General features: G+C 49.3%; 48 protein-coding genes, 6 tRNA genes and 1 pseudogene (2 of these 55 running past the window's edge). 28 read left to right on the forward strand and 27 right to left on the reverse strand.

Annotated features, from left to right (window positions below; genetic code table 11):
* The 6 genes from P3T48_RS04645 to P3T48_RS04670 form a co-directional block, all read left to right on the forward strand.
* Window positions 1–298 carry the 3' portion of an RNA polymerase sigma factor gene (locus P3T48_RS04645; protein ID WP_443217165.1) on the forward strand. Its footprint begins 248 nt before the window's first position, so only the last 298 of its 546 coding nucleotides appear in the window; its start codon lies beyond the left edge, outside the window; the stop codon is at window positions 296–298.
* A gap of 45 nt (window positions 299–343) precedes the next feature.
* Window positions 344–763, forward strand: coding sequence for a hypothetical protein (locus P3T48_RS04650; RefSeq protein WP_276505823.1), 420 nt, complete (start codon window positions 344–346; stop codon window positions 761–763).
* Window positions 764–790: 27 nt separating this feature from the next.
* A complete protein-coding gene (locus tag P3T48_RS04655) occupies window positions 791–1,246 on the forward strand; it encodes a hypothetical protein (protein ID WP_276505824.1) in 456 nt (151 codons plus the stop codon).
* 191 nt (window positions 1,247–1,437) lie between these two features.
* On the forward strand, window positions 1,438–3,195 hold the full coding sequence (aspS, locus tag P3T48_RS04660; RefSeq protein WP_276505825.1) for an aspartate--tRNA ligase: 1,758 nt from the start codon (window positions 1,438–1,440) through the stop codon (window positions 3,193–3,195).
* Window positions 3,196–3,387: 192 nt separating this feature from the next.
* A complete protein-coding gene (locus P3T48_RS04665) occupies window positions 3,388–3,693 on the forward strand; it encodes a winged helix-turn-helix domain-containing protein (protein WP_276505826.1) in 306 nt (101 codons plus the stop codon).
* Between the two features lie 105 nt (window positions 3,694–3,798).
* Window positions 3,799–4,143 (forward strand): hypothetical protein, encoded by a 345-nt coding sequence (locus P3T48_RS04670; protein WP_217758146.1) that lies wholly within the window; start codon window positions 3,799–3,801, stop codon window positions 4,141–4,143.
* Between the two features lie 153 nt (window positions 4,144–4,296).
* Here the strand turns inward: P3T48_RS04670 and P3T48_RS04675 are convergent.
* The 5 genes from P3T48_RS04675 to P3T48_RS04695 all read right to left on the reverse strand — a co-directional run bounded on the left by P3T48_RS04675 (window position 4,297) and on the right by P3T48_RS04695 (window position 6,439).
* A tRNA-Lys gene (locus tag P3T48_RS04675) sits at window positions 4,297–4,369 on the reverse strand.
* 9 nt (window positions 4,370–4,378) lie between these two features.
* Window positions 4,379–4,452, reverse strand: a tRNA-Arg gene (locus P3T48_RS04680).
* A gap of 28 nt (window positions 4,453–4,480) precedes the next feature.
* Window positions 4,481–4,554 (reverse strand) — tRNA-Arg (locus P3T48_RS04685).
* Between the two features lie 21 nt (window positions 4,555–4,575).
* Window positions 4,576–4,648, reverse strand: a tRNA-Lys gene (locus tag P3T48_RS04690).
* An 81-nt stretch (window positions 4,649–4,729) separates the two neighbouring features.
* Window positions 4,730–6,439, reverse strand: coding sequence for a glycoside hydrolase family 10-like protein (locus P3T48_RS04695; protein WP_276505827.1), 1,710 nt, complete (start codon window positions 6,437–6,439; stop codon window positions 4,730–4,732).
* 94 nt (window positions 6,440–6,533) lie between these two features.
* On the opposite strand from P3T48_RS04695, the gene P3T48_RS04700 reads away from it, so the two are divergent.
* From P3T48_RS04700 to P3T48_RS04740, 9 genes are all read left to right on the forward strand, one after another.
* Window positions 6,534–8,057, forward strand: a complete 1,524-nt coding sequence (locus P3T48_RS04700; protein WP_276505828.1) for a carbon starvation CstA family protein — start codon at window positions 6,534–6,536, stop codon at window positions 8,055–8,057.
* Between the two features lie 29 nt (window positions 8,058–8,086).
* Window positions 8,087–8,569, forward strand: a complete 483-nt coding sequence (locus tag P3T48_RS04705) for a hypothetical protein (protein WP_276505829.1) — start codon at window positions 8,087–8,089, stop codon at window positions 8,567–8,569.
* A gap of 5 nt (window positions 8,570–8,574) precedes the next feature.
* Window positions 8,575–9,186 (forward strand): recombination mediator RecR, encoded by a 612-nt coding sequence (gene recR / locus P3T48_RS04710; protein ID WP_276505830.1) that lies wholly within the window; start codon window positions 8,575–8,577, stop codon window positions 9,184–9,186.
* Window positions 9,187–9,247: 61 nt separating this feature from the next.
* Window positions 9,248–9,691, forward strand: a complete 444-nt coding sequence (locus P3T48_RS04715; protein ID WP_276505831.1) for a hypothetical protein — start codon at window positions 9,248–9,250, stop codon at window positions 9,689–9,691.
* Between the two features lie 3 nt (window positions 9,692–9,694).
* Entirely contained in the window at window positions 9,695–10,900 is a 1,206-nt protein-coding gene (locus P3T48_RS04720; protein ID WP_276505832.1) for a glycosyltransferase family 2 protein, read from the forward strand.
* A 39-nt stretch (window positions 10,901–10,939) separates the two neighbouring features.
* Window positions 10,940–11,452 carry a GNAT family N-acetyltransferase gene (locus tag P3T48_RS04725; RefSeq protein WP_276505833.1) on the forward strand — a complete coding sequence of 171 codons (513 nt, stop codon included), beginning with the start codon at window positions 10,940–10,942 and terminating at the stop codon, window positions 11,450–11,452.
* A gap of 99 nt (window positions 11,453–11,551) precedes the next feature.
* Window positions 11,552–11,625 (forward strand) — tRNA-Asp (locus P3T48_RS04730).
* Window positions 11,626–11,656: 31 nt separating this feature from the next.
* Window positions 11,657–11,730: transfer RNA gene (locus tag P3T48_RS04735), tRNA-Asp, on the forward strand.
* 968 nt (window positions 11,731–12,698) lie between these two features.
* Window positions 12,699–12,968 carry a hypothetical protein gene (locus tag P3T48_RS04740; RefSeq protein ID WP_276505834.1) on the forward strand — a complete coding sequence of 90 codons (270 nt, stop codon included), beginning with the start codon at window positions 12,699–12,701 and terminating at the stop codon, window positions 12,966–12,968.
* 198 nt (window positions 12,969–13,166) lie between these two features.
* Here P3T48_RS04740 and P3T48_RS04745 read toward each other — a convergent pair whose 3' ends face one another.
* The 14 genes from P3T48_RS04745 to P3T48_RS04810 form a co-directional block, all read right to left on the reverse strand.
* Window positions 13,167–13,535: a DMT family protein gene (locus P3T48_RS04745; protein WP_276505835.1), complete on the reverse strand. Its 369-nt coding sequence runs from the start codon at window positions 13,533–13,535 to the stop codon at window positions 13,167–13,169.
* Window positions 13,536–13,612: 77 nt separating this feature from the next.
* Complete coding sequence (gene hrpB, locus P3T48_RS04750; protein ID WP_276505836.1) at window positions 13,613–16,114, reverse strand: ATP-dependent helicase HrpB; 2,502 nt, start codon at window positions 16,112–16,114, stop codon at window positions 13,613–13,615.
* Between the two features lie 29 nt (window positions 16,115–16,143).
* Window positions 16,144–16,503 (reverse strand): hypothetical protein, encoded by a 360-nt coding sequence (locus P3T48_RS04755; protein ID WP_276505837.1) that lies wholly within the window; start codon window positions 16,501–16,503, stop codon window positions 16,144–16,146.
* Window positions 16,504–16,764: 261 nt separating this feature from the next.
* Complete coding sequence (locus tag P3T48_RS04760) at window positions 16,765–17,091, reverse strand: glycosyltransferase family protein (RefSeq protein WP_276505838.1); 327 nt, start codon at window positions 17,089–17,091, stop codon at window positions 16,765–16,767.
* Window positions 17,092–17,189: 98 nt separating this feature from the next.
* Window positions 17,190–18,365, reverse strand: a complete 1,176-nt coding sequence (locus tag P3T48_RS04765; RefSeq protein WP_276505839.1) for a glycosyltransferase — start codon at window positions 18,363–18,365, stop codon at window positions 17,190–17,192.
* Between the two features lie 70 nt (window positions 18,366–18,435).
* On the reverse strand, window positions 18,436–19,593 hold the full coding sequence (gene lysA, locus P3T48_RS04770; protein WP_276505840.1) for a diaminopimelate decarboxylase: 1,158 nt from the start codon (window positions 19,591–19,593) through the stop codon (window positions 18,436–18,438).
* A gap of 140 nt (window positions 19,594–19,733) precedes the next feature.
* Entirely contained in the window at window positions 19,734–21,053 is a 1,320-nt protein-coding gene (locus tag P3T48_RS04775; protein WP_022252402.1) for an aspartate kinase, read from the reverse strand.
* Window positions 21,054–21,133: 80 nt separating this feature from the next.
* A complete protein-coding gene (locus P3T48_RS04780; RefSeq protein WP_217757796.1) occupies window positions 21,134–21,850 on the reverse strand; it encodes a cell division ATP-binding protein FtsE in 717 nt (238 codons plus the stop codon).
* A 31-nt stretch (window positions 21,851–21,881) separates the two neighbouring features.
* Complete coding sequence (hisIE, locus tag P3T48_RS04785) at window positions 21,882–22,535, reverse strand: bifunctional phosphoribosyl-AMP cyclohydrolase/phosphoribosyl-ATP diphosphatase HisIE (protein ID WP_276505878.1); 654 nt, start codon at window positions 22,533–22,535, stop codon at window positions 21,882–21,884.
* Window positions 22,536–22,591: 56 nt separating this feature from the next.
* Complete coding sequence (hisF, locus tag P3T48_RS04790) at window positions 22,592–23,371, reverse strand: imidazole glycerol phosphate synthase subunit HisF (RefSeq protein WP_022252399.1); 780 nt, start codon at window positions 23,369–23,371, stop codon at window positions 22,592–22,594.
* Between the two features lie 47 nt (window positions 23,372–23,418).
* On the reverse strand, window positions 23,419–24,135 hold the full coding sequence (gene hisA, locus P3T48_RS04795) for a 1-(5-phosphoribosyl)-5-[(5-phosphoribosylamino)methylideneamino]imidazole-4-carboxamide isomerase (RefSeq protein ID WP_276505841.1): 717 nt from the start codon (window positions 24,133–24,135) through the stop codon (window positions 23,419–23,421).
* Complete coding sequence (gene hisH, locus P3T48_RS04800; RefSeq protein WP_276505842.1) at window positions 24,132–24,722, reverse strand: imidazole glycerol phosphate synthase subunit HisH; 591 nt, start codon at window positions 24,720–24,722, stop codon at window positions 24,132–24,134. The genes hisA and hisH overlap by 4 nt, the downstream gene beginning before the upstream one ends.
* A gap of 127 nt (window positions 24,723–24,849) precedes the next feature.
* Window positions 24,850–25,383 (reverse strand): FHA domain-containing protein, encoded by a 534-nt coding sequence (locus tag P3T48_RS04805; protein WP_022252396.1) that lies wholly within the window; start codon window positions 25,381–25,383, stop codon window positions 24,850–24,852.
* A gap of 4 nt (window positions 25,384–25,387) precedes the next feature.
* Window positions 25,388–26,485, reverse strand: coding sequence for an HU domain-containing protein (locus P3T48_RS04810; protein WP_276505843.1), 1,098 nt, complete (start codon window positions 26,483–26,485; stop codon window positions 25,388–25,390).
* Between the two features lie 191 nt (window positions 26,486–26,676).
* On the opposite strand from P3T48_RS04810, the gene rfbC reads away from it, so the two are divergent.
* The 4 genes from rfbC to P3T48_RS04830 all read left to right on the forward strand — a co-directional run bounded on the left by rfbC (window position 26,677) and on the right by P3T48_RS04830 (window position 32,353).
* Window positions 26,677–27,231, forward strand: coding sequence for a dTDP-4-dehydrorhamnose 3,5-epimerase (rfbC, locus tag P3T48_RS04815; RefSeq protein ID WP_158463611.1), 555 nt, complete (start codon window positions 26,677–26,679; stop codon window positions 27,229–27,231).
* Between the two features lie 59 nt (window positions 27,232–27,290).
* The gene (locus P3T48_RS04820) at window positions 27,291–28,088 is read left to right on the forward strand and encodes a DUF4738 domain-containing protein (RefSeq protein ID WP_276505844.1); all 798 of its coding nucleotides are present in this window, start codon (window positions 27,291–27,293) and stop codon (window positions 28,086–28,088) included.
* A 72-nt stretch (window positions 28,089–28,160) separates the two neighbouring features.
* A complete protein-coding gene (locus P3T48_RS04825) occupies window positions 28,161–30,023 on the forward strand; it encodes an SLC13 family permease (RefSeq protein ID WP_276505845.1) in 1,863 nt (620 codons plus the stop codon).
* Between the two features lie 161 nt (window positions 30,024–30,184).
* Window positions 30,185–32,353 (forward strand): helix-turn-helix domain-containing protein, encoded by a 2,169-nt coding sequence (locus P3T48_RS04830; RefSeq protein WP_276505846.1) that lies wholly within the window; start codon window positions 30,185–30,187, stop codon window positions 32,351–32,353.
* 118 nt (window positions 32,354–32,471) lie between these two features.
* Here P3T48_RS04830 and P3T48_RS04835 read toward each other — a convergent pair whose 3' ends face one another.
* Window positions 32,472–34,688: a RelA/SpoT family protein gene (locus tag P3T48_RS04835; protein ID WP_276505847.1), complete on the reverse strand. Its 2,217-nt coding sequence runs from the start codon at window positions 34,686–34,688 to the stop codon at window positions 32,472–32,474.
* A gap of 125 nt (window positions 34,689–34,813) precedes the next feature.
* Here P3T48_RS04835 and P3T48_RS04840 point away from each other — a divergent pair, with 125 nt between their 5' ends.
* Window positions 34,814–36,340 carry a DUF4301 family protein gene (locus tag P3T48_RS04840; RefSeq protein WP_276505848.1) on the forward strand — a complete coding sequence of 509 codons (1,527 nt, stop codon included), beginning with the start codon at window positions 34,814–34,816 and terminating at the stop codon, window positions 36,338–36,340.
* A gap of 99 nt (window positions 36,341–36,439) precedes the next feature.
* Here P3T48_RS04840 and thrC read toward each other — a convergent pair whose 3' ends face one another.
* The 4 genes from thrC to P3T48_RS04860 all read right to left on the reverse strand — a co-directional run bounded on the left by thrC (window position 36,440) and on the right by P3T48_RS04860 (window position 42,596).
* Window positions 36,440–37,741 carry a threonine synthase gene (gene thrC / locus P3T48_RS04845; protein ID WP_276505849.1) on the reverse strand — a complete coding sequence of 434 codons (1,302 nt, stop codon included), beginning with the start codon at window positions 37,739–37,741 and terminating at the stop codon, window positions 36,440–36,442.
* Window positions 37,742–37,748: 7 nt separating this feature from the next.
* A complete protein-coding gene (locus P3T48_RS04850; RefSeq protein WP_276505850.1) occupies window positions 37,749–39,068 on the reverse strand; it encodes a cofactor-independent phosphoglycerate mutase in 1,320 nt (439 codons plus the stop codon).
* 32 nt (window positions 39,069–39,100) lie between these two features.
* Complete coding sequence (gene thrA, locus P3T48_RS04855; protein ID WP_276505851.1) at window positions 39,101–41,536, reverse strand: bifunctional aspartate kinase/homoserine dehydrogenase I; 2,436 nt, start codon at window positions 41,534–41,536, stop codon at window positions 39,101–39,103.
* 190 nt (window positions 41,537–41,726) lie between these two features.
* Window positions 41,727–42,596: a tRNA threonylcarbamoyladenosine dehydratase gene (locus P3T48_RS04860; protein ID WP_276505852.1), complete on the reverse strand. Its 870-nt coding sequence runs from the start codon at window positions 42,594–42,596 to the stop codon at window positions 41,727–41,729.
* Window positions 42,597–43,198: 602 nt separating this feature from the next.
* Here P3T48_RS04860 and P3T48_RS04865 point away from each other — a divergent pair.
* The 6 genes and pseudogenes from P3T48_RS04865 to P3T48_RS04890 all read left to right on the forward strand — a co-directional run bounded on the left by P3T48_RS04865 (window position 43,199) and on the right by P3T48_RS04890 (window position 50,708).
* Window positions 43,199–43,555, forward strand: a complete 357-nt coding sequence (locus tag P3T48_RS04865; protein WP_276505853.1) for a P-II family nitrogen regulator — start codon at window positions 43,199–43,201, stop codon at window positions 43,553–43,555.
* Between the two features lie 96 nt (window positions 43,556–43,651).
* Complete coding sequence (locus tag P3T48_RS04870) at window positions 43,652–44,920, forward strand: ammonium transporter (RefSeq protein WP_276505854.1); 1,269 nt, start codon at window positions 43,652–43,654, stop codon at window positions 44,918–44,920.
* A gap of 208 nt (window positions 44,921–45,128) precedes the next feature.
* A complete protein-coding gene (locus tag P3T48_RS04875) occupies window positions 45,129–46,196 on the forward strand; it encodes a metallophosphoesterase (protein ID WP_276505855.1) in 1,068 nt (355 codons plus the stop codon).
* A 36-nt stretch (window positions 46,197–46,232) separates the two neighbouring features.
* Window positions 46,233–49,056, forward strand: a pseudogene (locus tag P3T48_RS04880) (TonB-dependent receptor).
* A gap of 191 nt (window positions 49,057–49,247) precedes the next feature.
* Window positions 49,248–49,613, forward strand: a complete 366-nt coding sequence (locus P3T48_RS04885) for a hypothetical protein (RefSeq protein WP_276505856.1) — start codon at window positions 49,248–49,250, stop codon at window positions 49,611–49,613.
* Between the two features lie 72 nt (window positions 49,614–49,685).
* Window positions 49,686–50,708 (forward strand): iron chelate uptake ABC transporter family permease subunit, encoded by a 1,023-nt coding sequence (locus P3T48_RS04890; protein WP_276505857.1) that lies wholly within the window; start codon window positions 49,686–49,688, stop codon window positions 50,706–50,708.
* A 1,175-nt stretch (window positions 50,709–51,883) separates the two neighbouring features.
* On the opposite strand, the gene P3T48_RS04895 is transcribed toward P3T48_RS04890, so the two are convergent.
* The 3 genes from P3T48_RS04895 to P3T48_RS04905 form a co-directional block, all read right to left on the reverse strand.
* Window positions 51,884–52,330 (reverse strand): LexA family protein, encoded by a 447-nt coding sequence (locus tag P3T48_RS04895; protein ID WP_217757837.1) that lies wholly within the window; start codon window positions 52,328–52,330, stop codon window positions 51,884–51,886.
* Window positions 52,331–52,511: 181 nt separating this feature from the next.
* On the reverse strand, window positions 52,512–53,867 hold the full coding sequence (locus P3T48_RS04900; protein ID WP_276505858.1) for a Y-family DNA polymerase: 1,356 nt from the start codon (window positions 53,865–53,867) through the stop codon (window positions 52,512–52,514).
* Window positions 53,864–55,498, reverse strand: a complete 1,635-nt coding sequence (locus P3T48_RS04905; RefSeq protein ID WP_276505859.1) for an ABC-F family ATP-binding cassette domain-containing protein — start codon at window positions 55,496–55,498, stop codon at window positions 53,864–53,866. Before P3T48_RS04905 ends, P3T48_RS04900 begins: the two co-directional genes overlap by 4 nt.
* A 327-nt stretch (window positions 55,499–55,825) precedes the next feature.
* Here P3T48_RS04905 and P3T48_RS04910 point away from each other — a divergent pair, with 327 nt between their 5' ends.
* Both P3T48_RS04910 and P3T48_RS04915 read left to right on the forward strand, forming a co-directional pair.
* Window positions 55,826–57,166, forward strand: a complete 1,341-nt coding sequence (locus P3T48_RS04910) for a hypothetical protein (protein WP_276505860.1) — start codon at window positions 55,826–55,828, stop codon at window positions 57,164–57,166.
* Between the two features lie 38 nt (window positions 57,167–57,204).
* Window positions 57,205–57,671: the 5' portion of a C10 family peptidase gene (locus P3T48_RS04915; RefSeq protein ID WP_276505861.1), read on the forward strand. 2,482 nt of this gene lie beyond the right edge of the window; the window shows 467 of its 2,949 coding nt (coding positions 1–467); its start codon is at window positions 57,205–57,207; the stop codon falls past the right edge of the window.

The following is a 57,671-nucleotide window of genomic DNA, read 5'->3' on the forward strand; positions in this document are numbered from 1 at the left end:
CTTGGATTTTCTGCGCCATCAGCGCCAGTCAGCCATGTCGAGTGTCGACGACAATAAAAAAGTTGCCAATCAACTGATGGCAGACGACTATTTTGATGGCGACCGAATGCATGCTTGGTTGCAGGAGGCTGTGGCTCAGTTGCCAGAAGTGCAGCGCACGGTGTTTGTCATGAAATACTTCGACGAGATGAAGTATTCCGAGATTAGTGAGGTCTTAGGAACGAGCGAAGGCGCCCTCAAGGCTTCTTACCACCTGGCAGTGAAAAAAATAACAGAATATTTGAAGCGGTTTAATTAAACCAAATGTTTTTTGAATCGTCTATATATAATAAGGAGAAAAAATATGATAAAAGAAGAACAGATATTGAAATCCAGGTATGGCACCCAGAGTCCTTTCCGTGTGCCTGAAGGCTATTTTGACGAGCTTGCATCGCGTGTCATGGCATCGGTTCCAGAATCGCAGCCTGCTCTCGATATGCAGTCTGAGTCTGCCTCGCAGGGTGCCCGTATTGTTCCGATGTGGCGTCGTGCAGTAGTGCGCAAGGTGGCAGTTATAGCCGGTGTGGTTCTTTTGTTGGGAGGAGCTTCCATAGGTATCGGTACTTCTCTTTCTTCACGGCAGGCGGGCAAGTCTGTGGCAAGTGGGGGATGGGCTTCGGTCATGCATTCGGAGGATAACTCCTTTGATGAGGCTGCCGACTATGCGATGCTTGACAATCAGGACATCTATGCCTCTCTGCTGTCAGAATCGTCAGGTTTTTAAATAATCAGTTTTAATGGTAAGAGCAAAATGAAATCTAAGATGATAATCGCCTTTTTGAAGCGAACCGTTCTTGTGACTATGCTGTTGGTCTTCGGACTTTCCACAGCTACTGCGCAGCATAAGAAACGTCCTCATTTCGACCCGAAACGTTTCGAGGCGGAGTTGGAGCAGTTTATCACTACCAATGCTTGTCTTACGCCAGGAGAGTCGGCAAAGTTTTTCCCCGTTTATCGACAGATGATGAAGCGTCAGCGTATGATATTTGACGAGATGCGCCGTTTGCATCACATAGATACTCGTGACAATGAGACTTGCGCCAATGCCATCCGTCGTCAGGATGAGTTGGATGTGGAGATCAAATTGTTGCAACAGGAGTATCATTCCCGTTTTATGCTCATCCTTCCTGCAGGCAAGGTGATGCGCATCATCAAGGCAGAGGAAAAATTCCATCGGCAGATGTTCAAGCGTATGTGTCCGAAATGATGCAGAGGAAAGAAGCTTCTTCATGAAGCGTTTACCGTCATATAAAGAAAAGGCTATGCCGCAGGATTTGTCCTGTAAGGCATAGCCTTTTTTCTGTCATTATCAAAGTTTTCTTATTTAAAGTTTTGTTGTCTCAGAAATAAATTATAACTTTGCACGTCAGAAAAGAAAATTATATAATTTATATATTTATGTACAGGACAAACACTTGTGGAGAGCTTCGACTCTCTGATGCCGGCAAGGAAGTGACTCTTGCCGGATGGGTACAGCGCACAAGAAAGATGGGTGGTATGACATTCGTAGACTTGCGCGACAGATATGGCATCACTCAGTTGGTTTTCAATGAGGCCGATGATAAGTCATTATGTGATGCAGCCAACAAGTTGGGACGCGAATACTGCATCCAGGTGAAGGGTGTGGTAAGCGAGCGTCAGAGCAAGAACCCAAAGATGGATACTGGCGACATCGAGATTTTGGTAAAGAGTCTGCAGGTGCTCTCTGAGAGTGCCACACCTCCTTTCACTATCGAGGACAATACCGATGGCGGTGATGATATTCGTATGAAATATCGTTATCTCGACTTGCGCCGTCCTGCTGTTCGCAAGAATTTGGAGTTGCGTCACCGTATGACAATCCTTATCCGCAACTTCCTCGACAATTATAACTTCATGGAGGTGGAGACACCTATCCTTATTGGTAGTACACCAGAGGGTGCACGCGACTTTGTTGTGCCTTCACGCATGAATCCAGGTCAGTTCTATGCTTTACCTCAGAGTCCTCAGACACTGAAGCAGCTCCTGATGGTGGCTGGTTTCGACCGCTATTTCCAGATAGCCAAGTGCTTCCGCGATGAGGACCTTCGTGCAGACCGTCAGCCTGAGTTTACACAGATAGACTGCGAGATGAGTTTCGTCGATCAGGATGACGTTATCAACCTCTTCGAGGAAATGGCTCGTCATCTCTTCCGCGAGATTCGAGGTGTAGAGTTGCCTAAGCTTCAGCAGATGACATGGCATGAGGCTATGAAGCGCTTCGGTAGTGATAAGCCCGATTTGCGTTTCGGTATGGAGTTCGTAGAGCTCAAGGATGCATTTGCCGGTAAGGGCAGTTTCTCTGTGTTCGATGAGGCTAAGTATATTGGCGGCATCTGTGTGCCAGGTTGTGCCGACTATAGTCGCAAGCAGCTCAACGAGCTGACCGATTTCGTAAAGCGTCCACAGGTAGGAGCCAAGGGCCTGGTTTACATCAAGTATAATGCCGACGGCACCGTGAAGAGTAGCATCGACAAGTTCTATTCTTCTGAGGAGTTGGCAGAGATCAAGACCGTGATGGGAGCCAAAGATGGCGACTTGGTATTGATTCTCAGTGGTGACAATGCCAACAAGACCCGTATCCAGCTCTGCTCTCTTCGTCTTGAGATGGGCGATCGTCTTGGTCTTCGCGATAAGAATGTATTCAAGTGCCTCTGGATTATTGACTTCCCTCTCTTTGAGTGGAGCGACGAGGAGCAGCGTCTTATGGCTACCCACCATCCATTCACTATGCCTAATCCTGATGACATCCCATTGCTGGATGAGCATCCCGAGCAGGTACGTGCCAAGGCTTACGACTTCGTATGTAATGGTATCGAGGTTGGCGGCGGCTCACTCCGTATCCACGATACCAAGTTGCAGGAGAAGATGTTTGAGGTTCTCGGCTTCACTCCCGAACGTGCAGAGGCTCAGTTTGGCTTCTTGATGAATGCCTTTAAGTATGGTGCGCCACCTCACGCAGGTCTGGCATTTGGACTCGACCGCTTTGTCAGCATCATGGCCGGTCTCGACAGTATTCGCGACTGTATTGCTTTCCCAAAGAACAATTCAGGTCGTGACGTGATGCTCGATGCGCCTTCAGCCATTGATCAGAAGCAGCTTGATGAGTTGCAGATCAGTGTTGATGTTAAAGAGTAATAATTCTTATAAAAATTCTGCTATAGATACCGCATTTGCTTGATATATATCAAAAAATGCGGTGTTTTCTTTTAAACAATGCAGATTTAGCTTGAAAATCGTGATATAATCGAATAAAAGTATTAAATTTGCAAAAAAATATAATACAAAACTCCTGATTAGAGCGAGTTTAATTAAATTTTTACTAAGAACATGGCAGAAAAGAAAACAACAAAGACAGCTGTTAAGAAGACAACTACCACTACAGCTGCAAAGAAGGCTCCAGCAACCAAGAAGGCTACTGCAGCAAAGAAAGAAGTTCTTTACTTGAATGAGGAGAACGCAGGTTTCAAGGCTGGTGATGTTTATCAGGCATTGGCAGCAGCAGGTAAGGCTCTCTCGCTTGCAGAGATTGCTAAGGCTGCTAAGATTACCGCAGAGGATGCACTCTTGGGTATAGGATGGCTCCTGAAAGAGGGTAAGATTAAGAATGAGGACAACAAGTTGGTTCTCGCTTAAATAGAACACTACAGGAAGGACCGCACCTCTATCAAAAATAGTTGGGTGCGGTCTTTTTTTTTTGCCTTTGGCGTTAATGGTTATTTCAAATATAATTCTGTTTTCATGAACTATGATCGTGAGATTCTTGCAGTGCTGACTCAGGCAGGAGAGAAGGGTCTCAAATTGGAACATATAGTACGGCACGTGTACAATGCCTGTAATTCAATGTTTACTCCGTTGAATTACAAGGATGTCTATGCATATGTGTCGCAGTATTTGGTGAAGAGCAGTAAGCTGCAGGGCTCGTGTGTTCAGAAGGCAGGTTACGGTGTTTATCGGCTTAATCTTGCCACGACGGAGGCGCAGCAGCTCATGTTGCAGTTTGGCAGTCATCCTGTACAGGAAGAGGTGTCGGAGAAGAGTTCTGTTGACTCTTCGCTTTCTCTCTTCGGAGATGATGATTTTTAGAAGGATATGGCATTGCTCATCAAAGCAATGCTTTTTTTTATATTGAACTTTAGCAAGTTTAGAAGTTATCACTCCCTTCGGTCGTTAGAAGTTATAGAAGTTAAATGGAAACAAAAAAAAGTCTATGTCAAGAAGACATAGACTTCGATTTTGTACACCCTTAGGGGTTCGAACCCTAGACCCACTGATTAAGAGTCAGTTGCTCTACCAACTGAGCTAAGGGTGCAGCTTTTTGTGACTCCGCAAGGATTCAAACCTTGAACCTCTTGATCCGTAGTCAAGTGCTCTATTCAGTTGAGCTACGGAGCCAAACTTTGCAATTCTCGAGTCTTTCAGGTGATTCCGCAAGGATTCAAACCTTGAACCTCTTGATCCGTAGTCAAGTGCTCTATTCAGTTGAGCTACGGAACCATGCTTGTTTGCTCGTTTTTGTACACCCTTAGGGATTCGAACCCTAGACCCACTGATTAAGAGTCAGTTGCTCTACCAACTGAGCTAAGGGTGCAACGTTAAGCCTCATTTCTGAATTGCGAGTGCAAAGGTACTGCTTTTATTTTATTCCACCAAATTTTTTATCAACTTTTTTCTATTTTTTTTGAGTTTCTTTCTTGATAAAGGTACCCAAAGTGTGTTCTATGTTCCTGTAATTCACGCAGTTGAGTGTGTATATGCCATCCTTGATTTTTTTGATATTAATTTTCCGGTTCTGTGGCTTGGTGATGTATACAGCTTGTTCCTGCATGTTTTTTACGATAATGTATTGGCAGTCTGTTTCGTGTATCGAGGACGGCAAAATGATGCTTTCACCCGTTGTGGTCAGTCTGCAGGCTTTGCCATATCTTGTCGTTGTCTTCACCACGGCTGTTTGGTTCAGTTGTTTTGCTCGGCTCTCGTTGCCAAAGCCGTCGGTAGTTGTCACAGCATAATAGGTGGGTGTGTTGCCTGTCCTTGTCGTCAGTTGCCGTCTGGTGGTTCTTGTCAGTATCAGGTTGCGGGCATCATGGACGTCCACCGGATATTCTTTGCTCGCGTACACATTATTATATATAGAGGGAGTCTTGATGGCGGTTCCGTCCTCGTATTGCAGGCTGTTGTCCCATCTCAGCGTTGTGGTTCCTTCATTCTCTTCTATGCAGAGTGTAACCGGTTGCTGTGGTCGCTTGTTGCTTTCCCATGTCATGGGAGGCACAAGGGCAGGGTAGCGGTTGAAGTGGGCAGTCACGAAGTCGTATACACCCTGATGGTTGTCGAGCAGGAACTTGTTGCGGAAGAATGCATGTCCCTCGCCGATATTGCGCAGGTGGTACAGTTCGCTTGTTATGTCGCTGATATTCCATTTCCCCTCCTTGGGATCGAGGAAGTAGATGCCCAGTCCCGGTGCGATGATTTTGCCATAGCTATGCTCTTTCCAGTCGATGGCGAAGGGGAAGAACTGGTCGCCTCTGAAGTACATCATAGGGAAGAGCTCGTCCATGAGTCCGTCTTTCAGCCAAGCCTGGGCGTCCTGCGCCACCTTGGTATAGGCATTCCATCCATGGCTCCAGTATCTGCTCAGGTCGTCGAACTTGCCTATCGGCGAGCAACTCATCTTCACCCATGGCTTTTCCTTTTTTACCGCCTGATGGATCTTCTCCACAATGCGGGTAATGTTGCCGCGTGCTTGGTCTTTGCCTATTCTGAACTTCCAGGTCTCGGGATAGCGTATGTAGTCGAGGTGGATGCCGTCCACATCGTATCGCTGTACGATTTCGCGACACATTTCAGCCAAGTAGCAGCCTGTCTGTGTCGCTTCTGGGTCCATGTATCCATCCTGGTCTATTCGCTTGATGAGTCTTGGAAATCTCTTTCTCAGTTGTCTGCATCCGTAAGAGTTCCATTTTCCCACGGGTATGGTCACTACCCATGCATGCACCTCCATGCCCCTTTTGTGGCATTCGTCGATGGCAAACTGCAGGGCGTCATAGCCGGGCGACTTTCCGGGGAATCCCGACAGACAGCCGTCCCAAGGCTCGTATTGCGAGGGATAGATAGTGGTGGCACGGATGCGTGTTTGCAGCAGTACGGTGTTGATGTTGGCTTTCTGCAGTCGGTCGAGGATAGCTCTCAGTTCCTCTTTCTGTTTCTCTGCCGAACGTTCCGACTGAGCATAAGAGTGGGGCCAGTCTATGCCCCCTATGGTGGTTAGCCACACGGCTCTTACTTCGTATTTTGGATTGGGGTTGACGGCATAGAAACTCTGGCCATACGAGGCCACTGCAAGGTGAAAAAGTATAAATATTATATATAAATAGCGCATAATCTTTCAATTTGGCAACAAAGATACTGATATTTTTTCTTATTCCAAATAAAAATGTTACTTTTGCCAAGAAATTTAAACAAAAAAAGAAGAAATGGTTAGCTTTTTACTGAGTTTGGTAGCCCTCGTTCTGGGTTATCTTTTTTATGGAAAGTTTGTGGCCCACGTGTTTGGACCCGACGACCGTCCTACGCCAGCAGTGACTAAGGCGGATGGGGTAGACTTTATCGTGCTGCCCAGTTGGAAAATCTTCATGATCCAGTTTCTCAACATAGCAGGTACCGGGCCTATCTTTGGCGCCATCATGGGTGCATGGTATGGTCCTGTGGCCTATCTTTGGATTGTATTGGGCTGTATCTTTGCCGGTGCCATGCACGACTATATGAGTGGAATGCTCAGTATCCGCCATGGCGGAGCAGGTCTTCCCGAACTGGTGGGCAAGTATCTGGGCGGCACCACCCGCAAGGTGATGCTTGTCTTCTCTGTGCTGTTGCTGATGATGGTGGGCGTTGTCTTCGTCTACAGTCCTGCCATTATCCTCGAGTCGATATGTGGTTCCAAGATGTTCTGGATCATCGCCATCTTCGTCTATTACATCATCGCCACCCTGTTGCCTATCGACAAGATAATAGGCAAGGTTTATCCTCTCTTCGCCATCTCGCTTCTCTTCATGGCTGCAGCCCTGATGATAGGTCTGATCGTCAAGATGCCTGCCATCCCAGAGTTGTGGGACAATTTGTCGGAGAGCAATCTCAATGCCAATCCGGCATGGTTGGGTGCCGAGCCTTTTATGAGTAAGAACCCCTTGTTCCCTTGTCTTTTCATCACGATAGCCTGCGGTGCCATCAGTGGTTTTCATGCTACTCAGAGCCCGTTGATGGCTCGTTGTATGAAGTCGGAGAAGTTGGGTCGCCCCATCTTCTATGGGTCAATGATTACCGAGGGCTTCGTGGCGCTCATCTGGGCCACCGTTTCTATGTATTTCTTCTATTATGGAGGCTGGCGCGAGGTGGTTTCTCCAGAGGTGGCACAGCAGTTTACTGCCCAGGCTGCCGATGGCGGCAATACCTTGGTGCAGTATTTTGATGCGCCCACAGTCGTCAAGTTGGTTTGCTCCTCTTGGTTAGGAGTGGCAGGTGGCGTGCTTGCCCTCCTGGGCGTAGTGGCAGCACCTATCACCAGTGGCGATACAGCATTCCGCAGCGCGCGTCTTATCATTGCCGAGGCCATAGGACTGGAGCAGCACTCCATGCACCGTCGTCTCTATATCTGCATCCCTATGTTTGTTGCCGCCATCCTTCTCTTGGTATGGCAGATGAACAATCCTGACGGCTTCAATGTCATCTGGCAGTATTTCGGATGGGCCAACCAGACCCTCTCTGTTTTCACCCTCTGGACACTCACCGTCTATCTGGTGCAGAGACAGAAGCCCTTCATTGTCACCTTAGTGCCAGCCTTGTTCATGACGGTGGTTTGTTCCACTTTCCTGCTTATTTCCAAGCAGGCTCTCGGCTTGCAGTCTACTGTGGCCTACACGGGTAGCATCATCATCCTGGTGCTGGCATTGGTTTGGTTCTTCGCCTGGTACACCAAGTATCAGCGTACGATTCATTCATAATCATTTATTATAAACAACGTACAATTCACATGAAAAAATTAGTAGTTATGCTGGTAGCCCTGTTGATGACAGTAGCTGCCAATGCACAGTTTGAGGAAGGAAAAGTATATTGTGGCGCATCGCTCTCAAGCCTTGATTTGAGTTATAGCGGAAGCTCCGAACTGAAGTTCGGCATCAATGCCCAGGCAGGTTATCTTTTTGCCGACAACCTGATGGCAGTGGGAACCGTGGCTTATAATCATGTGGGCTCTTCAGATGTGAGCGACTATGTTTCTGTAGGAGCACAGGGACGCTATTACATCATTCAGAACGGACTCTATTTGGGCTTGGGTGCCAAGTATGTACATTCAGGTGGCTACAACGATGTGATGCCCGGACTCGAGGTGGGCTATGCCTACTTTGTGAGCAAAACGGTAACCGTCGAGCCTGCAGTGTATTACGACCAGAGCTTTAAGGATCACTCTGCTTTCTCAACCATCGGTTTCAAAGTCGGTGTTGGCGTATACCTCTAAGAGTTATGATGCGCCAATATCCTTCGGCCTTGCTTGACAAGGCGGTGGGCGAGTTTGCCAAACTTCCAGGAATCGGGCGCAAGACAGCCTTGCGCTTGGTTCTTCACATGCTTCGACAGAGTGATGAGGATGTGACGGCCTTTGCCGAAGCCGTAGAACGGCTGAAGAAAGAGGTGAAGTACTGCAGGGTGTGTCACAACATCAGCGATACGGATGTTTGCCCCATCTGCAGCGATCCGCGCCGCGATGCTTCCACGATCTGTGTGGTGGAGAATGTGCAGGACGTCATGGCAGTGGAGAACACCCAGCAGTTTCATGGACTCTATCATGTTCTGGGAGGCATCATCTCGCCAATGGACGGTATAGGTCCCAACGACTTGGAGATAGACTCGCTTGTAGAGCGGGTGGCTCAGGGTGGGGTGAAGGAAGTTATCCTGGCGCTGAGCAGCACCATGGAGGGCGATACCACCAACTTCTTTATCTCTCGCAAGTTGGCTACCTTTCCTGTCAGTCTTTCAGTGATAGCCCGTGGTATCTCTGTGGGCGACGAACTGGAGTATACCGACGAGGTGACCCTGGGACGTTCCATTCTCAACCGCACCCCTTTTGCTCAGTAGCAGGGGGCCATCTTAGACAGTCCTCAAAACTTGTATATATTAATAACTTCTATAAAAAAGTATGTTAGATCTCAAATTAGTACAGCGTTACCTCATGCTCAATTTTTGGGTGATGGCGGGCGTCTGTCTGCTGATAGTAGTGCTCTATGAGACAGAGGTGCTTCTGCCTCTCGAGCAGTTCGACAATCCCCAGTTGGAGTTCTTCCTGCAGGTAGTCATGGAGTTTGCCTCTATCATCGTCATACCTGTAGCCCTGAAGCTCTTCTCCTTACCGTCGGTGCGTCGTCGGCTGTTGGAACATAAGGGCTCGGCATTGATTGCCTGGGGCACCGCACGCATACAGATGCTCTGCGTGCCCATGACCATAGACACTTTCTTGTATTATCAGACCATGTGGCCAGGTTTTGGCTATCTGGGCATCATTCTTCTGTTGTGTCTCTTCTTCGTCTATCCCTCCATGGGCAGATGTATGGACGAGACAACCGAATCCTCTAAAAAAGATTAGGCTGTGAAACTGTCAGTAGTAATCGTCAACTATAACGTAAAGAATTATGTAGAGCAGTGTCTTCTTTCGCTTCATAAGGCGTTGGAGGGAATCGAAGCCGAGGTGTTGCTGGTGGACAATCATTCTGTCGACGGTTCGGTGGAGTATCTGCGCGAGCACTTCGACTGGGTTCGCATAGTTGCGAGCCGGCATAATCTGGGCTTTGCCCGAGCCAATAACCTCGCCATCCGCATGAGTCATGGCGAGTATGTGCTTTTGCTCAATCCCGACACCATCGTGGCAGAGCCCACACTGCGTGAGGCTTTGGCGTGGATGGATGGTCATGCAGATACCGGTTCCTTGGGTGTTCGCATGCTGAATGCCTGTGGCGAGTCGGCAAGAGAGAGCCGTCGTGGAGTTCCTACGCCGATGGTGGCATTTTGGAAAATGATAGGACTCTGCGAAAGAATGCCCGCACATCATCGCTTCGGACATTACTATATGGGTTATCTCGACTGGAACACACCGGCAGCCATCGAGGTGGTGAGTGGAGCTTTCTGCATGCTGCGGCGCGAGGCGCTCGACAAGGTGGGACTCCTCGACGAGGATTTCTTTATGTATGGCGAGGATATCGACCTGTCTTATCGTGTCCTCAAGGGCGGCTATCGCAACTATTATCTGCCATCGCTCATCCTTCACTACAAGGGCGAGAGCACGCAGAAGTCCAGTTTCCGTTATGTCCATGTGTTCTATGAGGCGATGCTTATCTTCTTCCGTAAGCACAATTCGGGCATGTCGCTGCTGCTCACAGTGCCCATCAGCGCTGCCATATATGCGCGTGCCAGCGTGGCGGCTTTCGGTATGCTGCTCTCCAAGTTGCGCAAGAGTTTGGGCTTCACGCCCCGTCGCGAGGCTTCTCCCCGTTATCTCTTCTTGGGCAGCCAGCAGATGCTCGACGACTGTCGTGCTCTCAGTATGGAGAACGGACTCGATGCTCAGTTCGTCCTGGCAGATGCGCAGACTATGCCCGATGGACATCTGTCGGTTTCTCTTCAGGCGATGTTGCAGGGTATGGGCAAGTCGGTGGTCAATATCGTTTACGATGCCGATTCCTACGACTATCAGCGCATCTTCGGTCTCTTCATGCAGCAGCCGCAGCGCCAGTGGAGGATAGGCACCTATCATGCCGCCACACACAAGATAGTGACCGACCGTGATGTGATAAGCTGATGTATCTTTTATTTCTGAAATATGCTATCCACCGAAACTATGAAATCTTTCCCTCCAGTCAGTCTGCGAGCCATGGAGCCCGAAGACCTTGACACGCTCTATACGTTGGAGAACGACCGTACGGTATGGGGCGTGAGTGCCACCAATGTGCCTTATTCGCGCAGCGTGCTGATCGACTACATCACTTCTTCCAAGAGCGATATTTATGCCGACGGACAAGTGCGGCTGATGGTTGACAACGAAGAAGGAGAGACGGTCGGTACAGTCGACTTGACCAATTTTGACCCCAAGCATCGCCGGGCAGAGCTTGGAATAGCCATAAAAAAAGAATTTCGCGGTCAGGGATATGGCAAGTCTGTTCTGCACGAAATATGTGGTTATAGCCGCAATGTGATACATCTGCATCAAATTTATGCCATTGTGGGTTGCGACAATGCAGGATGCCTCAAACTTTTGAAATCGTTTGGGTTTCAGGGAGATATCTGTTTGAAAGACTGGATTTTCTCAGGAAAAGAGTATGGCGATGCCTATTTCTTGCAAAAAATTTTGTAAAAAAGTTGCAGAAAAATTTGGTGAAATCAAATAAAAGCAGTACCTTTGCAACCGCAAATGAGAAATGAACCTCAAGCGGTTAAGATTTAATCTTCTTTTGGTGCGTTAGTTCAGTTGGTTAGAATGCCTGCCTGTCACGCAGGAGGTCACGAGTTCGAGTCTCGTACGCACCGCTTAGTTCATATCATCATTTCAACCTTAACTGGTGCGTTAGTTCAGTTGGTTAGAATGCCTGCCTGTCACGCAGGAGGTCACGAGTTCGAGTCTCGTACGCACCGCAGAAAGCCTTCAAGATTATTCTTGAAGGTTTTTTTGTTGTATGCCTGGTATGATAGTCTGTATGTTTATTTGCCTTTCTTGCGAAAGTTAAGTATAAACAATGAGGAAATTGTCTTTAAATGATGTGGTTTATTGGCTCATTGTGTGTATGTAAAGTAGGTTTTCTTTACAAAAATCTGAAAAAATGTCTATGTGGCAAGATGGTTTGCTTTTCGCTGATGACTTTCTTTATGTGAAATTGATGACCGAGAAAAGCGAGAAGAAGATGCTGTGTTGTAAAATCTGTTTACTGTGTTCTTTGCACCGAAAATTCCTGTTTTCTCAATAATGCATATTTATACATTCAGCCTTACAAATGTGGCTTGGTATATTTATACAAATTCATTCATTGAAAACTGCAATAAGAATACATAGTAAAAGTTAAATATGAGCTAACTTTTCTCTTTTATGTTATATATTGTAAATTTCAAGGCTTTTCTTTCCTTTTTATGAACAGATTTTAAGGAAAGTCTGGACTTCTGAATATGATTATTTTCCTGTTTCTGCACTGCCGTTGGATGATAAATATGTAATACAATGTAAAAAATTCAGAGTAAAGGGATGATTACAAACTTTAACACGAACTTTCTGTTAGTGTGGATTTTTTAGCGTAAATAAGTCATTTTGTGTCATTGTCATTTTGTGTCATTTTCGTTTTTGAAAGAGAAAAGTGCTTTATATAATAAATAAATATTTATATTTATTTATTTATTATATAGCGGTGGAAATGACATTGAATTTCAAAAATGACACAAAATGACAATGACACAAAATGACACTTTTTCTTTTTCGTACTATCTTGATAGTTCATGAAAAGGAAAGTTATACACCAAAATTCAAGGTTTACGTATTCCGCACATACACAGCAACTTACAGTACTGTTTCTTGTCATTCTTGCCCTATTTTTGCTTAACAAGTCATCACGGATTTGAACAAACAGCAGAAAAATGTATTATCTTTGCAGAAGAAAAGCAGCACTCGGCAATTTGAAAGCAAGCTTTCATTGCGCTCGTTTGCATTTTCTTTAAAGAAGAAAAGCTGCATCTCAGCAAAATATTTAAGCAAGCTTAATATTCTGCATTCGATTTGCATTTTCTTTGCACCGTCAACCAATGAAAGTGCTCAGGAAGCCTCGCAGGAGGCATCTATTACGACCAAGGGCGGTCACAAAAGACGACAGGCGCCGGTCATTTATTAAGACCCAAAGGTGGCACTATCGGGCAGCTGGCAAAGTATTAAACTATCATTTCAAAAACCTACAGAACTATGATTAATTACAGCATCGTAAAGCGCAGCGTGAACGCAAACCTCATCGAAATCAACCAGGCAAATCACGCATCAACCAGGCTAAGAAGGAGGGCAAGACTCCACAGCCAGCCAACTCGCACAATTTCTCTTACTTCATGAACACGAAGTAGACGGCGGCAATGAGGCAGAGGAAGGCTGTAAAGTGGTTCCAGTGCAGACTCTCACCCTGGAAGAGAATGTTGGCAATGACGGCGAAGACGATGAGGGATACGCATTCCTGTATCACCTTGAGCTGAACCAATGAGAAGGGGCCGCCGTTGTCGATAAAGCCAATACGGTTGGCGGGTACCTGACAGCAGTACTCAAAGAAAGCGATAGCCCAACTGAAAGCGATCACACCTACTAAGGGCCAGTGGCTGCTAACGCCTGTTTGCTGCAGTTTGAGGTGTCCATACCATGCAATAGTCATAAAGATATTGCTTAACACTAAGAGAAGTATTGTATATATTCCGTTCATTGTTTTTTTATTTGCAAAAGTACATAAATTACTGAAAAAGCAGTCGGTTTTGGGGAGAAAAGTGAAGAAGCGGGCTTTTATTTTCTTTTCACTCCTCTCACAGCCTCGCTCTCTAAAGGGTTCTCGGGCCAGTAATGTTTGGGATACCGGCGCTTCAGCTCCTTGCGTACCTCGAAGTAGGTGCCTTGCCAGAAACTTGCGAGGTCTTGCGTGAGCTGTACGGGTTTGAAGCCCGGAGACAGGAGCTCCATCAGCAGGCGTTGCCTGCCGTTGTCTACCTTGGGTGTCTGAGTCATACCGAAACATTCCTGCAGTCGTACACTCAATACTGGCGCCTCGGTTCCTGGCCGATAGTCGATGCGGATGCGACTGCCCGAAGGTACTGCGATATGGGTAGGAGCCAAATGGTCTATCTCTTCCTGAAGCTCGTAGGGAACTTGTGCCCATAGTATCTCGGCAAGGTCGAGTTTCCTGAGCTCGGCAGAGGTTGTTCTCAGTTTTCCCTCCTGTTCTATATAGAAGGGAAGCCAGTCAGAGGCGGTCGTCAACAGATGCTCGGTGGAAAGGTCGGGCACGTTCATTTCCGGGTGCCATTGTTTTACCTTTTCCACTTTCTGCTGCAGTCTTTTCACCTTCTCGTTCCAGTCGAGCATGCTGAGTCCTTCTTTTCTGACGGCAGAGCAGATGATGTCGATGATCTGTCCTTTGTCTGCGTCGTGGATGGGTTTGCTTTCTACGACGAGCTGCCCGATTCGTCTTTCACTTTGCATACGCACTGCTCCTGCCTTGCTGTCCCACGAGATATTGGTGAACGTAGATGTGGGCAGGTCGTTGATGCTGACGGGAGCGGAGAGGAATACCTTGCCCTTGGAGCCTGCTGAGTTGAGCGAAGCGATGGCAAGCCAGGAGTGCAGGGACATGGGATCGTTTCGGTCGATGAAGATGTTCTGTCCGCCCGACATTCTGAAGTTGCCGATATTGTCGACAGCCATGGCAATTCGCTCCGGATAGGCTGAGGCGATCAGGCTTCCCACTTCCTCGGGGTCGACAGGATGGTTGTCCTCCTTTACCTTGAGCATCCTACGATACTCCTGGGCTATCTGTGCGATGCGTGCCCATTTACCCAAGTTCTTTCTCTCTCTTTGTGAACGCAGCATGGCGATGCGGAGTGTCATGTCTGAGTCCTCATGTTCGCTCATTGGGTCTTTCTCCTCCAGTACGGCTGCCATGTCGCATGCCAAGGCTTTCTGTGCATCTGTCTTGGAGTTGAGCATCATCTTGGCTATGCGGGGATGGCAGGGCAGGGATGCCATCTTTCTGCCAAGTAGCGTGACACTACCATCCTCGTTGATTGCTTGAAGTGAAAGAAGTAAGTGTTTGGCATTAAATATGTTGCTATTGGAAGGAGGCGTGAGCCAGGGGAGCGACATGGGGTCGCTCTCGCCAAAGGCTGCAATGTCGAGAACCATCGGGGTGAGGTCGGCTTCTTCTATCTCGGGCTTTCTTTGTTCCTGCATCAGGTGTTCTGAGGTTTTCGACCATAGTCGGTAGCAGATTCCTTCTGCCACTCTGCCTGCTCGTCCTCTTCGCTGGATGGCCATGTCTTTACTGATGCGCACAGTCTCAAGATGACTGAGCCCTGTCCGGACATCGTACACCAACTGACGGCAAAATCCTGAGTCTATTACGATTCTCACGCCTTCGATGGTGAGTGATGTCTCGGCAATGGGGGTGGCGAGAACGATTTTGCGCTCGCCTTGAAGGGAAGGGGCTATGGTTTTTCGTTGTCTCTCGGGCGAGAGATTGCCATAGAGTGGATACACCTGTGTCTGTGTGCCGGCAAGAGTAGCGATAAGGAGTTCCTCGCATCTCTGTATGTCGGCTTGTCCGGGCAGGAAGGCAAGGATGTCGCCCTCGTGTTCGCGGTGGGCCCGCATCACTGCAGCTGCCACCTCTTTATATATAGTGTACTTGTCGGTATCGGTCTCGGCATAGATGGTCTTCACGGGAAACATTCTTCCGGCACACTCGATGAGCGGTGCATGAAGGGCCTGACAGATGGCAGATGTGTCGATAGTGGCCGACATGATGATGATTTTCAGGTCGGGGCGGATGATATTTTGTGCCTGCAGGGTCAGTGCCAATGCCAGGTCGGAATGGATGCTTCTTTCGTGGAACTCGTCGAAGATAATCACGTCGACACCCTCGAGGGTGGCATCATTGACGAGCATTCGGGTAAGGATGCCTTCGGTGAGAACTTCGATGCGTGTCTCGGCCGACACCTTGTTCTCAAATCGTACACGATAGCCTACCGTCTTGCCTGCTGGTTCACCTATGAGACTTGCCATTCGTTCGGCTATCTGTCGGGCGGCGAGGCGTCTGGGTTCCAACATGAGGATTTTCCCCTTGCCGTTCATTCCTTCGAGGATGGTGAGAGGCAGCAGGGTAGACTTGCCGGCTCCTGGAGGGGCTGTGACAACAAGATTAGCCGACTCTCTCAAGGCTTGATTGATGGAGTCGGCTATGCTGAATGCTGGCAAGTTGCTGGCCAAGGAATTGATTCTCGTATTATCTGTCATGAATGGAGTGAGTCATACAGGGGTGATGGTTATTTGATGTATTTCAGAATCTGTCTGCTCTTTCTGCCTTTCCTGGCAGGCAGAGGCATGAATCCCTCGGTGAGTCCTGTCTTCTCGGTCATGGCATCAAAGACGGCAGCTGCATACATGTCAAGTTTCTGCTTGGCGAGTTCGGCATGGATGGCATCCTCGTCGTAGTTGTCGGCATAGAGCAGGGTGTGCAGGTCGTCGATGTATTTCTGCGGAATGTTACGGTGCGGCATCCTGCTTTTTATCTGCATGATTTGTGCGATGATAGGCTCGTCGGTCTTCGCAGCTATGGCTTCTGCCTTTCGCTTCTCGTAGTTGGTGAAGGTGATGGCGTCAGCGCCTTGCCAGTCTTCTGTCATGGCCGACTGTGAGGTGAGCTGGCTGTAACCGAAATATCGGATGAGCGAGATGTGGCTGTTCCACCCTAAAGCGTAGGGTGTTCAAAATCCGTTTAAAATTTGGCACGTTTTTTAGTCGAATAATCGGTTCAACTAACTGATATTCAATAATTATCGACACGAATATTGCGCAGAACTAAAAAATGTCACATTTTTGAATTCTTAACACGTTGATTTCGTGTGAATTAACTTGTATTTTGGTGCAAAAAACGTGTCGGAAAATTAATAGATTTTGAACACCCTACCTAAAGCGGTGAGATATTCTTTCTCCAAGGGTGTGGTGGCGATGATGAGTTCTGCCGTCTTGCACATTGTCTTCTGATAGATAAGGGTTTGCAGGCTTCTCTTCATGCCAGGATTATGGCAGTTTCTCTCCGAGATGTCGCCCAATGGACAAACGATGTATGGGATTCCCATCTTTCTGGAACGTTGTGCCAGTCGGAATCCCTGGTATGACCATGCACCAAGAAACAATACCACGTCGGCATCCTCGATGTTGTCGGCGATGTCGAGTCTCCGCTGTAAAGTCTCTATATAGGCTTTGTACATGGCGTATTGCCTTTTTTTCTTGGTTATGAATAAATATATTTTCATCGTTGATTATTTAAGCTTTTTGTAAACAGTCTCGCTGAGTCCTTGTATTGTCCTCAAAGTTTGTGGCTGGTGAAGTCGTTCTTGTCGGCTCGCCAGTAACGCACTTTGTTGGCGAAGTTTCGCCAGATGATTCCGTAATCGTAGAAGGGCAACTTATACGTAGGAATGAGAGAATCGAAACAGGCGACTGCCCTGTGGGCGATGATGGTTCGAAGAACGATGAGCAGCAACAGAGCAAAACCTGCACAGCCCGTCAGTATCCAGTCTTTCATCACGACGGAGCACGCCAAAACTGCTATAGAGGCGATAAGGCTGAGGTGGGGAAAGAGATGGTCGAAGAACATCAGGGTTCTCATAGACAGGTTGCGATTGAGTGACTTGCGCGAAGCCTGCAGGTAGAGGCTCTTGTTGTGCCAGCTCTTATCGGTAGGGGCTTCCTGCTGAAGCCATGCTGATGGTGCCAGTTCGACAGCAGTGTCGCCACACAGGGCATACTTGTTGACCAGGAAGTCATATTCGCCGCGCACATATTCCAAGTTGCCCTGATAGCCCTGCTCGCGCATGAAGTCGCTCTTGCGGAAGATGACGTTGGGCATATTGGTGCGGTAGCCGTAGGAGCGTTGTGCTCTGCGCAACAGGTAATAGGCTTTTCTGATCATGTCGAACCGGCGCACACTCTTGCAACTTTCCTCTGTGCTTACGTAGCCTAATATCAGATGGTTAGGCTCCTGGCACTGACGCGTCATGCTGGCAAGCCAGTCCTCGCTGCAGGCCATGCAGGCAGGTTCGGTGAGCAGAATCCACTCATACTTGGCAGCTTTCACACCTACGGTAATCTGCAGTTTCTTTCGGCTCATATAGCGTGAGCTCTCTGGTATGAAGGTATAATAAAGGTGTGGATTTTCTGAAGACTGACGTTTCAGAAAATCAATCGTCTCACCGTCGCTGCTCTGGCAGACAACCACTACCTGATAGTCGGCAGGATATTTCTGCTCAAGGAAAGTATGCAGGTTGCGTTCCAGCTCAGGCAGGTTGTCATGAGCTGTGATAAGTATGGTGACTGGAGGAAGTGGCTGGGATGCGGTTGCATCTTCAGTCGTTCCCTCGGCAGACTGTTCTTCCTCTTTGTTGAGACGCAATGAGCGCAGAAATGGATTGATCAGCGATCCGAGGACTGCCAATAAAACCACTGCTGCGCCAGCGATAATAGTAGTTAAACTGATTATCATCATTTTAGTTTTTTAACTTCCTCGTTTGAGAAAGTTGAGTTATTTTCTTTTCTCGTATTGTTAAGGTGCCTTACATTTCTTCTGTGGTGTAGCCTTTAGGCAACTGACGGCAGTTGTACTGACTTGCCATAATCTCGCCATAGGCTCCTGCCGAACGGAGTGCAATGAGGTCGCCACGATGGGTCTTGTTCAGGTCGATAGCCTTGGCAAAGACGTCGCTTGACTCACAGATTGGGCCTACTACATCGTAGGTTTCTACAGGCTCCTCGCTCGTGATGTTCTCTATTTTGTGATAAGCCTGGTAGAGGGCAGGGCGTATGAGGTCGGTCATGCCGGCATCTACGATGGCAAACTGCTTGGCTGTGCCTTGTTTTACATAGAGGGTTCTTGTGATGAGTGATCCCATTTGGCCTACCACTGCACGGCCCAATTCGAAATGCACCTTCTGTCCGTCGCGCAGTTTCAGGTGCTTGGCATAAGTGTCGAAGTAAGACTTGAAGTCGGGTATGGGCACGCGGTTGGGATGCTTGTAGTCTATGCCGAGTCCGCCGCCCACATTGATGTTCTTTACCTCGATGTGGTGAGCTTCCAACTGGTTTTGCAGTTCATTGATTCTGTTGCAGAGAGCCTCGAAGTCACCCATGTCAAGTATCTGACTGCCAATGTGGAAGTGCAGGCCGAGGAACTTGATGTTCTTCATGGTTGCAGCTTCTGCAATGACACTCTCCATGTCTTGCATGGCAATACCGAATTTGTTTTCTGCCAGTCCTGTGGTGATGTTGGCATGTGTGTGTGCTCCTACGTTAGGATTGATGCGAAAGCAAACCTGTGCTTTCTTGTTCTTTCTGGCAGCCAGCTCGTTGATGATTTCCAGTTCGGGAATACTCTCCACGTTGAAGCAGAAGATGTCTTTCTCCAGTCCGAGATTGATCTCCCAGTCGCTCTTGCCCACACCGGCATATACGATCTTGTTGGCAGGAAATCCTGCGTTGACAGCAGCTTGTATTTCTCCTCCGCTCACGCAGTCGGCTCCTAATCCTGCCTGGCTGATGATGCCCAGCACTTTAGGATTGGCGTTTGCTTTTACGGCATAGTGTACCTCGAAACCAGGATGTTTACCTGCTTCCTCGCAGATGGTTCTGAGGGTTTGTCTCAGCAGGGCTGTGTCGTAATAGTAGAACGGAGTCTGTTTCTCCTGAAACTTATCTATAGGAAATGTTCCTTTCATTTCGCTTAAATCTAAAATTAATATCTTATATAGTCAAATTAGAAAATCCAATTTATTGTAAATCAGAATATCCAACGAAGAGTGAGTAGGAAGCATTGCATACGAATTCTTCACTTATCACTCTTCGTTCTTCACTTAAATTACTTCTCAAACAGGTTGTTGCTCAAGTTCTGCAAAGCCTGCTTCTTGTCTCTTTCTCGGATGAGGAATGAGATGTTGTAGTTGGAACCTCCGTAAGAAATCATTCTTACAGGGATGTTCTTCATTGCCTCTGTGGCAAGTGTCTCGAAACCTACGTTGCTCCAGTCGAGGTCGCCTACCACGCAGATGATACACATATCTGTGTCGACAGTGACAGTACCATATTTCTTCAACTCGTTGACGATGTCGTTCAGGTGGGCGTCATTGTCAATACTCATGCTTACACCCACCTCAGAGGTGGCAATCATGTCGATAGGAGTCTGATAGCTCTCGAAGATCTCGAACACCTTGCGCAGGAAACCTGTAGCCAGCAACATGCGACTGCTCTTGATCTTGATGGCGGTGATGTTGTCCTTGGCTGCCACAGCCTTGATCTTGCCACGTACTATCACGTTGTCGATGATGGTTCCATCGGCCTTAGGGTCGAGGGTGTTCTTCAGTCTTACTGGAATGCCGGCATACTTGGCTGGCTGTACGCAGGTAGGGTGAAGAATCTTGGCACCGAAGTAAGCCAGCTCGGCAGCCTCTTCGAAGTTGAGCTGATGTACTGCCTCTGTATGCTCTACCACTCGTGGGTCGTTGTTGTGCATGCCATCAATGTCGGTCCATATCTGGATCTCGTCGGCAGGAAGGGCTGCACCGATGAGCGATGCTGTATAGTCGCTGCCGCCTCGCTGCAGGTTGTCAACCTCGCCATAAGCATTGCGGCAGATGAAACCCTGTGTGATGTAGATCTGCTGACCCTGGTTCTTCTCCATGATGTCGGCAAGCTTTTCCTTGATGTACTGTGGGTCTGGCTCTGCATTCTTGTCGGTGCGCATGAAGTCGAGCGCATTGAGCAGCACAGCCTTGATGCCCTGTTCCTTCAAGTAGTTGACCACCATGTTGGTGCTCATGATCTCACCCTGAGCCACGATGCTCTTCTCCTCGAAAGAGGTGAAAAGATCCTTGGTGAAGGAACGCAGATAATCGAATTCGCTATGAAGGAATTCACTTGTGGTTTTCTTCATCTCCTCGGTAGAGTAGAGCTCTTCCACATGCTGCATGTATTTCTTCTCCAAGTTGTTGATTACCTCGTTGGCACCCTCTGGATTCTTCTTATAGAGATAGTCAGAGATTTCAACGAGTGAGTTTGTTGTACCGCTCATCGCAGAAAGTACGATGAAAGTAGGTTCACCTGATTCTGTAACCAAGGAGGCTACTCCCTTCATGCGCTCAGGTGAGCCAACCGAAGTACCTCCGAATTTCATTACCTTCATAGTCTTAATATTATATTAATGTTTAATTTTATTGTTTTATTTTATTGTTTTATGTTGGTGTAGAATTCTTCACTCTTCACTCAACTTTCCTCGCCGTCTTCGGTCAGGTCGATGTGATTGTACTCATTGGTCACATCGTGCAGACTTCCGTCTTTGCATCGATATACGATGCCTGGGAACTTGTCGAGCATGGGGATGTTGTGGGTCGACATAACGACAGTAGTTCCCTGCTTGGTGATGTCTTTCAGCAGACTGACGATATGACTTGCCGTTTCGGGGTCGAGGTTGCCTGTAGGCTCATCGGCAATGATGAGTTTAGGGTTGTTGAGCAATGCCCGTGCTATGGCAATGCGCTGCTGCTCGCCACCTGAAAGCTCATGAGGCATCTTGTCTGCTTTCTCGCTCATGCCCACCTCCTCGAGAACTTCTGAGATGCGTTCGTTGCGGGCCTTCTTGTCTTTCCAGCCTGTGGCTTTCAGTACAAACTCGAAGTTCTTGTGCACACTGCGGTCGTGCAGCAACTGGAAGTCCTGGAAGATGATGCCCAACTCCTTTCTCAGCGCAGGAATATCCTTGCGTCTGATGGTCGTGAGGTCTCTGCCTAAGATTTCTGCCTTCTCAGTCTCACCTTCTACGAGGTCGAGCTCGCAGTACAGGGTCTTGAGCAGTGAACTTTTTCCCGATCCTACCTTTCCGATGAGATAAGTGAACTCGCCCTCGTCAACATGGAAGTTCACGTCCTTGAGGATACACTTGTCGGCTTGGTAGATGCTTACGTTTTTATATTCTATCAACATCCTAATTTTTTCTCCTTATTATATATATGTATTATTTCATTTCACCTTTGCTCTTTGCTGTACGGCGCTTCTTGTCCCATTCTGGGTCGTGGCGCATCTGCAGCTCTTTTGCCACGTCCTCGATGCGCAGCTTTTTGCTGGTAAGCAGAACGATGAGGTGGTAGAGCAGGTCGGAGGATTCGTAAACGAGTTTTTCGTCGTTGCCGTTTGTGGCCTCGATGATGGTTTCCACTGCTTCTTCGCCTACCTTCTGTGCCATTTTGTTCACTCCTTTCTGGAACAGGCTGGTGGTATAGCTTCCCTCGGGCATTTCCTCATGACGCTTGTTGATGAAGTCCTGCAACTCTGAGAGGAAGAGGATAGGGTTCAGCGTGTTGTCCTCGCCCCAGCAGGTGTCTGTTCCCTTATGGCAGGTTGGACCCTGTGGATGTACCTTGACGAGCAGCGTGTCTTTGTCGCAGTCGTTCTGAATGCTGACAAGGTTGAGGTAGTTGCCCGATGTCTCACCTTTGGTCCACAGACAGTTGCGTGAACGGCTCCAGAAGGTGACTTTTTTTGTGGCTATGGTCTTTTCGTATGCCTCCTTGTTCATGAATCCCAACATCAGTACGTTTTTGGTTACTGCGTCCTGGATGATGGCTGGAACAAGGCCGCCCATTTTCTCGAAATCTATTTCCATATCTATTTCTTTTTGCTTTATTTCTTAGTCTATATACTTCTGCTATGTGTTAGCTTCGTTTATTATATTCTCACGTTGATACCTTCATTGCGCAGGTATTTCTTGAGGTCGGGGATGGCAATCTCTCCGAAGTGGAACACACTGGCAGCCAGTGCTGCATCGGCCTTGCCCAAGGTGAAGGCATCACGGAAATGCTGCATGTTGCCTGCTCCTCCAGATGCAATGACTGGAATGCTCAACTCGTCGGCAAGTCTTGCCAAAGCCTCATTGGCGAAACCTTGCTTCACGCCATCGTGGTCCATGCTGGTGAAGAGAATTTCGCCAGCACCACGGTCGGCAACTTCCTTTGCCCAGTCGAAGAGTCCCAGTTCCACTCTTTCCCTTCCTCCCTTTACGTAGCAGTGCCATCCGTCGCTGTCGAGCCGGGCGTCTATGGCACATACACACACCTGAGAGCCATAATGTCCGGCTATCTCGTCGATGAGACCGGGGTTGCGTATGGCTGCACTGTTGATACTTACCTTGTCGGCTCCGGCATTGAGAAGCCGGTCAACATCTTTCAGTTCGTTAATTCCTCCTCCCACGGTGAAAGGTATGTTGATTTGCTCGGCTACTCGTGTCACCATGTCGGCAAAGGTCTTTCGCCCTTCAAAGCTGGCTGTGATGTCGAGAAACACGAGTTCGTCGGCTCCTGCATCGCTGTAGGCCTTGCCCAGTTCCACGGGATCGCCTGCGCTGCGGAGGTTCACGAAGTTTGTGCCCTTTACGGTCTCTCCGTTCTTCACGTCAAGGCAGGGTATGATTCTCTTAGCCAAACCTTTGCTTATGTTTTGTTCAACCATATCTCTTTCTTCTTTTTCATTATTGCAGAAATCTCGCTATGGGGGATTCAAAGACCCAATTTGTCTATGTCGATTTTTCCCTCGTAGAAAGCTTTTCCGAACACCACCGCAGGAATGCCGGCTGTCTCCAAAGCATCTATATCCTCGTTGCAGCTTACACCTCCCGAGGCAATCAGATGGAGATCGGGATAGGCTGCCATAATCTCTTTGTAGAGTTCGATGGCTGGCCCCTGAAGGGTTCCATCCTTGCTGATTTCTGTGCAGAGCACGTTGCGCACACCCTTGTCGGTGTACTGTTTGAGGAAAGGAAGCAAGTCTTCTGCCGAGTCTTCCTTCCAGCCGTTGATAGATATTTTGCCGTTTCTTACGTCGGCTCCCAAGATAAGGCGCCCGGCTCCAAATTTGTCTATCCAACTAAGGAAAAGCTCTGGGTTAGTTACGGCGATGCTTCCTACTGTCACCATGGCAGCTCCTGCGTCGAATGCTTTCTCGATATCTTCCTCTGTCTTGATTCCGCCTCCGAAATCTACAGTTAGCGAAGTGGCTGACGTGATGGCTTTCAGCACGTTGTCGTTGACGATATGCTTGGATTTGGCTCCGTCAAGATCCACCACATGCAGACGTTTGAACCCTAATTTCTCAAAGTGTTTTGCCACTTCGGCAGGGTTGTCGTCGTACACTTTCTTCTGGTCGTAGTCGCCTTTGGTGAGTCTTACGCATTGTCCACCAATGATGTCGATGGCTGGTATGAGTTCTATATTCATAGTTCCATAAAGTTCTTGAGGATTTGTTCTCCTACCTTTCCGCTCTTTTCGGGATGAAACTGGCAGGTGTAGAAATTGTCTTTGTGCAGAGCAGCACTGTAGGGCTGTATGTAGTTGGCCGTAGCAATGGTTTCCTGGCATAGCGGCACGTAGTAGCTATGCACGAAATAAGTGTATGGATTTTCGCCCAGGTCTTTCATCAGGGGTGAAGAGAGGTTGTAGATCTCGTTCCATCCCATGGCAGGCACCTTGTCCTGATGCTGCTGGGGCACAAACTTCTTCACGTCGACATCAAAGATGCCGATGCAGTCTACGTCTCCTTCTTCTGAATGTCGGCACAGGAGCTGCTGTCCCACGCATATTCCCAAGACGGGTTGTGTGAGCGACTTAATGGTTTCGTCGAGCCCGTATGCCTTGAGATAAAGCATGGCTTCTCTGGCCTGTCCCTGCCCGGGAAAGAGCACACGATCGGCCTTACGCAGAGTTTCTGCGTCGTCGGTGAGGATGGGGGAAATGCCGAGTCTCTTCATGGCATTCACCACGGAGTAGATGTTACCGGCGTTGTATTTTACGATTGCTACATCCATAAGCTGACGTTAATCTTAAGTTTACAGATGCAAAGATACGCATTTTCTTGCAATATAAAGAAAATATTGGCAAAAAGATTATAAAAGTGTGCGAATTTCTTTCAGATAGTAAGCGAAAATGGTATAATTATTCGTCTTTATTATCTGCGGAGCGTAAAATGATGGAAGTGGCTCCGATGGTAAAGAGTGTGCCGTCTTCTATGACGCGGCGCTCTCTGTCGCCCAAGATTACATTGTCGACAAAGGTTCCTGTATAGCTGGGACCGTCGCGCAATACATATTTCAAGTTGCCTTTCTTGTCGCGACTCACATTGATGACACAATGGTTCATGTCAACACTGGGGTCTACGGTCTCGATGGGGCAGTTGATGCCGCTGTTCTTCATGTATCGTCCTATGATGTTGTCGCCCATTTGCAGGGGAATGACCTGCTTGTAGGCGAAGACATTCTCTATCACAACGATAGAGCCAAAACCATGCTCGTTGGCTCTTTCGTCGAGCTTTTCCTCCTTTTGTGTCTCGCGCAGCTTGGACACACCCATGCGTATGCCGAACTGCTTGTTGCATTGTGGGCATACAAAGACGAGACTTTGTCCTGCCTGGTACTTGGTCTCGTCGAATGTGATAAAGTTGTCACACTTGGGGCATCTTACTCTTTTCATGCGCTTATTCTTTTACGAGGGTTATCCATCCGTCGGCAAAGGCCTCGTGATGGTGCAGCTGGTTGAGCGCTGTGTAAGCTTGTTGCTCGGTTTCATAGGAACCATAGACCACCTTTACATTGTTGGATGTAATGAGTACTCTGGTGTCCTTGAAGCCCTTGGCCTGCAGACTCTCCGTATAGGTAGCTGCATTGCGCTTGGTAACACGACTTGCCAGCACGATGCAATAGTGTGGCTTGGCTATTTCTTGCTTTTCAATCTCTGCTTTGTCTGTACTTTCGGCATTCCCCGCAATCTCTGTTTTCTTCTCGACTTCGCTGGCTACAGCCTCAAGTGCCTTGATGCTGTTGTCCTTTACCATTTCCTTAGGCATAAGACGGTTCAACATGCTGATGTCTACCTTGCTCTTCTGCACCTGTGGTGTGTCGAGTGGGGTAGAGAGCGTGAAGAAGGCAATAAGGGCGATACATGCAGCCACGGCATTGCGTAGCCAGCTCTTTCTAATCTGTACGAACTCGCTGCTTTCCTCTTCCTCCTCCTCTTGTTCGTTTAAGGACACAGTATTTGTTGCGGCTTGTCGGCTGCCCTCGTTTTCTTCCACCTGTTGGTTGGAATTGCTGTCGAAAGGTATGATTTCGGCTGATGCCGCTGTCTCCTCGTTGCTGGCAGATGCGCCAAACTCCGCAAGTGGCTGCATGACAAAGCCGTCCAGACCATAGTAGTTTGGAGTCAGCAGGCCAGCCTCGCAGGGCTTAAAGGTATATGTGCCCTGGCTGTTGAGGTAGAGAGTACCTATGTCCGTCAATTCGTATTTTCCGTTGATGTCGAGCTCGGCACGAATCTCTCTCACGTCTTCTGCGATACGGCTCAGGGCATCAGGATAGCTGATGTCGTAGGCCTCTACATATGAAAGCGCGAGGAGCGAATCGTTCATGGTGAGCTGTGGATTGAAGCCAATAGTCCTCAGTGGTGGCAAAAACATGTTGTCTCTGCCATCATATCTTGCATCTACATGATGAGCCATGAAGCCTCCAAAGTCGGGGACTATCACGCAATCGTTGCTCAAAAGTAGGATCTCTATATGTCTTTCCAGTTCAATCACGTTTGCAAAGATAGTTATTTTTTTTCTTCCCGCCAACAATTTTATATAAAAAATAAGTAATAGACGATAAAAAGTTTTATTTGTTTTGCCGTTTCAAAAAAATATATTATCTTTGCCATATATATAAAATAAGGTATAATGCTATTGCTTGCTGGAAACGGTTCAGGCGAAGCAGAATAAACTAAAGAGTAATGGAATATTTGAAGACTGAGATTGATGGGGTCTACGTGTTGGAGCCCAGGGTTTTTCGTGATGCACGTGGCTATTTCTTTGAGTCATGGAGACAGGCTGATTTCGATCAGCATATAGGTCGTCATGTAGAGTTTATACAGGACAATGAGTCCAAGTCGAGCTATGGTGTTCTTCGTGGATTGCATTATCAGAAGGGCGAATACTCACAGGCCAAGTTGGTGCGTGTCATCCGTGGACGTGTGCTCGATGTGGCTGTCGATATTCGCAAGAGCAGTCCTACTTTTGGAAAGTATGTGGCTGTGGAACTGAGCGAGGACAACAAACGGCAGCTTTTCATCCCTCGTGGCTTTGCTCACGGCTTCCTGGTTCTGAGCGACGAGGCTGTGTTTACCTATAAAGTAGATAATGTGTACGCTCCACAGCACGAGGCCAGTATCCGCTGGAATGATAAGGACATCCACATCGAGTGGCCCATTTCTGCCGATGATGTGCTCACCTCAGAGAAAGATCTCCTCAAGGCTACATCGCTGAAGGATGCCGAGGTCTTCGAGTAAAGAGAGAACAGTGTGGCCCATTTTTTTCACAGTCACAGAAAAGGAAAATTAAATCATTGATGAAACGCAATATTATATTATTGGTCATAGGATGCCTGATGGTGTTTTCGGCTTGTAAGGAACGTGCCCAAAAGGAAACGTTCAAAGAAGACATGAAGGCCAAGCAGATGCTGCAGGGCATGTGGATTGACGAGGCTGACGAGGATGTGGTCTTTCGGGTGAAGGGCGACACTATTTATTATCCAGACTCTACCAGTATGCCTGCCTATTTTTATGTGTCGGCAGACACCTTGGTGATACGTGGTGCCAATGATATTCGCTATGCTATCGTGAAACAGGCCGCTCATCTCTTCGAGTTCAAGACTCAGAATGGAGATGTGCTCAGGTTGGTGAAGACCAATGACAAGACCTATCTCAGTTCTTTCAAGCATCAGCAGCCCGTGGTGCTCAATCAGGGACAGCTGGTTCGGAGAGACACCATCGTGACTTTTGGAGCAGAGAAATATCATCTTTATACACAGGTCAATCCTACAACCTATAAGGTGCTCAAGAGTACCTATAATGAAGATGGAGTGGGGGTAGACAATGTGTATTATGACAACATCGTAAATGTGAATGTCTATCATGGAGCCTCGCGCCTTTTCGGGCGTGACTTCCGCAAGCAGGACTTCAGCCGTAGGGTGCCTGACTCTTTCCTGAAGCAGGCGGTGCTGAGCGATATCGTTTTCCGTGCTGCCGACAAGGCGGGCGTACATTTCCGTGCTGTCCTTGCCATGCCCGACAGCTCTGTCAGCTATCAGGTAGAAGTGACTGTTTCCTTTGATGGTCAGCTTAAGATCAGTACAGCAGGCGCTTGATGTGCCTCTGTACTGATTTTTTTTTGCCTCATTTCTTTTGTCATTTACGAAAAAATAAGTAGCTTTGCAAACATGACAGTAACGCTTATCATTTTATTCATTACCGTTGCCATGTTTATATGGGGCAGGGTGAGGGCCGACATTGTGGCACTTACCGCCCTGGCAACACTCCTTGTTTTCGGAATTCTTACTCCCACAGAAGCTCTTGCAGGCTTCTCCTCGCCTATTGTCATCATGATGATTGGCCTCTTTGTGGTGGGAGGCGCCATCATGCAGACTGGTCTTGCCAAGTTGACGGGCAACAAACTCATGGCGCTTTCGCACGGCAACGAAACGGTCACCTTCCTCTTGGTGATGCTTGTCACCTCGTTTATCGGAGCCTTTGTCAGCAATACGGGTACGGTGGCTCTGATGATGCCCATCATCGTAAGCCTTGCCGCAGCATCAGGCCTACAGTCCTCACGTTTCCTCATGCCCCTTGCCTTTGCAGGTAGTCTGGGCGGAATGCTTACGCTTATCGGTACTCCGCCCAACCTTGTCATCGACGAGGTGCTGACCGAGGCTGGCTATCAGTCGCTCAGCTTCTTCTCTTTCATGCCAGTGGGCCTTATCGTCATTGCCATTGGCATCATCGTGCTCATGCCTCTGAGCCGACTTTTCTTGAGTCGTAAGCAGAGTGGAAAGAAAAAGCAGAGTGGCAAATCGCTCGACGACTTGGTGCAGGAATATCGTCTGCTCGACAATCTGCATCGGTATATTGTGCCTGCCAATCGCTCCACGGCAGCGCTTGATGAGCACGGGGAGAGGCTCGACATCGTGGGCAAGACGCTCAAGGAACTCAGTATACAGAAGCTGTATGGAGTGAGTGTCATCGAGATAAGAAACGAGAAAAAGTCGCGCTTGGGACTGATGAAGGACATCAACCAGAATATGGCGAAGAGCAGCAGCGTCATTGGAGAGCATGACACCTTATATATAATGGGTGACGAGGCTAAGATGCAGCGCTTTGCAGCCGACTATGGTCTGCGCAAGATGAAGGACGTGAAGATAGACTTTTATGACTTGGGACTTTCCGAGATTGTCGTCATGCCTACTTCTCATTTTGCAGGACTCAGAATCGGTGAGGCCAATCTGCGTAAACGCTTCGGTATGAATGTATTGGGAATCCGTAGAGGAGACGAGTACATCACCGACAATCTTATCGGCACTCGACTGCATGTGGGCGACATGCTCCTGGTGCAGGGCGAGTGGACCAACCTGGCTCACCTGGCTGCCGATACAGCCAACTGGGTTGTGCTCGACCAGCCTGAGAAGACTGCCGATAAGGTGCTTCTCGACTACAAGGCTCCTGTGGCCGCTGCCATCATGTTGCTGATGGTGGTGATGATGGTTTTCGACTTTATTCCTGTTGCTCCTGTAACAGCCGTTATCATTGCCGGTTTGCTGACTGTCTTTGCCGGATGTTTCCGAAATGTGGAGGCTGCCTATAAGACCATCAACTGGGAGAGCATCGTGCTCATTGCCGCCATGATGCCCATGTCTACAGCCCTTGAGAAGACAGGAGTCTCGGCTTTGGTGTCGCAGACCTTGGTAGACAGCTTAGGAGCCTTAGGTCCCACAGCTCTTTTGGCAGGCATCTATTTCACCACCTCGCTCATGACCATGTTTATCAGCAATACAGCCACTGCTGTGCTGATGGCTCCCATTGCCTTGGTGGCAGCCCAGCAGGTAGGGGTCAGTCCTTATGCTTTCCTCTTTGCCGTCACCTTGGGAGCCAGTATGTGTTTCGCCTCTCCCTTCTCCACACCGCCCAATGCGCTGGTGATGAAAGCAGGAGGCTATTCGTTTATGGATTATGTCAAGGTGGGTTTGCCTTTGCAGATTATTATCGGCATCGTCATGACCTTCGTGCTTCCCTTGCTGTTCCCGTATTAGCGCTTTGTCATTTTGGTCATTAGTCATTTTCGGCTGTTAGAAGTTATAGGAATGTTTTTTTTCTTTTTTAACTCTCTATGCTTACTCTTGTTGAATAAAAATAACTATCTTTGTGCGATAATTGAACCTATTTTCGTCACACATTAAAAATACACAGCAAGATGGAAATGAACGATGAGTCCCTGAAAGCCTGGGACATTATAGAGAAGACGAGTGCCAATTTGTTTCTTACAGGTAAGGCTGGTACAGGAAAGACAACCTTCCTAAAGGAACTCAAGCGCAGGTCGCCAAAGCGAATGGTGGTTCTGGCTCCTACAGGAATCGCTGCCATCAATGCCGGTGGTGTGACCATTCATTCCTTCTTTCAGCTGCCCCTTTCGCCTTATCTTCCGGGTACTACATTCGCTGGTGGGGAGAAGAAGCGGTTTCAATTCAGCAAGGTGAAGCGAAACATCATTCGTACGATGGATCTCTTGGTCATCGACGAGATCAGTATGGTGCGCAGCGACTTGCTTGATGCCATCGACTCGGTGATGCGCCGTTATCGTAAGCACGATCTGCCCTTTGGCGGCGTTCAGTTGCTCATGATAGGCGACCTGCAGCAGTTAGCTCCCGTAGTGACAGAACATGAGGAAAGTATGTTGCGCCAGTATTACGACACTCCTTTCTTTTTTTCGAGCAAGGCGTTGCAACAGGCAAGCTATCTCACCATAGAACTGCAGACCGTCTATCGTCAGCAGGACGAGAGGTTTGTGGCGCTTCTCAACCAGATAAGGGAGAACAAGGCAAGCGACGAAACCCTTGCTGCACTTAATCAACGTTATATTCCCGATTTTCAGCCTCCTAAGGGTGGTGACTACATTCGGCTTACTACACATAATATACCTGCTCAGCATATCAATGAGCAGGAATTAGGCAACTTACCCTCTCAAGTATATAGTTTCACGGCAGAGGTGGAGGGCAACTTCCCCGAGACGTCCTATCCTGCCGATTTCAAGCTGCTGCTGAAGAAGGGAGCTCAGATTATGTTTATCAAGAATGATGCTGACCACCGGTTCTATAATGGTATGATAGGCGAGGTGACGGCTATTGATAACCAGGAGATCAGGGTCATGGGAAAGGACAATGGCGAAGAGTTTATACTGGAAAAGGCAGAATGGAGCAACTCGAAATACACACTCAATGAGCAGACGCAGGAGATAGAGGAAACCGTGGAGGGCACCTTCCGACAGTATCCCGTTCGACTGGCATGGGCCATCACTATCCACAAGAGTCAGGGACTTACCTTCGAGCATGCCATCATTGACGCCTCGCGATCCTTTACCCATGGTCAGACCTATGTGGCGCTGAGCCGTTGCAAATCGTTGGAGGGAATGGTGCTCAGCAGCCCTTTGTCTCGTTCTGCCATCATCAGCGACAGTACCGTCGATTCGTACAACGATCGTATGGTTTCTCCTACGAAGGAGCAGATTGCTACGCTGCAGCAGCTCTATGTTCAGCAATGTATAGCCGAGCTTTTCGACTTCCGTTCCCTGCAGCAAAGCTATGACTTGCTGTTGCGTTGCTTGGTGGAGTATTTCATGAGCAATTATCCACGACTCGTAGGCGAGTATCAGAAACTTGGGGTGGTGCTGAAGAGTCTGGCTGCTGTTTCCGACAAGTTCAGGGTGCAGTATTCCTGCATGCTGAATGCCAATCCCGATGTGAGCGATGAGGCATTGCAGGAGCGCATACACAAGGCTGCTCAATACTTCTGGCAAAAGACTGGCATACTGATTGACCTGCTGAAGAAGACGAATGTGTCGACCGACAACAAGACAGCGAAGAAACAGTTTGCCGACCGATTCGGGACCTTTGCCGATGAAACGCTGCTCAAGCAGTCGCTCCTGCGTTATGAGCAGGAAGCCGAGTTCTCGGTGAGCGACTATCTGAAGAAGAAAGCGCTGTTTATTCTCTCGCGTACAGACGAGAAATCAACGGGGGCGGGTAGTGGTCGTAAGCGCAAGTCGGCAACCATTGAGCCCAAAGAGCCTAAGGCTCCCAAGACGCCTACTCGCCAGATTACTCTCGACCTCTTCAAGGAGGGCATGAATGTGCAGCAAATAGCCACAGCCCGCGGACTTGCCCAGAGTACCATCATCTCTCATTTGTCACATTATGTGCGTGAGCGTGAGATTGGTCTCAGGGCTCTCATCTCTTCGAGTCGCGAAAAGAAGATTCGTGGCTTTATGCAGGCTCATCCTGAAATGAAACAGATTTCAGAAATCAGGCAAGCCATGGGTGGCGACTATGAGTATTGGGAAATCATGCTTGTCAGGGATGTGGAGTAGTAAAAATACACAAAAAAAATGAAAGTACTTGCGATGACCAACGCAAGTACTTTCAACTGCTTATGAAAGTGCTTTCAACTGCCAACGCAAGTACTTTCATTTTTTATGGGTATTTGGCTTAAATTCTCATGACTTGTTTTACACCCTTGACAGCACTCAACTTTTTGATGAGAGCTTCGGTGCGTGAGGCGTCATCAATCATCACGGTGATGTTGCCCGAGAAGAGACCGTCTTTCGACGAGATGTTGATGCCTCTCATCACGAGCTTATCCTCTTTGGATATGATGTTGGTGATGTTGCTCACGATTCCAATATCATCATTGCCGATGATTCGCAGGGTAATGGCGTACTTGGAGGTTCCCTTGCCGCTCCACTTTGCCTTGACGATGCGATAGCCGAAACGTCGCTGCAGTTCCTTGGCATTGGGACAGTCGCAGCGATGCACCTTGATGCCTTTGCTTACGGTGACGAAGCCGAAGATGGGGTCGCCATAGATAGGGTGGCAGCAATGGGCCAACTCGAAGTCTATTCCCTTCAGATTTTCATCGATGACGAGCACGTCGTCGTTCTGTCGCATCATTTCCTCGGTAGGATTCTCATACTCGAACTCGGCAGCACTGGCGGCAGGACGTGTGGTGTTGGTCACGTTCAGGTCGTGGTCGCGTTCGGCGATGTATTTCTCAATGATGCTGTTGGGGTCTATCTTCTCCTCGGCAATGTCCTTGTAGAAATCAGAGTTCTCCTTGTAGCCCATCTTCTTGATGGTGCGTGCCATGATGCTCTCCTCTATTTCCAACTTTCTGTTCTTGAATCGTCGCTCCAGGAGTTCCTTGGCAAAGAGACCTTCCTTCTTCTGTGTCTCCTTGATGGCGAGGCGGATCTTGGCCTTGGCTTTCGAGGTCTTCACGATGTTGATCCATTCCTGACGTGGCTTCTGGTTGCTCTGTGTCAGAATCTCTATCTGGTCGCCCGAGTGCAGCTCTTGTCTGAAGCTTACTGCGCGCCCGTTGATCTTTCCTCCCACACAGGTGTTGCCGATACGTGAGTGGATGTAGTAGGCGAAGTCGAGCACCGTGGCTCCCTTGGGGAAGTTGAGCAGGTCGCCCTTAGGTGTAAATACATACACCTCGTCTTCCTTCAGGTCCATCTTGAACTGGTCCATCAGCTGCAGGTCGTCGTTGTTCTCGAGTGCGCTTCTGATGTTGGCGAGCCATTCGTCGATGCCTCCCTTCTCGCTCTTGATACCTTTATAGCGCCAATGGGCAGCCAGTCCGTGCTCAGCAATCTCGTCCATACGCTCTGTGCGAATCTGTACCTCCACCCATTTGTTCTCGGGTCCGAGCACGGTGGTGTGCAGACTCTCGTAACCATTGCTCTTAGGCACAGAGAGCCAGTCGCGCATACGTTTAGGGTTGGGCTGATACATGGCCGTGATGAGAGCGAACACCTGCCAGCACTGCATGTATTCCTTGTCGCGTGGCGAGTCGAGGATGATGCGGATGGCAAAGAGGTCGTACACGCCCTCGAAGCCGCATTGTTGCTTCTTCATCTTCTGCCAGATGGAGTGGATGCTCTTGGTGCGTCCCTTCATGTGGTATTTCAGTCCGGCAGCATCCAACTTCTCCTGTATAGGCTTGATGAATCGTGCTATGTAGGCGTCGCGCGAAGCCTTTGTGGCGTTGAGCTTCTCCTTAATCATATAGTAGGCATCGTGCTCCAGATACTTCAGACTCAGGTCCTCGAGTTCGCTCTTCAGTTTGTACAGACCCAGTTTGTGGGCGAGGGGAGCGTACAGATAGCTTGCCTCTTCGCTCACACGCTGCTTAGCTTCGAGCTGGTCGGTGTCTCTGATTTGCCGCATCATATTGACACGGTTGGCTATCATGATCAGGATCACACGCATGTCTTCCGAGAACGAGACGAGCAGGTTGCGGAAGTTCTCGCTCTCGATGACAGGATTGCGCTTGTAGAGTTCGTTGATTCTCAACAGACCGCGGATGATGTGCGCCACGCCTTCGCCATATTTCTTCTCTATGTCGTCGAGCGTCTGATAACCGTCCACCACACTGGTCTGCATCAGGATGGCGATTACTCCGTCGCGTCTGAGTCCTATTTCGTTGACTGCTATCTCGGCTGTCTGCAGAGCATACAGTATGGGATTGAGCCCAAAGACATCTCGGCTTATCTGATGGTTGATGAATGCGTGATGAATATCTTCTCTAATCAGTTTCTCATCCTGGGCGCTGAAAGTGTTGCCGACGGCAGTACGCAATCGTTCCAGGATGGTGAGGGTTTGTTCCCTTTCTTCGGGTGTAAAAGTGAATTTTTCGTCCATAATTCGTCCCTTTTCTTAAAAACTTATTGCAAAGGTACAAAAAATCGTCATAAAATTTCTTTTTTTCAAAAAAACTTACTACATTTGTAGCACAACTAAAGAAAAAATAACATAAATATGGTATCATGAATCAGCAAGAACTAACCCAAATTGCAGCTCGCGGCATTTCGGAGCAGCAAATAGCAAAACAATTGGAGCAAATCAAAAACGGTTTCCCTTTCCTTCGTCTCGAAGGTGCTGCAGCCATTGGTAAGGGAATTATGTCTCCCGACGCAGAGGAGGTAAAGAAGTATGAACAGGTGTGGGACGAGTACAAGAAGCAGGGTCACCGCATCGTGAAGTTTGTGCCGGCATCTGGTGCGGCAAGCAGAATGTTCAAGAATCTCTTTGCGTTCCTTGATGCGCTTTATGATGTGCCTACAACCGATTTCGAGAAGCATTTCTTCGACAATATCAAGAAGTTTGCCTTCCGCAAGTCTCTCTGCAGAAAGTGCAAGGAGAACGAGGGCAGCTGCGTATGCGACCTGATCAAGGCTGGCAAGTACAAGGCTGTGGTGGCAAACCTGCTGAAGGCAAGCGGACTCAACTATGGTCAGTTGCCTAAGGGTTTGCTGCAGTTTCATGAGTATTCCGACGAAGAGGTTCGCACCCCTATGGAGGAGCACCTGGTAGAGGCTGCGCTTTATGCCAGCAGTAACGGTGAGGCAAATGTCCACTTTACCGTTTCGCACAATCATCTGGAGCTCTTCGAAAAGATGGTGGCAGATAAGGTAGAGGGCTACGCCAAGAAATTCGGTGTGAAGTACAACATCTCTTTCTCTGAGCAGAAGCCAAGTACCGACACCATCGCCGCCAATCCCGACAACACTCCCTTCCACAATGAGGATGGTTCGCTGCTCTTCCGTCCAGGCGGTCATGGAGCGCTGATAGAAAATCTGAACGAAATAGATGCCGACGTGGTGTTCATCAAGAATATAGATAATGTGGTGCCCGACCGTCTGAAGGCCGACACCGTGACCTACAAGCAGGTGATTGCCGGCATCTTGGTTTCGCTGCAGCAGAAGTCATTCGAGTATCTGCGCGTTCTCGACTCGGGTACTTACAATCATGAGAAGTTGGAGGAGATTATCCGATTCCTGCAGCGCGACCTGTGCTGCCGTCGTGCCGACATCAAGGAACTGGAGGATGCTGACCTGGTGATTTATCTGCGCAAGAAGCTGAACCGTCCGATGCGTGTATGTGGCGTGGTAAAGAATGTGGGCGAGCCTGGTGGCGGACCTTTCCTTACCTACAACAGCGACGGAACGGTGAGTCTGCAGATTCTGGAAAGCTCACAGATCGACAAGAACAACAAGCAATACATGGATATGTTTGCGCAGGGCACTCACTTCAATCCTGTAGACCTTGTTTGCGCTACTAAGGACTATAAGGGCAACGATTTCGACCTGCCTAAGTATGTGGATCCCAAGACAGGATTTATCAGCAACAAGAGCAAGAACGGCAAGGAACTGAAGGCGCTCGAGCTGCCCGGTCTTTGGAATGGTGCGATGAGCGACTGGAACACGGTGTTCGTAGAAGTTCCTCTCAGCACTTTCAACCCAGTGAAGACGGTCAACGACCTGCTTCGTGACCAGCATCAGGCAAAAGCTTAATACAACATACGTACAATAAAACTTCACCCATCCTCCAACTCAAAACAGAGAAGAAGGATGGGTGAAGTTTTTTTATGTGTTTGTGACTGTAGAATCTTCTTATTCGTTCATCAGATAGTTCTTGAATGAAGCGAAGTCCTTTGTCATTTCGATGCTCTGCTTCTTGCCCTTCATGAACTCGGCAAGGCGTGCTGGAATCTCGATGTCGGTGCCCAGGATGCTGTCCACCTTCTCCTTGAACTTGGCAGGATGGGCAGTCTCGAGGAACACACCAACCTCGCCTGGCTTCAACTGTTCCTTCAAGGCACGATAACCGCAAGCTCCATGAGGATCAAGCACATACTTGGTGTCTTTGTAACATTGCTTCATGGTCTCGGCTATCTGCTCGTCCTTGTATGTGGCACCGCTGATGTAGGCTGTGATGGCCTCGTGGTTGCCCTTGTAGAGGTCGTAGATGCGGGCGAAGTTGGATGGGTCGCCCACGTCCATGGCATTGGCTATTGTGGCCTTGCTGGGCTGAGGATTGTACTCGCCAGTCTGCAGATAGTTGTAGAAAATATCGTTGGCGTTGTTGGCAGCTATGAAGCGATGGATGGGCAGTCCCATCTCATGACCGAAGAGTCCGGCTGTGATGTTGCCGAAGTTTCCGCTGGGCACGCAGATCACCAACTTGTCTGCCAGTCCCTTCTCCTTCATGCGTGCATAGGCGTTGAAGTAGTAGAAAGCCTGAGGCAGGAATCGTGCCACATTGATAGAGTTGGCCGAGGTGAGCTTCATGTGCTTGTTGAGTTCCTCGTCCATGAAAGCCGACTTGACAAGCGCCTGGCAGTCGTCGAACACGCCATCCACCTCGAGGGCTGTGATGTTCTGTCCGAGGGTGGTGAACTGGCTTTCCTGAATCTTGCTTACCTTCCCCTTAGGATAGAGCACATAGACGTGAATGCCGTCAACACCGAGGAATCCATTGGCTACAGCCGAACCTGTATCGCCCGAAGTAGCAACGAGCACGTTGACTTCCTCCTTGCCTTCCTGACGCACGAAGTACTGCAGCAGACGGGCCATGAAGCGCGCGCCTACATCCTTGAAGGCGAGGGTAGGGCCATGGAAAAGCTCCAAAGAGTAGATGTTTGGCTCTACCTCTACCACAGGGCAGTCGAAAGCCAGTGTGTCGTAGACGATCTTCTTCAAAGACTCTGCATCGACGTCCTCGCCGAAGAAGGCGTCAGCCACCTTGTAGGCAATCTCCTGGAAGGAGAGTTTCTCGATGTTGTCGAAGAAGTCCTGTGGCAACTTCTTGATGATTTCTGGCATGTAGAGACCACGGTCTTCTGCCAGTCCTTTTACTACCGCCTTGTGAAGATCGGCGATGGGTGCTTTCTTATTTGTTGAATAATATTTCATTTTGATTTTAATTGATTGCCATAAATGTGTTCATGAATTCCTGCAGTTGCAGCAGTCCGTAGCAGCCTCTCACGCAGCTAACCTCGTCGTACTTCTCTACGCTGTCGGGCTCGATGCCGGGATAGTAGATGATGAACGGTACGGGCTCTTTCACGTGGGTGCGGATCTCTACCGGAGTAGGATGGTCGGGCAGGATGGCGATGCATACTGGCTCGTCCCAAGTGCTTACCTCGTCGAAGATTGGTTTGATGAGTCGCTGGTCGAGGTTCTCGATGGTTTTGAGTTTCAATTCCAGGTCGCCGTCGTGGCCAGCCTCGTCGCTTGCCTCTACGTGCACATAAACGAAGTCGTCGCCGTCCTTCAGCGCCTGGATAGCTGCTGCTGCCTTTCCCTCGTAGTTGGTGTTGGCAAGACCGGTAGCGCCCTCAACGATGATGTTGCGCAGTCCGGCGTAATGGCCGATGCCTCGTATCAGGTCTACTGCAGAAATCACAGAACCCTTCTTGATTTGCGGATACATCTGCGAGAGGGTGAGCATGTGCGGACGATAACCGCCGCCCCAAGGCCAGATGATGTTTGCCATGCGCTCGCCACGCTCCTTGCGCGCTACGTTGAAAGGATGGCTCTCCAGGATTTCCTGACTCTTCAGAATCAGCTCGTTCAGAAGGTCGGCTGTCTGCTGGGCACTCATGCGATATTCGTCGCTCAGGATACCGCCGTTCTCAGCCACATCCTCGGCAGGAGTCTTGTCGCTGTTGCCGGCAAGAAGAGCCTCGTCAACACCTTCCATCGGTTTCACCAGCAGCGGTTTCCACTCTTCGTTAGGATGATCGTGAGGAGGAGCGCAATCTACATATTTGTTTCCGCCCTTGATGATCAGAAGATGTCGATACTGGATTCCGGTGATGAATTTCACGATGCCGGGATACTGGCTGGCAAGCTTCTCGTTGAGGTACTTGATGAGCACGACGGCGTCTTCTGTCTCCAGGTTTCCGCCGTTGTGGGTCACGATGATTCCATTGTTCACGTTGATGATGTTGCAGCGCAGAGCGAAGTCGTTAGGACTCATCTCGTAGCCGATGCTTGCAGCTTCGAGCGGTCCGCGTCCCTCGTAAACCTTGTTCTGGTCGTATCCCATGATAGAACTGTTGGCAACCTCAGATCCAGGATGAAATCCGTCGGGTACGGTTACCAGTCGTCCAGTCTTTCCTTTCTTTGCCAGCATGTCCATATAAGGTTTGTTGGCGTATTGCAGGAGAGTCTTGCCTCCCAGTCGTTCTACAGCGTGGTCGGCCATGCCGTCGCCAAGTATGATAATATGCTTCATAATTGTTATCCTTTCTATCTGATAAGACAATATTAAATATTAGCGATACTCATGATGTTGGCAAACACACCTGCCGCTGTTACGCTGGCACCAGCGCCATAGCCCTGAATCATCATCGGATATTCCTTGTAGCGCTCGGTGGTGAGCAGTACGATGTTGTTGCTTCCCTCCAAGTTGTAGAATGGGTGCTCTGGGCCTACAGCCTGCAGGCCAACGCTTGTCTTTCCACCATCGAGGGTGGCAACGAATCGCCATCGTTTGTGCTCCAGGTCGAGAGTTTTGCGCTTGGCCTCGAAGTCAGCATCCAGCTTTGGCAGTTTCTTCCAGAAGTCGTCTATGCTGCCCTTGAAGTAAGAGTCGGGCACGAAGAGGTGCTTCTCCACATCTTCCTGTTCCACTCTGTATCCAGCCTCGCGAGAGAGGATGACGAGTTTTCGTATTACGTCCATTCCGCTGAGGTCGATGCGTGGATCGGGCTCGCTGTAGCCTTTCTCTTTGGCCATTCGTACGGTCTCCGAGAATGGTACTACGCCTGAGATGGCGTTGAAGATGAAGTTGAGCGTACCAGATAGAACAGCCTCAATCTTAAGGATTTTGTCGCCCGAGTTGCGCAGGTCGTTGATGGTTCCGATGATAGGAAGACCAGCACCCACGTTGGTTTCGAATCGGAACACCACGCCACGCTGTATGGCGGTTTTCTTCAGTCGCTCATAGTTTTCGTATTCGCTTGAGGCTGCAATCTTGTTGGCTGCGATGATGCTCACGTTGTGCTCGAGCAGACTCTGGTAGAGGGCAGCCACGTCCTTGCTGGCAGTACAGTCAACGAAGACGCTGTTGAAGATGTTCATGGCGAGTATTGTGTCTCGCAGCACCTCGGGTGTGCTGGGGTCTGAGTTCTTCAGTTCCTCGCGGTAGTTCTCCAGGTCGAGTCCGTCGCGGTTGAAGATGGCGTTCTTGGATGAAGCGATGCCCACCACGTTGAGCTTCAGTTTGCTACGCTCCATCAGGTCGGCATACTGGTTCTTGATCTGTTCTATCAGCTTGCCGCCTACGGTTCCCACTCCACAGATGAAGAGGTTGAGCACCTTGTATTCAGAGAGGAAGAAGCTGTCGTGCAGCACGTTGAGTGATTTGCGCAGGAAGTCGCTCTTGACGACAAACGAGATGTTGGTTTCTGAAGCGCCCTGTGCACAGGCGATGACCGAGATTCCGCTTCGTCCGAGAGTTCCGAAGAGTTTACCAGCAATACCTGCAGCATGCTTCATGTTCTCGCCCACGATGGCGATGGTGGCAAGTCCGCATTCTGCGTGCATGGGGAACATGGCTCCGTCGGCAATCTCGTTCTTGAATTCCTCGTTGAGCACGCGTACAGCCTCGTCTACGTCCTGCTCGCGCACACCGATAGAGGTAGAGTTCTCTGACGAAGCCTGCGACACCATGAACACGGAGATTCCCTCGTTGGCCAGGGCGGTGAAGATGCGTCGGTTGACACCGATGACACCCACCATCGACAGACCGGTAACGGTAATCAAAGCCGTTCCGTTGATAGACGAAATACCCTTGATGGGTTTCTGGTCGCCGTCAATTTTGTTCTTGATAATGGTGCCTGGGGCATCAGGATTGAAGGTGTTCTTGACCTTGATAGGTATATTTTTTACACAAACTGGGTAGATGGTAGGAGGGTAGATGACCTTTGCTCCAAAGTTGCAAAGCTCCATGGCCTCGATGTAGCTCAGTTCGTTGATGGTATAAGCTGATTTGATGACACGTGGGTCGGCAGTCATGAATCCGTCGACGTCGGTCCATATCTCAAGCACCTCGGCATCGAGTGCTGCGGCGATGATGGCAGCTGTGTAGTCGCTTCCGCCTCGTCCCAGGTTGGTGGTGCGCTCTGTGTGCTTGTCGCGGCTGATGAAGCCAGGCACGAGCGAAATGCGGGGCAGCTCGTCGAAGGTGTCTTTCACCAGTTGAGTGGTCAGTTCGCTGTCGAGGGTGTGCTTTCCACCGATGCGCTCCGTTTTGATAAACTTGCGCGAGTCGAACCACTTGGCGCCACGTATGAGTGTGGCCACAATTTTCGAGCTGAGCCTTTCTCCGTAGCTCACGATGGCATCCTGTGTCTTCTCGCTGAGGTCGTGGATGAGGTAGACGCCGAAGTAGATGCTCTTCAACTGTTCGAAGAGCGAGTCAACCGAAATGAATAAGTTTTCTCTGTCTTTGGTGTCTGTGATGATTGTGTCGATCATCTTGTGGTGACGGTCTACCATGGCGTCGAACTCTGCTTTCCATTGTTCGTCGCCTTTGAGGGCAAGCTGTGAGGTTTGCAACAACTTGTCTGTGATTCCTCCGAGGGCGCTCACGACTACTACAACACTCTGTTTCTTGGCCTCATTCTCTACGATGCGTTTTAAGCTGAGGATGCTTTTTACGGAACCAACCGATGTTCCGCCGAATTTTAATACTTTCATTGCTTGTTTATTTTGGTAATGTAATGCCACCCCCGAAACGACCGGGGCCGAGACAAAACTTGGTTGCAAAAGTAAACAATTTCTATCAAACTGCCAAGGATTTGCTCAAAAAAGTTACAATTTGTTTTTTTTATCCTTGTTTGCGTGCAGTTTTTTATGGGGCCGTATGTTGAGTTTTGATGGAAGCGAATCAGTTTGGGGTGTTTATGATTTTTCCGATGACGATTCCTGCTATTGCCATACCGAAGGAAGCGGTGATGTGGCAGAGCGAGCCGTTGATCTGCGCCTTCGTCGAACACCATTCGTGCTCCACTAACTGCTGGTCGCCGGGAGCGTCGTAGACGGCAGTCTCTGTGCCTCTCTCGCCGCTGAGCAATTTGGCCTTGGGGCAGAGGCAGCCTCCGGTGCCGCAGGCTTTGTTCACGCCCAGGTTCTGCATCGGCTTCTCCTCGCTGTATACGCATTGGAACTTGCGGCGGGGGAAGGTCTTGTCCTTCTTGAATTTCTTGCGCAAGGCCCGTGCCAAGGGGTCGCCCTCTACCTTCCAGAACTCAGCCTTCCTGATCATGAAGGGGTCGCAGCGCAGGGCTGCACCCATGGAGGAGACGAAGGTGATGTTTCGGGGCAGGGCTGTGGCACGTAGAATGAGGTCGGCCTTGTCCTTGAGCGAGTCGATGGCGTCGATGATGTAGTCGTATTCCTCCATGTGGAACTCGTCGGCAGTCTTGGCCTCGTAGATTTTCTGATAGGCTGTGATGTTGGCGTTGGGGTTGATTTCGAGAAGGCGTTCGCGTAGTGCGTCGACCTTCACCTGTCCGATGGTGCGGCTTGTGGCCATGAGCTGTCGGTTGCAGTTGGTCACGCAGACGCGGTCGCTGTCCACGATGGTGATGTGGCGCACTCCGCTTCGCACGAGTCCCTCGGCGCACCATGATCCTACACCTCCTATTCCGAAGATGAGCACGCGTGCTGCCTGCAGTTTCTCAAGATTGTCTTTTCCCAAGAGCAGTTCTGTGCGTCGTTGCATTCCTTGCTCCATTGTTGTTATTTTGTCTCCCATCTTTTCTTGAAAATGTGTAATGTGTTGTGTTTATTGCGTTATTTTTAATTTGCAAAGGTACAAAATAATCACTCAATTTTTGCAAATGGGGAAGTTAAAGAAATTAAAGAAGTTGTCTTTATTCAGGAGTTAAGGAGTTAAAGGAGTTAAGACACTACTCCTATAAGCAGCACGCCCTGAGCTATGAGCTTTTGGGCCTTCAGGGCGTACTTGAACCACATGCAAAACTGCTGTTACCCATTAAACACTAAACTTTAAACTTCTAGCGAGAACTATTAAATTTTGAACGGAGAATATCAAATTTTAAGCGAAAACTTACAAACTGTAAAGTTGAACGGCTGTTCAACATTACAAAGTGTAAGGAAAAATAGGTAGTGATATGAAAAACTGAAACAAAACACGAGAAAAAACAATCAAAATGTTTTCTTTTGTTTCTTTGTGTTGACAAATTGTTGTAATTTTGCAGCCGAAACGAACAATATGTAAAAGAAAGGCTTGGTTTGTGTAACAACCGATGAAGGTCCGTTTCGAAAAAGTGACAATCAATAAAAAAGAGTAACAATCAATAGAAGTATTAACACATTATTAATTATTAAAGGATTATGAAGAAGATAGAGGCAATTATCCGCAAGTCCAGATTCGAGGATGTCAAGAAGGCGCTCTTAGCTGCTGACATCGAGTGGTTCTCTTATTATAATGTAAGGGGTGAAGGCAAGATGCGACAGGCACGCATTTACCGTGGTGTGATGTACGACACGAGCAGTATCGAGCGTGTGCTTCTCAACATCGTGGTGCGCGACAAGAACGTGGAGCCTACTATCTCCGCCATCCAGGGAGCAGCTCAGACGGGCGAAGTGGGAGACGGAAGAATCTTCGTCATTCCGGTAATGGATACGGTAAGAATCAGAACCGGAGAGCGAGGCGACATTGCATTGTATAATGCCGAGAAGGAAGAATAGGGATTAATGTTTAAGGTGTAATGTTTTGTTGGTTTCTGTGACACATGGCATTATACATTAGAGTAATACGTAAACATTAAACATTTTAAAAAAAATATGAGCAGTTTATTATTGACAACACTCGATACGGGTAACACAGCGTGGATGATCATGGCAACCATCTTGGTGCTCTTGATGTCAATCCCAGGTATTGCACTTTTTTATGGCGGTTTGGTTCGCCAGAAGAATATCCTGAGCATTCTGATGCAGACGGTATTCATCGTGGCAGTAGTCAGTTTGATATGGGTGGCCTTCGGATATTCGTGGGCTTTCTCTACCGAATATGCAGAGGCGGGCAATCCTTTGGCCTGCGTCATCGGCGGTTTCGACAAATGTTTCCTTCACGGCATCGGACTGGATGCTCTCATGCCTACAGGCATTCCCGAACTCACCTTCGCGATGTTCCAGTGCATGTTTGCCCTCATTACTCCAGCCCTTATCCTCGGAGCTTTCGCCGAGCGCGTGAAGTTCAGCGGTTATGTGTTCTTCACCATTCTATGGGTCATCTTCACCTATCTTCCCATGGCCCACTGGGTATGGGGCGGCGGATTCCTGCAGGAGATGGGAGCCATCGACTTTGCGGGCGGAACGGTGGTTCACATCAACGCCGGTGTGGCTGCGCTGGTCATGGCGCTGTGTGTGGGCAAGCGCGACGATTACCGTGCCGGTCATCCAGTCACTCCCCACAACATCACCTTCGTGTTTATGGGAATGTCGTTCCTCTGGTTGGGATGGTTCGGATTCAATGCCGGTAGCGGTCTTGCAGCCGACGGTCTTGCAGCCAACGCCTTCCTCGTAACCCACGTCGCTACGGCTGCAGCAGCCACCACCTGGATGCTCATCGACTGGGTGGTCAACAGAAAGCCAACCACGGTGGGTGCTTGTACCGGAGCCGTGGCAGGTCTTGTGGCCATCACACCAGCGGCAGGCAGTACCGACATTTTAGGAGCTTTCTGCATCGGAATTATCTCCACCATCGTCTGCTTCTTCATGGTGGCAGTAGTGAAGGAGAAGTTCAGATACGACGATGCGCTCGACGCCTTCGGAGTACACGGCATGGGCGGTATTCTGGGATCTGTCCTCACCGGTGTGTTCGCCACTCGTTACGTCACGGGTGCCGACGGCGTTCAGGGCGCACTCTATGGCGACTGGCACCAGCTTTGGATTCAGGTGGTAGCCACCGTGGTGAGCATCCTCTACAGCATCGTGGTGACCTACATCATCTTCAAGGTAGTGGACAAGACTGTCGGCGTGCGTGTGGACAAGCGAGTAGAGGAGGAGGGCCTCGACATCTACGAGCATGGCGAGAGTGCTTACAGCAACTGATTTTTGTAACATCTGAACCCATCGGCGGTTCGATCGTCGGTAGATATATAGAGAGAAGGGTTTCCCCCTGTAGAACTCCTGTAACGACATTGTAGCATTCTTTATGGCCTAATTAAAACCGCTGTAACCTTATTGACACATGATAGCCGTACTTTTGCACCCGGAATTTAACAAAGAATATTTTATAGTCATATTTTAAAAAAAGAAAATGGAAAAGAAAATTTCGGGAAAGCATGGCAACAGAGTTGCTGTGATGAAAGAGAGAATGGCAGCTGTGGTTTTGGCTTCAGCATTATTGTTGGGCGGCGGCTTGACTGCAAAGGCTCAAAACACGGCAGTAACCACCTGCTCGCAGAGTGCGGCGACCGCCATTCAGCAGAATCCTAACTGGAAGGCGAATGCTGCAGAATGGCAGAAGCTGAAGGGCGAAATCACACTCTACATGACCAACGACATGGGCCGCAACGGCTATTACGACCAGAAACCCATTGCCGAACTGATGGGCGAGATGGCCGACGTGGTAGGTCCTGAGTGCGTGATTGCAGCGGGCGACATTCATCATTTCAACGGAGTGGCTTCCACCCAGGACCCATTGTGGCTCACCAATTACGAATGGGTTTACTCTCATCCCGAACTGATGCTCGACTGGTTCGCCGTTTGCGGCAATCATGAGTATCGTGGCAACACACAGGCTTTCATGGACTACGGCAAGGTGAGCCGCCGCTGGATGATGAGAGAGAAATATTACACCAAGGTGTTCGACCACAAGGGAACCACCCTTCGCGTGGTGTTCCTCGACACCACTCCTCTCATCGACTCTTACCGCAAGGCCTCTGCCAAATATCCCGATGCCTGCAAGCAGGACGTGGAGGCTCAGCTCGCCTGGCTCGACGAGACCCTGAAGAATGCCAAGGAAGACTGGGTGATTGTAGTGGGCCATCATCCCATCTATGCCTACACCACGAAGAAGGAGAGCGAGCGTCTCGACATGCAGAACCGCCTGTTGCCCGTACTCCATAAATATAATAATGTGGCCATCTACGCCTGCGGACACATCCACAACTTCCAGCACATCCAGAAGAAGGGCGACAACATCGACTACGTGGTCAACTCCTCTTCATCTCTGGCCCGTCCCGTGAAGCCTACCGATGGTACTGTGTTCTGCAGTTCAGCCGACGGTTTCTCGGTCATTTCAGCCGACAAGAAGCAGCTCCGAATGTCGATGATCGACAAGGACGGAAAAATCATCCACACCATAGAAAAGGTGAAGAAGTAAATCCAAATCGAAAAAATCATTATACAGGAAAATTTTATGAATCTCAAGAAAGTATTATTCTCGGCCCTGATGCTGACAGCCACAGGCGCGGCAGTCGCCGTGACAGAACCCGAAAGCAATGTCCTGATGGGCGGAGTCATCAGCGGACGTGTTGTCGACGCAGAGCATCAGGCTTTGCCAGGAGCAACCATCATGGTGGAAGATTTGCATACAGGAGTAACAAGCGATGTGAACGGTTTCTACACCCTGCCCAACATGAAGCCCGGAACCTACAAGGTGAAGGTGTCCTACGTGGGCTATTCGCCCAAGACCTACGTCATCAAGCTGGTGGGCAAGAACGTGGAGCGAAACATCGTCCTGAGCGAGGGCAACGAGCTCAAGGAAGTGGTGGTGAACGGAGCCTTCTACGGTCAGCGCAAGGCCCTGCAGATGCAGAAGGAGAACATGGGTGTGACCAATGTGGTGAGCGCCGACCAGGTGGGCAAGTTCCCCGACTCTAACATCGGCGACGCCCTGAAACGCATCAACGGCATCAACGTGCAGTACGACCAGGGTGAGGCCAGGTTCGGACAGGTGAGAGGCACTTCTGCCGACCTTACCTCGGTGACCGTCAACGGCAACAGAATGCCTTCGGCAGAGGGCGACACACGCAACGTGCAGCTCGACCTGATTCCTGCCGACATGATTCAGACCATCGAGGTGAACAAGGTGGTGACCTCCGACATGGACGGCGACGCCATCGGAGGCGAAATCAACCTCGTGACCAAAAACACCCCCAGCCACCAGGTGCTCAACTTCAACGTCGGTTCAGGCTACACATGGATCAGCGGCAAACCACAATGGGACCTGGCAGCAACATGGGGCAACCGATTCTTCCAGAACCGACTGGGCATCATGGCCTCTGCCTCTTATCAGTATGCTCCCGGAGGTTCCGACAATACCGAGTTCGAATACGAGGAGAACGACGACAAGGAGATAGAGCTCAAAGAGGCTCAGGTGCGCCAGTACTACGTCACCCGTGAGCGTCAGAAGCTACTCCCTGGCTTTAGACTATAAGTTCAACCCCCTGCACAAGATTTCGTTCAAGGGCATTTACAATCGTCGCAGCGACTGGGAGAACCGTTACCGCATCAGCTACAAGAAGCTGAACAGCAAGGCTTCCAAGCAGAGCGTCGTGTTCCAGACCAAGGCGGGCTCGTCTGACCAGAAGAACGCCCGACTGGAGTTGCAGCAGACCATGGACTACACCCTCGACGGAGAGCACCAGCTGGGCAACCTGAAGATGGACTGGGCTGCCAGCTACTCGCGAGCCACCGAGGAGCGACCCAACGAGCGCTATGCTTCCTATAAATATAAATATGGTAAGAGTGAAACCGAGTTCATCGACTTCGGCGACGGCTTCCAGGACGTGGGCGACAAGCAGCCTTACTACGCCAAATCGCTCCCTTCACTCGACGACAGCCACTGGGTGCTCGACGAGCTCAACAACTCCAACCAGGACATCGTGGAGAACGAGTGGAAGGGACGACTCAACTTCACCCTGCCGCTCTGCAAGGGTCTCTACGGCAACACCCTGAAGTTTGGCGCCAAGTACACCAGCAAGAACAAGAAGCGCACCACCTCATTCTTCGACTACGCCCCCGAGGAGGTGCTGGGCGACGACTGGCGCAGCAACACCTCGCTGCAGATTCGCGACGGCTTCATGCCGGGCAGCCAGTATCCTGCCAACTCGCCATTCATCTCGATCGGCACGTTGGGCAAAATCGACTTCAGCCAGTATGAGGGAACAGAGAATTACGAGGAGGAAGCCGGCAACTATAAAATCAGCGAGCAGATAACAGCCGGTTACCTGCGCTTCGACCAGAAGATAGGCAAGAAACTCTCAGCCACCCTGGGTCTGCGCGTGGAGCGTACCGACCTGAAGACCAGCGGCTACAATGTGGACATTCCCGAGGACGGCGACCCAACCATGATGCCTACAGGCGACATCAAGAGTCACTATACAGACCTCCTGCCAAGCCTCTTGCTGAAGTACAAATACTCGGACGACGGAAGCCTCAGAGCCTCCATCACCAAGACCATCTCGCGTCCTAAGTATTCGGCACTTATCGCCAACAAGACCTTCAATATTGCCGACGAGGAGGCTACCATCGGCGATCCTAACACCAAGCCGGCAAGAGCGCTCAACATCGACCTCTCTGCCGACCACTACTTCAAGAGTGTGGGACTGGTGAGCCTGGGACTCTTCTATAAGGACATCAAGAACGTGAACGTGGAGTGGGCTTCCAACAAATACTTGGGCAGCGACCTCGGACTCTCGGGCGACAATGCCGACAAGCAGTTTGCGGTGACTCAGAACATCAACGCCTACGACGCCCGTGTGTATGGTGTGGAAGTGGCTTATCAGCGCGACTTCGGTTTCATCACACCAGCCCTGAAATGCCTCGGCTTCTACGGCAACTACACCTATACTCACAGCACCACGCGCAACTTCAACGAGCGCCTCGGCATCGAGGACGGCGACGACGTGAAGGTGGCAGGCTCGCCTGAGCATACTGCCAATGCCTCGCTCTTCTTCGAGAAGTGTGGACTGAGCCTCCGTCTGTCTTACAACTTCGCTTCTTCGTTCATCGACCAGATGAGCACCAGCCGTGCTCTCGACCGCTACTACGACAACGTGAACTATCTCGACCTCAACGCCAGCTACACCTGGGGAAAGAAGCAGAAGTTTACAGTCTACGCCAACGCCAACAACCTGCTCAACCAGCCTTTGCGCTACTATCAGGGTGAGAAGAACCGCACCATGCAAGTGGAGTACTACGGTGTGAAGATCAACGCAGGTATTAAGGTCAACCTGTAAGGGACACAATCAGCACGCCCTGAAGGGGGCAGCAGCTCTTAGCCCAGGGCGTGCTGCTTACAGGAGTTGTGTCTTAACTCCTGAACAAAGATAAAAATGTCATACGATTGTAACACGTTCTACATCATGGTGTAATATGGCTCTTGTATTTTTGCATCAGAAAAAAAAACATGAATTAAATGATTAGGCTTATGGAACTGACAATGAATCAAGCCAACATGAATCTTGGCAACGCAAACGCAGAGTGGGGCAGTACGGGATGGAGAATGCCCGAGTTTGGCTTTCAGAAGTACGTGGCAGAAGTTGTGAAAAGCATTTTTCACACCATCCACAGCAGTTTTGATTATCACAGCAAGGCAACAACCCGCGAACTGCTTGTCTTCCTGGTCTACGCCGTTGTGCTTCAGGGCGTTCTGATTCCTACCGAGTCTTACACCACGCTTCATGCCGATGCGAGCATGATGGCAGCAGCAGGCCTTGCCGACCTCGTGGCCTGCATCATTCCAGGCGTCGCCTTGGTGTGGAGATGGATAAAAAGCCATTCGAAACTTCAATAAATTTTTTGCTGGTTGCAGGAAAAAATGTAACTTTGCAGTCGTAACATTTTCAAAAGACTCAAAGCTGCATTTATGAAAAGTCCCCAAACCATCGTCGCCCTTACGGCAGCAACCCTGTTGCTGGTTGTGCTCTTCGTGCTCAACCTCGCCATGGGAAGCGTCAGCATTCCCCTGGCCGACGTATGGGCAGTTCTTACAGGAAACGTTACGGGAGAAGCGTCCGACACCTGGCGCTTCATCATCATAGAGTCGCGACTGCCTCAGGCCTTCATGGCGCTGATGGGAGGAGCGGCTCTTGCTGTTAGCGGACTCCTGTTGCAAACCACCTTCCGCAATCCTTTGGCGGGTCCCGACGTGTTTGGCATCAACAGCGGAGCAGCCCTTGCGGTGGCAGTCGTCATGCTGGGCATGGGCGGCAGTCTGTCGGCAGGATCGCTCTCCCTGGCGGGTTATGCGGCGGTACTGTTTTCGGCTTTGGTGGGCGCCTTGGCGGTGACGGCGCTCATCTCGGCCCTTTCGGCTGTAGTGCGCAGCAGCACCATGCTGCTCATCATCGGTTTGATGATCGGTTATCTGGCCAACAGCGCCATCACGCTGCTCAACTTCTTTGCCACGAGCGAGGGCGTGAAGTCTTACACCGTCTGGGGAATGGGCAGTTTCGGCAACGTCTCGCTCTCCAGCATCCCTGTGGCAGCCGTGGTGATCGGTCTTTTCCTCCTGGCAGCTTTGGTGCTTGTCAAACCTCTCAATGCCTTTCTCCTGGGCGAGCTGTATGCAGAGAACCTGGGTTACGACACCCGCAAGCTCCGTCTTCTGCTGCTCCTTGTCACAGGCGTTCTCACCGCCACGGTCACCGCCTTCTGTGGACCCATCGCCTTCATCGGTTTGGCCACGCCCCATATCGCGCGTCTCTTCGTCACGACCGAGAATCATCGAGTTCTCTTGCCCTCCACGATGCTCTTGGGTTCGGTCATCGCCCTGCTGTGCAACTGGCTTTGCGCCCTTCCCACCCAGAACGGCATGATTCCCCTCGGAGCAGTCACCCCACTTCTTGGTGCCCCCGTCATCATCTTCGTGCTGCTGAAAAGGAGGTAGTTTAACATTATCTTCTTGTTTTGTAAAAGGAAAAAACTCATAGAGGCAGCACGCCCTGAAGGGGGCAGAAGCTCTTAGCCCGTACATAAACTACTTGCGGAACTTGAGTAAAGTTCAACTAATGTTTCATTGCGCTGGGTATTTTCAACGCTGAGTGTTGTCTCATACTCCTCTAAAATTCCCCTTTAGTGGTAGAGATTCCTCTGAGCGAAACAGGGAATCGTGGGAGCGAATGTGACGATTGCCGCATTCGCTCCCATGTATTTTGCATTCGCTCCCACGAATCTCTGTTTCGCTCCCATGAACGTCAGATTCGTTTTGGCAGAATCGTCTGTAATCCTTAAACAGAGTGGGCTCTCTGCTTCTTCTCTTCTGAGGTTTCTCAACTTCTCTCTTCTGAGAGTAAGGTAATCTCAGCTTCTTTCTCTGCCATTTCTTTGGACAGTAAAAGCACTTGTTCTATTTCTGCATCTTTGGCCATATGTTTGTTGTTTAGATTTCGATTGCAAAGTTCGGCATTTTTTTTGTAACCGTTGTTATCTCCTATATGAGACAACAATGTTAATTATGTTATAAAAGTTTAGTATCTCTTAACTCTCGGGGCATCTTCTTTCCATCATGCCAAAATGCCGGGCAAAAAACAACTTTGGGGATTAGAAGCACTTTTTCTAATCCATTTTTCTTGCGTCCCCCTTATTATCAATACTTTATACTATTTTTCTCGCGTTGTTTATATATAAATGTTGAAATGAATCGGCACGGCAGCAGTTTTGGTAGTAATAACTGTTCAAAAAGGGTAGTAAATTCTGTTTCCATCCACTTTTTTAGTTGTGGATTTGGTCGGGTTTGGCGAAGTGCATCCACAGGGGATGCGCCCTTTTTGGGAGTGCCCAAATCCCCTGTTTTTGGCCCCGCATCCCCTGTTTTGGGTCCCGCATCCCCTGTTTTGGGGTGGCAAATCCCCTCATTTCTCCACTTTTTTCGTTTTCTTTTACATCGATTTTGTGTTTTTCTTCATGATTTTTGCATATTTTCCCATATTTTTGTCAAATTTTCTGCTTGCGCAAACGCAAATTGGCAGATTTCGGGAGTTTGCCCAGGGCCGCACCTTCCACCTCACCAAGGGCGACTTGACAGGAATGAGCCTGATTTTGTATTGTGGTCATTTCTTTATGTTATTCCGCTATGCGATGAATGACATAGGTGACGACGCCCCATATCATGAAGCGGTTGGTCTCGTCGACACGGATGGGAGTGTAGGCCTTGTTCCAGGGAATGAGCCAGCCGAAGGTTCCGCTTTCGTCGATCTTGAATTGCTTGATGGTAAACTCGCCATCTACGAAGGCTATGACGAAGTTGCCGTTGGATGGTTCTATCTGGCGGTCGACGATGGCAAGGTCGCCGTCAAGGATGCCAGCTCCTGTCATGCTGTCGCCTGATATGCGGACATAAAAGGTTGCCTCACGATGACGTATGAGTACTTCGTTGAGGTCTATTTCTCCTTCCATATAGTCTTGGGCAGGTGAAGGAAAGCCTGCTTTCACACTTTGTCCTGCAAGGGGAATCGGTAGTCTTTCTCCGATTCCGGCTGCATGAATGGTTAGTTTTATCTTGTCTTCCATATTTTTATTCAAGTTTCGCAAGTTCAGGAGTTAAAGGAGTTAAAGGAGTTATCGCTCCCTGCGGTCGCTGAGGAGTTAAGACGAATGCTTCTCTAATTCTTGATAAAAACAAAAAAAAAAACCTCTTCATTTCCACAAAAGCATTTGTCTTAACTCCTTTAACTTCCTGATATGCGAAAGTTCAGTTCTTTACTCTTAATATCTCGTCGATGTTTGTTGTAAACCGTTGCGACATGTATTCCCGTTTCAGGTCGAAGCGGCAGGCGGTGCCTTGTATGGCCTGGCGGATGGTGCCATGTCCGTTCTTGCGGTTGATGGCATCTATGGCTTCCATGAGTGCTTTCTGACGATGGCGGTCTATGGGGTCGAAGAGGTCTTGCTGACGGGGATTGTCTGGTGATATTTGCCAGAGTATGACGCCTGCTTTCTTGAACCGGAATGCCAGCTCGGGACGGTCGGGACGACTGTCGATGGGCTTGGGATAGCGGCTGCGCAGAATGGTAAGGGCTGCTCCTACTATCTCGTCTTGAGCCTGCGTGGCTATGGGGAGTACGAGGGAGTCGTGTAGGGTGTATTCGGGGGCGTTGCCGTTGAAACGAGATGTCCAGGCAAACACGGTAATGCCTTGACACACACTGCCTTGTCGGCGCAACTTCTCGGTGCATCGTACGGCAAAGTTGGCCACGGCTTCTTCTATCACGTCTTTGTCGGAAATGCCTTCATCGGAGAAACTGCGACTCGTGCAGATGCTCTTCTTCTGGGGCAGTTCGTCGATGTTGATACAGCTCTCTCCATTCAGCTCTTTCCAGGTTCTTACTGTGGTGATGTTGAAGTGGCTTCTCACCCAACTCTCTTTCTTGTCGGCAAACTGGGCTGCTGTGTGTATTCCCATGTAGTCGAGTCGGCGGGCTGTCTGCCGGCCTATTCCCCATACGTCTTCTACGGGGAAGAGCGTGAGGGCCTTGTGGCGCCGTTCGTCGGTATCGATGATGCAGCATCCCTGGTAACCCTTGTATTTCTTGGCAAATTTGGAACCTATCTTGGCAAGTGTCTTGGTCTCGGCTATTCCTATCGAAATGGGGATGCCGACAGCCCGGAGTACATCGCTGGAAATCCTTGCGCCATAGCGATGCAGGATGGGGTCGTCGACCGATGCTGTCTGGTGGCGCTTGTTGTCGGAATCCTGTAAGAAGAAAGCTTCTGCCATCGACTCGTCCACCTCGAAGAAGCTCTCGTCGATGGAATATTGGTCGATGTGTGGCGAATAATGGGAGAGCATTGACATCACTCTGTTTGACAGGGAGCCATAGAGGGTGTAGTTGCTCGAGAAGATGGCTACGCCTTCTGCCTCGAGCTTGCTCTTCACCTGATAGAAGGGGTCGCCCATCTTGTAACCCAAGGCCTTGGCTTCTTCGGAACGGGCAATGACGCATCCGTCGTTGTTGCTCAGCACAACAACGGGCTTGCCTGTCAGGTCGGGGCGAAACACCCGCTCACACGAACAGTAGAAATTATTGCAATCTGCCAGACCTATCATTTCTTTTCGAGCTCCTGTAGACTTTCCATTTTCTTGGTTTCGAGGAATTCGTAGATGCCGCAGAGATGTTCGCGTACTCGTCCGTGACCGAACTCGTAGACTTTGCTTACGAGTCCATCGAGGAAGTCGCGGTCGTGGCTTACTACGATCAGCGTGCCGTCGAAATCCAGCAGGGCCTGCTTTAGCACATCTTTTGTCCTGAGGTCGAGGTGGTTGGTGGGCTCATCGAGGATGAGTAGGTTAACGGGCTCCAAGAGGAGCTTGAGTATGGCAAGGCGTGTGCGCTCGCCTCCCGAAAGGACTTTAACCTTCTTGGTAGAGTCTTCGCCACCAAACATGAATGCGCCCAGAAGGTCGCGTATCTTGTTGCGTACTTCGCCCTTTGCCACATCGTCTATGGTCTGGAACACGGTAAGCTCGCCGTCGAGGAGCGAGGCCTGGTTCTGGGCGAAGTAACCTATCTGTACGTTGTGGCCCAGTTCGAGTTTGCCCTGGTTCTGCAACTGGCCCATGATGCATTTCACCAACGTAGACTTACCCTCGCCATTACGGCCTACGAAGGCTATTTTGTCGCCCCGTTCTACCGTGAGGTTCACTCCGCTGAATATCTTCTTGCCGTCGAACGACATGGCCACATCGCTCATCTGCACCGGGTAGGCGCCGCTGCGAGGGCTGGGCGGGAACTTAAGGCGAAGGCGGCTTGTGTCTTCTTCGTCCACCTCGATGAGTTGCAGTTTCTCGAGCATCTTCACCCGGCTCTGTACCTGGAAGGTCTTGGAGTAGGTGCCTTTAAAGCGCTCGATGAAATCTTTGGTCTCGGCTATCATCTTCTGCTGTTCCTCGTATTTCTTCATCTGCTGTTCGCGGCGCTCCTTGCGAAGCTCAAGATACTGGCTGTATGTGGCTTTGTAGTCGTATATGCGCCCCATCGTCACCTCGATGGTGCGGGTGGTGATGTCGTCGACAAACTTGCGGTCGTGACTGATGACTACCACGGCCTTGGAACTGTTGATGATGAAGTCTTCGAGCCAGCCGATAGACTCGATGTCGAGGTGGTTGGTAGGCTCGTCGAGGAGCAATACGTCGGGCGACTTCAACAGCAGTTTGGCCAGCTCGATACGCATGCGCCATCCTCCCGAGAACTCGCTGGTGGGGCGGTTGAAGTCGGAACGCTCGAAGCCGAGGCCGAGGAGTGTCTTCTCTACATCCTCCTCGAAGTGGCTCATGTCTATGGCATAGAATTTCTCCGAGAGGGTGGACACTTTCTCGATGAGCTGCATATAGTTGTCGCTCTCATAGTCGGTACGTGTGGCGAGTTCGTCGTTGATGCGGTCGATCTCTGCCTGTATCTCATGTAGATGTGCGAAAGCCTGACAGGTTTCCTCGAATACGGTGCGGCCGTCTTCTGTCATCAGGTGCTGTGGCAGATAGGCTATCACGCAGTCCTTGGGGGCCGAGACGGTGCCTCGTGTGGCGGTGCGTACGCCTGCGATAATCTTGAGCAGGGTGCTCTTGCCTGCGCCATTCTTGCCCATCAGGGCTATACGGTCCTTCTCGTTGATCTGAAAGGAAATGTCTTTGAATAGGGTGGTGCCGCCAAACTCGACGGTCAGTCCATCAACTGTAATCATATTTGTTTTCTTCTGTCTATATTATAAATTATGGTGTTCATCGACTTTGCTTTCTGTTTTCTGATAATAATGAACATATCGATGTTTCAGAATGCAAAGGTACAAATTAAATTCTGAAAAATATTCAAAAAATCAGCCATTCTTAAGGATATTACTAAAGAAATGATTAATTTTGCGCATAAATATAAGTATAATATTGAAAAATAGTGTTTGTAAGTTTATGAATCAATCATCATTTAGTAAGTACATATAATAAGAAATCAAACATCATCCATCAAATGATCTAAAGAATAATTTTTAATAATCACATATTTTAAAACAGCATTTATGACGTTAAAACATTACCTCCTATTAGCCGTGTTCCATCTGCTTTCATTCGTTGGATGCAGGGCTCAGAATTCCGTAGCTCCTATGAATATAGGCAATGTGTTCATGAAATTTGGCGAAACAGAAACGTCCGTACCTATCAAACTGACCAGTTGGGGCAAAAGCGATGCGAGGAGCATCACCTATACGCTCTACTACATGGAAACAGGTGAGAACGTGGGACCAACAACTTTTACTTTTGACCAGCCGATTACCTATGGTGAAACCCGTGAAGTGATATTCCCTATCAAAACAGGCACGAAACTGGGCACTGCTGATGTCATACTGAATATAACTGAAGTAAATGGTCAGTACAACGAGGCAACTATAGGAAGTATCTATATCACCTGTTGCACGGTCAATAAAATACCTCATAAACGTGTACTGGTGGAAGACTACGCAGCCATGTGGTGCTGGCATTGTCCTATCGGTTTAGTGGCTACAGATGCCATTGCCCGTATGTATCCTGAAGATGTTGTGCCAGTATCAGTTCACAAGACCGACGCAATCAGTCAGGCGGTTTCATATTCTGTCTATGATGGATTGATTGCCCAGTATGCTAATACGCTTCCTGCTGTTTGGATAGCCCGTGACACCAAGGCTGCCGGTTATGATGTTACGGATGCTTTCAAAATAGAAAAGGAAAGGGTAACGTGTATGAATATTGACGTGGAAGCACAGTGGGATGAGACAAATGACAATATCCGCGTGACTACCCAAGTAGAACCCTGCATGGCTCCAGCTGCAGACGATACTTATGCTATCGGCTATGTGCTGACAGCAAGCGGGCTGACAAACGAACAATGGGTTCAGGAGGCAAATTATTCCGAGTATGCGAGCGATACTTATAAGGATGCTCCTGAAGAAATGAAGTTTTATGCTGATATTAACAACTATGTAGAGGGGTATTCCAAGGTGAAGGGTGTGGTTTTCAATCATGTAGCCATCGAATCTCAAGGAATGCAGAGAGGTTTGGCAAATTCGCTCACCGGTTCCTTCTATTCCAATGAGGTGAAGAAACATTCCACCATATTTCATAATATCAGCAAGTACAGTGTGATTTCAGACCGAAGCAAGATAGAAATCGTGGCAGTTCTGTTTAATACCAAAACCAGAAAAATAGAGAATGCAGCACGTTGCTATGTAGGTGATGGAAAAGATGGTCCTACTGGCATTGAACAGATTACAAGACCGATTGCTGCTAAAAACTCTGGCATTTATGATTTGCAGGGACGAAGGGTAAGCGGTAAACCTCAGGCAGGTATGTATATAGTCAATGGTAAAAAAATGATGATCAAGTAAAAGTATCTACACATATTATTAAGTAAGATTCTACATTTATGAATAAATATATATTTTCCATAGCAGTATGGATGATAGGGACCATGGTCGCCTATGGCGGCCCGGTGGACGAAAGTCAGGCTAAGGCTTTAGCCAGCAAATATCTTATTAATCCAGTGAGCATGAGCGAGAGTCAGACTGTGGCTTACAGTCGTGGAACCAAAACTGTAGATCCTACGCTCCATCTTTTCAACAATCAGGATGGCGATGGATTTGTTATCGTAGCTGCTGATGATAGAGTAGGCGGTGTGCTCGGATATAGTGATAGGGGACGGTTGGATGCTGCCAATATGCCTGCTCCACTGATAGAACTTTTAGCAGGTTATTCCCGAGCAGTTGAGAAAGTGAGGGTGGACAGTATCAGCGTTACGCCCGCTTATGCTAAACCTCCAAAGGCCTATGTCAAACCCTTGATAAGCGCAACATGGAGTCAAGAATACCCTTACAATTATTATACTCCACGCAG

Source organism: Segatella intestinalis, from assembly GCF_029348455.1.
GTDB lineage: Bacteria > Bacteroidota > Bacteroidia > Bacteroidales > Bacteroidaceae > Prevotella.

Coding starts and splice junctions, on each gene's coding strand:
- P3T48_RS04650 (WP_276505823.1), top strand. CDS start 344: ATGATAAAAGAAGAACAGATATTGAAATCCAGGTATGGCACCCAGAGT.
- P3T48_RS04655 (WP_276505824.1), top strand. CDS start 791: ATGAAATCTAAGATGATAATCGCCTTTTTGAAGCGAACCGTTCTTGTG.
- aspS (WP_276505825.1), top strand. CDS start 1,438: ATGTACAGGACAAACACTTGTGGAGAGCTTCGACTCTCTGATGCCGGC.
- P3T48_RS04665 (WP_276505826.1), top strand. CDS start 3,388: ATGGCAGAAAAGAAAACAACAAAGACAGCTGTTAAGAAGACAACTACC.
- P3T48_RS04670 (WP_217758146.1), top strand. CDS start 3,799: ATGAACTATGATCGTGAGATTCTTGCAGTGCTGACTCAGGCAGGAGAG.
- P3T48_RS04695 (WP_276505827.1), bottom strand. CDS start 6,439: ATGCGCTATTTATATATAATATTTATACTTTTTCACCTTGCAGTGGCC.
- P3T48_RS04700 (WP_276505828.1), top strand. CDS start 6,534: ATGGTTAGCTTTTTACTGAGTTTGGTAGCCCTCGTTCTGGGTTATCTT.
- P3T48_RS04705 (WP_276505829.1), top strand. CDS start 8,087: ATGAAAAAATTAGTAGTTATGCTGGTAGCCCTGTTGATGACAGTAGCT.
- recR (WP_276505830.1), top strand. CDS start 8,575: ATGATGCGCCAATATCCTTCGGCCTTGCTTGACAAGGCGGTGGGCGAG.
- P3T48_RS04715 (WP_276505831.1), top strand. CDS start 9,248: ATGTTAGATCTCAAATTAGTACAGCGTTACCTCATGCTCAATTTTTGG.
- P3T48_RS04725 (WP_276505833.1), top strand. CDS start 10,940: ATGAAATCTTTCCCTCCAGTCAGTCTGCGAGCCATGGAGCCCGAAGAC.
- P3T48_RS04745 (WP_276505835.1), bottom strand. CDS start 13,535: ATGAACGGAATATATACAATACTTCTCTTAGTGTTAAGCAATATCTTT.
- hrpB (WP_276505836.1), bottom strand. CDS start 16,114: ATGACAGATAATACGAGAATCAATTCCTTGGCCAGCAACTTGCCAGCA.
- P3T48_RS04755 (WP_276505837.1), bottom strand. CDS start 16,503: ATGACAGAAGACTGGCAAGGCGCTGACGCCATCACCTTCACCAACTAC.
- P3T48_RS04760 (WP_276505838.1), bottom strand. CDS start 17,091: ATGTACAAAGCCTATATAGAGACTTTACAGCGGAGACTCGACATCGCC.
- P3T48_RS04765 (WP_276505839.1), bottom strand. CDS start 18,365: ATGATAATCAGTTTAACTACTATTATCGCTGGCGCAGCAGTGGTTTTA.
- lysA (WP_276505840.1), bottom strand. CDS start 19,593: ATGAAAGGAACATTTCCTATAGATAAGTTTCAGGAGAAACAGACTCCG.
- P3T48_RS04775 (WP_022252402.1), bottom strand. CDS start 21,053: ATGAAGGTAATGAAATTCGGAGGTACTTCGGTTGGCTCACCTGAGCGC.
- P3T48_RS04780 (WP_217757796.1), bottom strand. CDS start 21,850: ATGTTGATAGAATATAAAAACGTAAGCATCTACCAAGCCGACAAGTGT.
- hisF (WP_022252399.1), bottom strand. CDS start 23,371: ATGGTTGAACAAAACATAAGCAAAGGTTTGGCTAAGAGAATCATACCC.
- hisA (WP_276505841.1), bottom strand. CDS start 24,135: ATGAATATAGAACTCATACCAGCCATCGACATCATTGGTGGACAATGC.
- hisH (WP_276505842.1), bottom strand. CDS start 24,722: ATGGATGTAGCAATCGTAAAATACAACGCCGGTAACATCTACTCCGTG.
- P3T48_RS04805 (WP_022252396.1), bottom strand. CDS start 25,383: ATGAAAAGAGTAAGATGCCCCAAGTGTGACAACTTTATCACATTCGAC.
- rfbC (WP_158463611.1), top strand. CDS start 26,677: ATGGAATATTTGAAGACTGAGATTGATGGGGTCTACGTGTTGGAGCCC.
- P3T48_RS04820 (WP_276505844.1), top strand. CDS start 27,291: ATGAAACGCAATATTATATTATTGGTCATAGGATGCCTGATGGTGTTT.
- P3T48_RS04825 (WP_276505845.1), top strand. CDS start 28,161: ATGACAGTAACGCTTATCATTTTATTCATTACCGTTGCCATGTTTATA.
- P3T48_RS04830 (WP_276505846.1), top strand. CDS start 30,185: ATGGAAATGAACGATGAGTCCCTGAAAGCCTGGGACATTATAGAGAAG.
- P3T48_RS04835 (WP_276505847.1), bottom strand. CDS start 34,688: ATGGACGAAAAATTCACTTTTACACCCGAAGAAAGGGAACAAACCCTC.
- P3T48_RS04840 (WP_276505848.1), top strand. CDS start 34,814: ATGAATCAGCAAGAACTAACCCAAATTGCAGCTCGCGGCATTTCGGAG.
- thrC (WP_276505849.1), bottom strand. CDS start 37,741: ATGAAATATTATTCAACAAATAAGAAAGCACCCATCGCCGATCTTCAC.
- P3T48_RS04850 (WP_276505850.1), bottom strand. CDS start 39,068: ATGAAGCATATTATCATACTTGGCGACGGCATGGCCGACCACGCTGTA.
- thrA (WP_276505851.1), bottom strand. CDS start 41,536: ATGAAAGTATTAAAATTCGGCGGAACATCGGTTGGTTCCGTAAAAAGC.
- P3T48_RS04860 (WP_276505852.1), bottom strand. CDS start 42,596: ATGGGAGACAAAATAACAACAATGGAGCAAGGAATGCAACGACGCACA.
- P3T48_RS04865 (WP_276505853.1), top strand. CDS start 43,199: ATGAAGAAGATAGAGGCAATTATCCGCAAGTCCAGATTCGAGGATGTC.
- P3T48_RS04870 (WP_276505854.1), top strand. CDS start 43,652: ATGAGCAGTTTATTATTGACAACACTCGATACGGGTAACACAGCGTGG.
- P3T48_RS04875 (WP_276505855.1), top strand. CDS start 45,129: ATGGAAAAGAAAATTTCGGGAAAGCATGGCAACAGAGTTGCTGTGATG.
- P3T48_RS04885 (WP_276505856.1), top strand. CDS start 49,248: ATGGAACTGACAATGAATCAAGCCAACATGAATCTTGGCAACGCAAAC.
- P3T48_RS04890 (WP_276505857.1), top strand. CDS start 49,686: ATGAAAAGTCCCCAAACCATCGTCGCCCTTACGGCAGCAACCCTGTTG.
- P3T48_RS04895 (WP_217757837.1), bottom strand. CDS start 52,330: ATGGAAGACAAGATAAAACTAACCATTCATGCAGCCGGAATCGGAGAA.
- P3T48_RS04900 (WP_276505858.1), bottom strand. CDS start 53,867: ATGATAGGTCTGGCAGATTGCAATAATTTCTACTGTTCGTGTGAGCGG.
- P3T48_RS04905 (WP_276505859.1), bottom strand. CDS start 55,498: ATGATTACAGTTGATGGACTGACCGTCGAGTTTGGCGGCACCACCCTA.
- P3T48_RS04910 (WP_276505860.1), top strand. CDS start 55,826: ATGACGTTAAAACATTACCTCCTATTAGCCGTGTTCCATCTGCTTTCA.